The following is a 54,389-nucleotide window of genomic DNA, read 5'->3' as shown; positions in this document are numbered from 1 at the left end:
GAGATCGGTCACGCCCCACTTGGCCGCCCGCGCGCGCTCGTCGTCGTTGCGGAACAGCAGCCGCCCCTTGAACTGCCCGCCGACGCAGCGCAGCGCCGCCGCGGCGAGAACGCCTTCCGGAGCGCCCCCGGCCCCCATGTAGATGTCGATCGTCGTATCGGGGTTGGTCGTGGCGATCACGCCCGCGACGTCGCCGTCGCCGATCAGCATGATCCCGCAACCCAGCGCGCGCAGCTCGGCGATCAGCTTCTGGTGCCGCGGACGATCGAGCACGCAGGCGATGATGTCCTTGGGCTCGACACCCTTTGCTGCCGCCAGCGCGCGGACGTTCTCGGTCGGCGACTTGTCGAGGTCGATGATCCCCTCGGGATAGCCCGGGCCGCACGCGATCTTGTCCATATAGACGTCGGGCGCATTGAGCAGCCCGCCTTCTTCGGCGATCGCGAGCACCGCGAGGCTGTTGGGGCCGGCGGTCGCGCAGATCGTCGTGCCTTCCAATGGATCGAGCGCGATGTCGATCTTCGGACCCTTGCCGATCGCCGAACCGACCTTTTCGCCGATGAACAGCATTGGCGCTTCGTCGCGCTCGCCTTCGCCGATGACGACGGTGCCATCCATGTATAGTTCGTTGAGCGCGGCGCGCATCGCCTCGACCGCGGCGGCATCCGCCGCCTTCTCGTCACCGCGCCCGGTGAGGGTCGAGGCGGCAACCGCCGCCGCCTCGGTCACGCGGACCATTTCGAGCACGAGCACGCGGTCGAGCGTCTTGGAGCGGGTAGCTGCGGTCATCGGGTATCCTCTTTGTCGTTTGTCGAGTGGACTAAGCGGGGAGGCAAAGGATGTCGAGGTTGGGGCATTTCTTAAGCCCCTCCCCTTCAGGGGAGGGGTTGGGGGTGGGGCTGTGTCTCGCAGAGCGCGCGCTCTGCTGGACTGCCCCACCCCAACCCCTCCCCCGAGGGGGAGGGGCTATGAGATTAGTCTCGCAGCAATTCGTTGATGCTGGTCTTCGAACGTGTCTGTGCATCCACGCGTTTCACGATCACCGCGCAATACAGCGAGGGCTTGCCGTCGCCGCCGCCCATGCTGCCGGGAACGACAACTGCATAGGGCGGGACTTCGCCGCGGAACACTTCGCCGGTCGCACGGTCGACGATCTTGGTCGAGGCGCCGAGATAGACGCCCATCGAGAGCACCGCGCCTTCGCCGACGCGAACGCCCTCGGCGACTTCGCTGCGCGCGCCGATGAAGGCGCCGTCACCGATGATGACCGGATCCGCCTGGAGCGGCTCGAGTACGCCGCCGATCCCGGCACCGCCCGAGATATGCACGCCCTTGCCGATCTGCGCGCAGCTGCCGACCGTCGCCCAGGTGTCGATCATCGAATTCTCGCCGACATACGCGCCGAGGTTGACGAAGCTGGGCATCAGGACAGCGCCCTTGCCGATGAATGCGCCACGCCGGACGATCGCGCCGGGCACGCTGCGGAAGCCCGCCTGGCGGAATTCAGCCGAACCCCAGCCGTGGAACTTGGAAGGCACCTTGTCCCACCAGTTGGCACCATCGGGACCGCCGGCGATCTCGGCCATGTCGTTTAGCCGGAACGACAGCAGAACGGCCTTCTTGAGCCACTGATTGACGCGCCAGCCACCGTCGCCATCGGGCTCGGCAACGCGCGCCGCGCCCGAATCGAGCTGGTTGAGCGCGGATTCGACGGCGTCGCGGACCTCACCCTTGGTCTCAAAGCTCACCGTGTCGCGCGCATCCCATGCCGCGTCGATCGTCGTCTGCAAGTCGCTCATGCGTCCTCCATAATTGCGTGAAGCCACGCCGTCAGATCGGGCGTGGTGAAGTCGATAAAGCTGCGGTCCTGCTCGGCGGCGGCCTGTTCGGAGCCATTGTCGATCCACACCGTCGTCATGCCGATCGCCTTGGCGGGCGCAAGGTTGCGCGCCATGTCCTCGACGAACAGCGACTCGGTCGGATCGATGTCGAACGCCGCGCACAGCCCGGCATAGGCCGAGGCGTTGGGCTTGGGTTTGAGGTCCATCGCGTGGATGTCGTGGATCGCCTCGAAGCTCTCGCCGAGCCCGAGACGGTCGAGCACGCGGGCCGCATACGGCGTGTCGCCATTGGTGAAGACGATCTTGCGCCCCGGCAACCGTGCGATCGCGGCGGCGAGCGGGGCGTTATGCTCGAGCACGTCCATCTCGATATCGTGGACATCGTCGAGGAAGTGATGCGGATCGACCCCGTGCTCCGCCATCAGCCCGGCGAGCGTCGTGCCGTGATCGAAGAAATACGCCTTCTGGATCCGGCGCGCCTCGACCAGGTCGACGCCCAGCGCCCGCGCGACATAGGCGGTCATCTTGACGTCCATCTGGTCGAACAGCCGCGCCGACGCCGGATACAGCGTGTTATCCAAATCGAAAACCCAATTGCGGATAAGGGCGAGGCGCGCGAGCATTGCGTGCGGGTCCTACGCGCAGGTCGCGCGGTGGGCAAGGCAGCGATGGCATGACCGGGAGACCGCGCACGACACGATGCGCGGATCGCCGGGCAAGGGCCGGGACCAGGGGCGAATCGGAATGACACTGCAACGACGGTTGAGCATGCGCCTCGCGCGGACCACGGCCTTGGGGATTCTGGGTGCCTTGGGGGCGTGCAGTGGCGGTGGTGGGGGCGGCGTCGGTACCTTGCCTGCCCCGCCGTCTGCCCCTGCGCCGACCCCGACCCCGGCGCCGGCTCCGACACCTACTCCCGCGCCCACGCCCACGCCCACACCCACACCGACGCCTGCGCCGACCAATTACGACACGGCCGAATATCGCGCGACCGTCGGCGCGGTGTCGGCGAACGCGTTGGCATTGTATCAGGCGGGGGCGACGGGGCGGAACATCACCGTCGGGATCGTCGATAGCGGCGTGAACCTTACGAGCGAGGAATTCACCGGTCGCATTTCCGCGGCGTCCGCCAATGTCGCGGGCGGGACGAGCGCGGGAGACGAGGACGGGCATGGCACCGCGGTCGCCTTCACGCTCGCGGGGCGGCGCAACGATTCGGGGACGCACGGGATGGCGTTCGACGCGACGATCCTTGCTGCGCGGGCGGATGCGCCGGGATCGTGCGGCACCGAGGGCGCCGGGACCGATAAATGCACCTTCGCCGACACCGCGATCGCGCGCGGGATCGACCTTGCAGTGAACAACGGTGCGCGCGTCATCAACATCTCGCTTGGCGGGATCGGGGTGGGGAGTTCGGTGGTCAACGCGGTCAACCGTGCGACCGCCGCCGGGATCGTCATCGTGATCGCCGCGGGGAACGATTTCGCGACCGACCCGACCACCGCGGTCAATCCCGACGGGTTCGCGCAGGTCGCCAACACCGCGGCCGCACGCGGGCTCGTCATCATCGCGGGCTCGGTCGGCGCGAACACCACCCGTGCCGCGGGGGCCGACACGATCTCCAGCTTCAGCAACCGCGCCGGCAATTCGTCCGCGCATTATCTCGCGGCGGTCGGGGAGGGAGTCCGCGCGCCCGACCAGACCGGTGCGCCGTTCCTGTGGTCGGGCACGTCCTTCGCCGCGCCGCAGATCGCGGGCGCGGCGGCGTTGCTCGCGCAGGCCTTCCCCAATCTGACCGGGGCGCAGATCGTCCAGATTCTCTACGCCTCCGCGCGCGATGCGGGGGCGGCGGGCGAGGATGCGGTGTACGGCAAAGGCGTGCTCGACCTGACGCGCGCGTTTCAGCCACTTGGCGGAACATCGGTGGCGGGAACGCAGTCGGCGGCGTCGCTTGGGTCGAACGCGGTCTTGTCCGCGCCGATGGGGGATGCGGCGCAAGGCGCGCTGGGTGCGGTCGTCCTCGACGGGTTCAGCCGCGCCTTTGCGGTCGATCTCGCCCGGACGATTCACCGCGATGGCCCCGCGCCGACGCTGCTCGGCCAGTTGCAGGCGACGACGCGCACGATAACGACCGATGTGGGGAACGGAATGAGCGTTGCGTTGACGGTCGCGCCCGTCACGGGCGGCGGCGCGAGCGTGTCGCGCCTGATGCTGTCGCGCGCCAATGCCGATCAGGCCCGCACGATCGCGGGAACGGTGACGAGCCGGCTGGGCACGAAGGCCAGTTTCGCGGTCGGGTTCGCGGAGGGCGGCGCGCTGTTGACCGCCCGCCTCGTCGGGCGCGGCGACCCGGCGTTCCTCGTCGCGCGGGATCCAGTGCAGGGCGCGGGTTTCGACAGCCGTGCCCGCGGGTCGAGCGCGGTCCGCCGCCAGATCGGCGCGTTCGGCCTGACCGCCGCGGTCGAAAGCGGCGATGCGCTGTCACGCGATCCCGATGCGCTCGCCGCGATCCGCAACCGCTATCGCCGCTACGGATATGATCGCAGCGCGATCACGCTGGATCGTACGGTGGGGAATCTCGCACTGGCGCTGACCGGTACGCGGCTGGCCGAGCAGGCGACGGTGCTGGGCGCGCACTTCGGCGACGCGCTGGGCGGGACGCGCGCGACGAGCTGGTTTCTCGATGGTGCGGCGCGGTTCGATGCGGGCGCGGGATGGACGATCGGCGGATCGGTTCGGCAGGGCTGGACGATGGCGGACGTGCGCGGTGGCTTGCAGGGACGGGGAATGCTCCGCACCAATGCGTTCGCCGCCGACGTCGGCAAGGCGCGACTGTTCGGGATGCGCGACAGTTTCGGGTTGCGCATCGCGCAACCGTTGCGCGTGGCGCGGGGCGGGATCGATCTGACGCTGCCGACCGCCTATGATTATGACACGCTCGCGGTCACGACGTGGACCACGCAGCGGATGAACCTCGCCCCAACTGGGCGCGAGATCGACCTGGAGGCGCGCTATGCGCTGCCGTTGTGGACGGGAATGCTCCAGACCAATTTGTTCCTGCGGCGCCAGCCCGGCAATTTCGTCGCGCTGGGAGAAGATGTCGGCGCAGCGGCGCGGTGGTCGGTAGCATTCTGAAACGGGCTTCCCATATCGGGTCCATGACTGCTTATTCCCTGCTCGATCTCGTCCCCGTCGTCGAAGGCGGGAGCGTCGCCCAGGCGCTCCGCAACGCCGGCGACCTTGCCGCACATGCCGAAAGCCTTGGCTTCTCGCGCTACTGGACTGCCGAACATCACGGCATGACCGGGATCGCGAGCGCCGCGACCTCGGTCGTGCTTGCGCATATCGGTCAGGCGACGTCGACGATCCGGATCGGCGCGGGCGGGATCATGCTGCCCAACCATGCGCCGCTGGCGATCGCCGAACAGTTCGGCACGCTCGACGCGCTGTTCCCGGGGCGGATCGATCTCGGACTTGGGCGTGCGCCGGGGTCGGACCAGATCGTCGCGCGCGCGATGCGGCGCAGCCTCAACACCGATCCCAACGCCTTTCCCAACGATGTGGTCGAGTTGCAGAGTTATTTCGCCGGTGACGGTCAGACGGGTGTCCGCGCGACCCCGGGGGCGGGGGCCGACGTGTCGCTGTGGATCCTCGGGTCGAGCACGTACGGCGCGCAACTGGCGGCGATGCTCGGGCTGCCGTACGCATTCGCGTCGCATTTCGCGCCGGATGCGCTGATGTCCGCGATCGACATTTATCGCCGCACGTTCCGCCCCTCGGCGGTGCTGGCGAAGCCGCACGTGATGGCGGGCTTCAACGTGTTTGCGGCGGACACCGACGCGGAAGGCGCGTTGATCGCAAGTTCGCAGGAGCAGGCGTTTGTCGCCTTGCGCACCGGCAATCCGCGCCAGTTGCCGCCGCCGGTCGAGGGGTATCGCGAGAGCCTTGGGCCACAGGGCGGCGCGATCCTCGATCACGTGCTGTCGTGTTCGGCAGTCGGCGGCCCGGCGAAGGTGGCACGCGAAATTGCGGCGTTCGTAGCACGGACGGGCGTGGACGAACTGATGATCGCCAGTTCGATCTACGATCATGCGGCGCGCAAGCGCAGCCTTTCGATCACTGCCGACGTCCTGCGCAACCACGCGATGGCGGCCTGAACCGAACGTTCCGCCTCGGTGGGTAAACGGCCTGCTTTGCGCAGGGTTTAGCGGCGCCGGACGGCGTGGACCGGTAGGGTGTCGCTAGATCTTACACTCGTGATTTTTATGAACCGATGATGAATACTGCCGATCCCGGGGATAATGTGCCAGACGGTCGGTCGCGCCTTAGCCCGGCAGGACGTATGGAGCTCCTGGAGGGGCATGAGGCATCTTTGATAAGATGCTGATTTACCACAACTGTCGCTCAAGCTTACACATCTCCGTCCAATACCCCCGACCGCCCTCCGCAGCGCATTTGGCACGAGAATTGCTACCTCGTGGCGGAATAGTGTTTAGGAGTATGGAATGCGTACCAAGTTTCTCGTTGCAGCAGCTGCAACCGCGATCGCCATAGTTTCGACGAACGCCTATGCGGCCGCCAACCTGACCAGCGTCGCAATCACCGGCGTCGGCTCGCAGGGAAACTGGGCGACTTCGAACGACACGTTCACGTTGTTCATGCAGCACCCCTACCTCACCGGTCTGAACGCCGCGGACGGCAGCATCAATTTCGCGACGCTGAACGGCACCAACGACTTCCTGCTGACGGGTGAAGGCACCACGGTGAACCCCGGGTTCAACGCCTACGCAATCGTCTTCACCTTCGGTGACGGCGCGACGATCTCGGGCGCGTACAACACGCTGTTCGGCTTCTCGGCGGGCTCGAGCGCAACCGTTGGCAACACCACCTACACCGTGACCGATTTCGCCTGGAACCGTGGCGGTGGCGACCTCGTTGGCGCCAACACGATCGGCAAGAGCGGCGTTACCGATTTCGCGGGTCTCGCGCAGTTCGACGTGGTCGAGAGCGCAGTTCCCGAGCCCACCACTTGGCTCATGATGCTGGCCGGCTTCGGCATGGTCGGCGCTGGCCTCCGTTCGCGCGGCAAGGTCCGCACGAGCGTTACTTACGCCTGAACGCATCCGCGTTCACCGTTGACGGGAAAAGCCGTCGGTCCACCCGGGCCGGCGGTTTTTTCTGTTTGAGCGGATCGTGGGGCGGTGGGCGCAGTTTCGTTTGAACGCTGGCCCCTCGCGTACTGCCGCATCCGGTTAGTTGGCGGCGGGTAGTCGCAGCCGGACGAGCAATCCGCCAAGGTCCTCGCTCTCCTCGAGCGAGACGGTTCCCTCGTAGATCTCCGCGACGTCGCGGACGATCGCCATACCGAGTCCGGTCCCGGGCTTGCCAGAATCAAGCCGTACGCCACGATCGAAGATGCGGATCCGCTCCTCCTCGGGAATGCCGACGCCATCGTCCTCGATCAGGAATTCGACGAAGCCCGAGTGCTTGGCGACCGTGACGAACACACTGCCCCCGCCATACTTCGCGGCATTCTCGATCAGATTGCCCAGCATCTCGTCGAGGTCCTGCCGTTCGACATGGACCTGAAGATCGCGTGGGCCCGACGTATCGATGCGGACGTGGCGATACAGCACCCCGACCGCGCGCTCGACCGATTCCAGGCTCGGCCATACGTCGGCGCGACTGTGCGCGGACCCCCGCCGCCCGACCGCGCGCGCGCGGGCAAGATGATGATCGACTTGCCGCCGCATCGTTCGCGCCTCACGCACGACCGTCTCGCCGAGATCGTCCGCCTTGGCGGTGGCGGCGTTCATGATGACGGTCAGCGGGGTCTTGAGCGCATGCGCAAGGTTGCCGGCATGGCGCCGCGCTTCCTCCGCCTGGCGTTCGTTATGCTCGATCAACGCGTTGAGTTCCTCGACCAGCGGCGCGACTTCGTTCGGCATCGGGCGCTCGACCTGCCGCGCCTTACCCGCGCGCATCCGCGCGATTTCGTCGCGGACTCGCCGGAGCGGCCACAGCCCGTAAAAGGTCTGCAGCGCCGCCATCACGATCAGCCCGAACGCGAGCAGCAGGAAGCTGCGCAGCAGCGTCTTGCGCAACACGCGGATCTGCGCGTCGAGCCCATCGCGGACCTGCGCGACCTGAAACCGCCACCGCACCTTCGATCCGGGGAGCGTCACGTCGCGCTCGACGATCCGCAGCTTCTCGGGCGGGTCCGCCTTGGGATCGACGAACTGGTTGCTGTCATAAGCGTGGACGGCAAGATCGGTATGATGTGCGCCGTACGCCAGCTTGCGATCCCACAGCGAGCGCGAGGCATAGCTTTCCTGCCCCGGCGCGCTGACCTGATAATAGAGCCCCGAATTGGGTTCGAGGAACCGCTGGTCGGCGGGTTCGCGCGTGTTCAGCACTTCGCCCTCGGGGCCGATTTCGGCCGAGACGATCAGCGCGGTCAGCACATATTCCAGCTGATCGTCAAAATTGCGCGTGACCGCGGTGACGAGGATGCTGTCGAGCGCATAGCCGCCGCCGGTCAACAACAGCAGGATCCACCCGGCCGCGATCAGGATCATCCGGCGGCTGAGCGATCCCGTCGTCTTGACGCGCGGCAGGCCCCGCGGCTCCGCCTCGATCGGCGGGAGCGATACGGGCGAGTCCGCCTCAGCCATAGATGAATACCCGATCCGGATCAGGCATCGGGATCCTCGAGGCTATAGCCGAGCCCGCGGATCGTGGTGATGACATCCTGCCCGAGCTTCTTGCGGATGCGCGTGACGAACACTTCGATCGTGTTCGAATCGCGATCGAAATCCTGGTCATAGATATGTTCGATCAACTCGGTGCGGCTAACCACCTTGCCCTTGTGATGAAGCAGGTAGCTGAGCAGCTTGTATTCCTGCGCGGTCATCTTGACCGATTCGCCGTTGAGCGTGACCTTGCCGCTGCGCGTATCGAGCCGGACACCGCCCGCGGTCAGTTCGGACGAGGCGTTGCCCGAAGCGCGGCGGATCAGCGCGCGCAGGCGGGCGATCAGCTCTTCGGACTGGAACGGCTTGGCGACATAATCGTCCGCACCCGCATCGAGCCCGGCGACCTTGTCCGACCAGCTGTCGCGCGCGGTCAGCACCAGCACCGGCGCGGTGCGGCCTTCCTTGCGCCAGCGATCGAGCACCGTCAGCCCGTCGATCTCCGGCAGGCCGAGATCGAGAATGATCGCGTCGTAATTCTCGGTCGAGCCGAGGAAGTGGCCTTCCTCGCCATCGGTCGCGAGGTCGATCGCATAGCCGGCCCCTTCCAGCGTGCTCTTGAGCTGCTGGCCGAGATTGGGTTCGTCCTCGACGATCAGAACGCGCATGCAGTATCCCCTTGGACGGCGCCGATGGCGCTCAATTGCCGGTGCGGCCGAGGATCTGGCCAGAGCGACCATCGACCTCGACCCAGATGACCGATCCATTGCGCAGGAATTTCAGTGTGTAAATCCCACCCTCCGGATCGAAGTCGAACCCGAGATACAGCGCGCCGGGCATTGTCGGCACGACCCGCGCCTCGATATCCTTGGACGGAAGCCATCGTCCTTCGCGCCGGCCCCGCAGCGCTTCGCGCTGGTCGCTATGCTGCATCAACGCCGCAACTGGCCGCAGCGCGGGCGCAGGGGTTACGGCAAGTCCCACGAGAATGGCGGCTAGCATCGTCATTGGCTTGGCATAGCTACCGCGCGTTGAACAGCCTGTGAATGGTGCAACTTCCAGGATGAAATGAAGGGCGCTTCCTATGGCGATGCCGGACCCGCTCATGCCGTCGCATCCGCCACACCGCTTGCTTGCAACGCCCCCGCAGCCTAACGCGCCCGTCATGGCTGCACCTATTCTCGCATACGAAAATCTCGGCATCATTCAGGGCTCGGGCTGGCTCTTTCGCGGGCTCGACATTCACGTCGGCCCGCGCGACCGGCTTGCGCTGATCGGGCGCAACGGCGCTGGCAAGACCACGCTGTTGAAATTGCTCGGCGGCAAAATCGATTCGGACGAGGGGCGTCGTACGATCGTCCCCGGCACGCGCGTGATCCAGCTCGAGCAGGAACCCGCGATGACCGGGTGCCATACGCTCGCGGACTATGTCCTTGGCGGCGACGATGCGCCGCAGCAATATGAAGCCGAGGCGATCGCCGACAAGCTCGGGATCGACCTCACCCGCGAAGCCGCCAAGGCCTCGGGCGGTGAACGCCGTCGCGCTGCGATCGTCCGTGCATTCGCGCAGAACCCGGACGTATTGCTGCTCGACGAGCCGACCAACCATCTCGACATCGGCGCGATCGAATGGATCGAGGAGTGGCTTCAGCGGTTCCGTGGCGCGTTTGTCGTCATCAGCCATGACCGCACCTTCCTGACCAAGCTGACCAAGCAGACGCTTTGGATGGATCGCGGAAATTTGCGGCGTGCCGAGATCGGTTTCGGCGGGTTCGATGCGTGGACCGAGCAGGTCTATGCCGACGAGCAGCGCAATGCCGAGAAGCTCGACGCGAAATTGAAGCTGGAGGAGCATTGGCTGCTGCGCGGCGTCACCGGGCGGCGCAAGCGCAACCAGGGCCGCCTGACCAAGCTGGTCGAGATGCGCGCCGAACGCGCGTCGATGGTCGGGCCGCAGGGCTCCGCCAACCTGACGATCGGCACCGACGATGCACGCTCGAAGGTGGTAATCGACGCGAAGCACATTTCCAAGGCGTTCGGCGACCGCACGATCATTGGCGACCTGTCGCTGCGGGTGACGCGCAAGGACCGGATCGGCATCGTCGGCGCGAACGGCGCGGGCAAATCGACGCTGCTCAAGCTGCTGACCGGCGAATTGGAGCCGGACACGGGCACCATCCGCTTCGCCAAGACGATCGAGCGGATCGTGATCGATCAGCAACGCAGCAAGATGGAGCCCGACAAGACGATCCGCGACGTGCTCGCGGACGGCGGCGACTGGATCGAGGTGCAGGGAATCCGCAAGCATGTCGTCGGCTATTTGAAGGAATTCCTCTTCGAGCCCGGCGTGCTCGACGCCAAGATCGGCACGCTGTCGGGTGGCGAACGCTCGCGGCTGTTGCTGGCGCGCGAATTCGCCAAGCCGTCCAACCTGCTGGTGCTGGACGAGCCGACCAACGATCTCGATCTCGAGACGCTCGACCTGCTGCAGGACGTGATCGGCGACTATGACGGGACCGTGCTGATCGTCAGTCACGACCGTGACTTTCTCGACCGCACCGTGACGATCACGCTCGGGCTCGACGGGTCTGGCACGGTCGACGTCGTCGCGGGCGGCTATGAGGATTGGGAGCGCCGCCGCAAGGCTGCTGCGCCGACCAAGCGGGGCGCGATCGCCAAGAATGCGACGTCCGCGCCGGCACCCGTCGCGGGCGGCGCGGCGCCGGGCAAGGTCAAGCTGACCTACAAGGACCAGCGCGATTACGAGTTGCTGCCCAAGCGGATCGAGACGCTCGACGCGGCGATCATGCGCGATCAGGAACTGCTGTCCGACCCGGAACTCTACACGCGCGATCCCGACCTGTTCGAGCGGTTGATGGCGGCGATCGGCCAGGCGCAGGCGGACAAGGACGCGGCGGAATTGCGCTGGCTGGAACTCGCGGAAATGGTCGAGGGGCAGGGGTAAGCGGCAGCGGCCTAGAAGCGGAACCCGCGGGCGACGGCGATTGCGATCGCCGCCGCACCGGCCGCACCGAGAACGGCCTTCCACAACCACGCTTGATGGTCGTCGATGGCGCCCGGTCGAGGGTCTGGTAGCTGGCTGCGGCCAGTGATCATCTGCGCGGTCAGGTTCTTGCCGCGCACCAGATAAAAGACGATCGCCACCACGTGCACCGCAACCAGTGCGAGCAGGGCGTTGAAGACCCAGCCGTGGATCTCCGCGGCGAGCCGTCCCTGGTCGAAGCTGACGTAATCCGCGAGCGGCCCGGATTCGAGCCCGTCGACATCGACCGCGAACAGGCCGGCGCCAACCATTGCGCATAGCGTGACGAGCATCGCGACGACGCTCCATCCGCCAAGCGGGTTATGCCCCGGCGCGCGCGTGGCGTCCTGTCCGCGCACATACGCCAGGACCGCGTGCGGACCGCGCACGAACCGGGCGAAGCGCGCCGTCGGGCTGCCGACCAGACCCCAGTACAGGCGGAACAGCAGCAGGGCGAGGATCGTCAGGCCCGACAGGCGATGCCAGTCCATCAGGTGCTGCTCCCCGCTCCACCATGAAAAGCCGAGCAGGGCGACGAGTAGCCAGTGGAACAGGCGGATCGGCACGTCCCACACGCGCGCACCGCGAGTCGTCCCGGGTGAGGGGCGGGGGGACGCCATGCCGGTCAGGTTTCCTTGCGGAACTTGCGATGGCATCCGCCGCAGACCGCACCGGTCGCCTTCATCTGCGCGCCGATCGCTGCCGCGTTCCCGGTGTTGCTGACGGCGACGAGCTTGTCGGCTTCGGTCACGAGCTTGGCCATCTGCGCATCGAAGGTAGCGCGGTCGGTCCAGATATTGCGCAGGGCTTCGGTCTTGAGGCCGGGTGCGGGACCGCTGCCTGCGGGGAACAGTTTGCCTTGTCCGCGCGCGGTCGTCGCGATCGTTTGCGCCGCCGCGACCATCTTGGCCTTCACGGGCGCGCCGCTTTTGAGTTGCGCGCCGAGCGCCTTCATCGCGCCGCCCATCTTCTTGAAGCCGGCCTGGCGGGTCGCCACGACGGCACTCGCCGACGGTGCCGCACTCGCCGCAAGCGTGCTGGTGAACAGGGTGGCCGAGACGGCGATCGCGACGAGCGATCCCGTTTTGAAGGTAACCAGACGAGACATCTCTCATTCCTCCGATGGCAGCGCTGCGACACTTGTCTCGCATCTGCGTGCAATGCGCCAGTGAGAATTGCCGTCCGGTTCCTGGTGCGCGGTTGGCCGGAAGCCCGGCCTTGATCCGCTAGTGCGCGACGGGCTTCCGACCGAACAGCGCGAGGAGCCGAGGGACGATCAGCGCGAGGATTCCGCCTGCCACCAGCCCGACCAATGCGGAGGCAAACGCAAAGCCGAACCAGTGGCCCACACCTGGCGCAAAGGGGACTAACCGGGCAAACAACGCCGCAAGGGCCTCGGCCGCATGCGGGATCGAGGTGAGATGGAATTCCTCCAGCCCATGTACCAGAATGCCGCCACCGACCCACAGCATCGCCACCGTGCCAATTTTCGCAAGCGCGCCGAGTACCACCGGCATCGCGGCGACCAACCCGCGTCCGACGGCGCGGGGCGTGGCGCCGGGTCGCTGCGCCAGGTGAAGCCCGATGTCGTCCATCTTCACGATCAGCCCGACGATGCCGTAGACACCCGCCGTGATCAGGAGGGAGACCGCCACCAGTGCCGCGGCCTGCGTGAGGATCGGCTGGTCCGACACTTCGGACAAGGCGATCGCCATGATCTCGGCGGACAGGATCAGATCGGTGCGCACCGCGCCCGCGACCTTCGTATTCTCGACCATCTCGGCGGTCTGCCCTTCCACGGCAGCCTCTTCGGCATGCGCGTCATGCCCCAGGAAGGCGCCGAGGATCTTCTCCGCGCCTTCGAAGGCAAGATACAGCCCGCCGAGCATCAGGATCGGCGTGATGATCCACGGCAGGAACGCGCTGAACAACAGCGCAGCGGGCAGCAGGAACAGCAGCTTGTTGCGCAGAGATCCCTTGGCGATCCGCCAGATGATCGGCAATTCGCGCGCCGGGGTGAGGCCGGAAACGTATTTCGGCGTGACCGCCGCGTCGTCGACCACCACGCCCACCGCCTTGGAGGACGCCTTCAACGAGGCGGCCGTGACGTCGTCGACCGAGGCGGCGGCAAGCCGCGCAATCGCGGCAACGTCGTCGAGCAGCGCGACCAGACCTGAGGGCATGTGTAAGCTTTCCGATGGAACCAACGCAGACGGGATGACGCCCGGTTATGGGGGAACCCCGTTCGGTGCTTATCGATCCGTGCGCCCCGCGCAACAGTGTCGCGCGTACGTTGGCCGATGCGGGCGTGGACAAAGTGCGCTATGGGACGCGCGGGCCGCGAGGGTCCTTAGGGGGGAGAAATTGATGCGGACGATGTGGATGAGTCTGGTTGCGACCGCGCTGGTCGCGGGGACGGTGTTGGCAGCGGAAGCCCCAGCGGCACCGCGGGCGGTGGCCTCCGTGCATTCCGCAAAGGAGACACAGCGCGCGATCAGCAAGGCACTGTCCGATCCCGCGCGCGCCGACGCACGGGGCGACGATGCTCGGCGCAGGACCGCCGAAGTATTGGCGTTCGCGGGTGTCGGGCCAGGGGATGAAGTGGTCGATTTCCTGCCGGGCGGCGGATATTGGACGCGGATCCTGTCGGGCGTCGTCGGCAAGGCCGGACACGTCTATGCGATCTGGCCCGCTGAAGGTGCCAAATACGCCGAGAAGACGATCCCTGCGTTGGAGGCGCGGCATCTGTCGAACACGTCGCTGATGGTCATGTCGGGGCCGGAAATGCGCGCTTCGGAGCCGGTCGATCTGGTCTGGACGGTCCAGAATTATCACGACGTCGCGAACACGCCGGCCGGTGAAGCGACACTCGATGCGTTCAACCGGCAGGTGTTCGCCGCGCTCAAGCCCGGCGGGACCTATGTCGTGATCGACCATGCGGACGCGCCTGGTAGCGGTCTTGCGGGAACGTCGACCAAGCACCGGATCGATCCTGCCGCGGTCAAGGCGGAAGTCGTCAAGGCGGGCTTCGTGTTCGACGGCGAGAGCGACGTTCTGCGCAATCCCGCCGACGATCATAGCGCCGGGGTGTTCGACCCAACGATCAAAGGGAAGACCGACCAGTTCGTCTTTCGGTTCCGCAAGCCGCGCTGACCCGGACCGCCTGCCCGCAATCCGGGATTGCGGTCAGGCGGCGGCCGCGTGGTCGTCCTGCAGGAATGAAACGAAACGATCGGTCGAGCGGAGCAGATCGCGCGCACTGACCGCGAGTTCGCCCGCGCTCCGGCTGACGTCGGCGGACAGGGATGAGGCGCTGCCCCCGGCCCGCGCGACATCGGTAATCCGCCGTTCCACTTCGTCCGCGGTCGCTGCGGCACGGTCGGCTCCGGCATCGACGTCCTCTGCGGTCGTGCGCTGCTCGGCAGCCGCGGTCGCGATACCGGACGCCGCAAGCGACACCTGCTGGATGGCATCGCTGACGCTGTTCAGCTTCGTGCCCGTAGCGGCCACGCCAGCACGGATCCCTGAGATGAGATTTCCGATGCGGTCGCTGGCGCGAGTCGTCTCGGCCGACAATCCCTTCACTTCTCCTGCGACAACGGCAAAGCCACGTCCCGCGTCGCCCGCCCGTGCCGCCTCGATCGTGGCGTTGAGCGCGAGCAGGTTGGTCTTCGCCGCGATCTTGCGGATGTCGTCGAGAAACCCTTCGATCTGGACGGCGTGTTCCTCCAGCATCCCGACCGTCTCGACGCTCCGTTTCGCTTCGGAACGCGCCGTATCGGTCAAAACCGACTGACGATCCGCGGCGATGGCGATCGTCTGTACCGATTGCGACAGTGTCCGGATCGTCGCGGCAACCTGCGCGATGTCCGAAGCCGCGTGCCCGGCGCCGGCTGCAGCTTCATCCGCGTCGTGCTTCGTGCTGTCGGTAATGCTTTCCAACTGGACCGCGGCTTGTTCGAGCCGCTGTGTCGAATCTCCGATCATCTTGATCACCGACGTGACCGATCGTTCGAACTCGTTCGCGATGGTGACGAGCTCGGCGCGGCGTTCGTTGGCCGTACGGCGGGCCTGCTCCTCGCGCTGCTGACGCTCACGCCCGGCATCAGCGGCGGCGAATCGCGCCTGCTGCATCGCATGTTCGGTCTGGCGCCGCCCGTCATCGGCGGTTCTCGCCAGCTCCTCCGCGCGCTGGAGCGCCGCTTGCTGCCCCAGGATCAACCGCTCGAGCTGGATCGTCAGCACCGTCAACACGCCGAATTGCAGTCCGACCGCAACGACGTGGAACAGAATTCGCCCGATATTCCCTGTTCCGGAAAACACATATTGCGGCGCAAGCCATTCGAGCGAGACATGGTGCAGCGCCGTCAGCACCGTGGCGACCATGATCGGACGCCAGTCCGCCAGAATGACGAGCCCGGCCATTCCGACGAAGAAATACATGTGCGCGTCCATCTGCCACGCATGGCCCTTCAGCAGGAAGACCAGCATCGCGGGCAGGATCGCCGCAGTCGAGCCCATCAGCGTGCGTGCCGGCGCATCGTACCGCCCGCGCAGCGCAACCAACGTCGGCGCGATGTTGACGGCGACGCCGATCACGAGCAGCGGCATGCCGACGCCAGCGTCCAGTACGGCATTCCCGACGAGCAGCAGCGCAAGCGCCGCCCAACCGATCACGCCCCAGATCCGGACTCCGCGAAGCCGCATCCGATCCAGCGCGTTGCTCGGCATCGAGTCCGGCGCGAAGATCCGGAGCGAGGAGAATGATCCCAAACGCGCCGTCACGTCAGCGACCCCAAGGCTTTGATAGTACCGCACCCCGTTGCTGGCGCGGCCAGGATCAGCACGTCGCCCGCCGGTATCCGCCGCGCGATCCGGGTGCGATCGCCAACCACCACGAGCGAGTTGGGCACCGGGCCATTGCCGAGCAGCATCGCCCCGCCAGCCCGTGCGAGAACCGCAACCGAGCTACCGTCCTGATGCAGCAATGGTACGAGCAGCAAAGCGCCGGACTGCGGCGGCCAAAGCGCCATTCCGATCAGCGATGCGACGATCGCTGCAAGCTGACAGGGGAGGGCCATTCCGATCGGGGGGTATCGCATCCTCCCGACGTACGGGACCGTCGGTTAACGCCGGGTAAGTCTACAGCCGATTTTGCTGAAACATCATACGCATAGGCTGCCGTCGTTCGGTCGTTAGTCGCGGGTCGCGCGCAGCGTCGCGCGGACGCCGTTACCGATGCCAATGCTGTCATATTCGACGATCGTCTGGAGGCTCTGTGCCATGGCCCGGATCAACTTGGTCCCGACGCCTGTCCCTTGCGGCGTGGCGTCCGGGCCCATTCCGACCCCGTCGTCCTCCACCGCAAGCCAGAAATGTGTCTCGCCATCGCCGCGGAGCGAGACACGGACTTCGCCGCCGCCGATCGGGTAGGCATATTTGCAGGCATTGCTGACGAGTTCGGTGACGATCACGCCAAGCGAGACCGCGCGATCGGTCGCGAGCCGGATCGGTTCCGCGAAAAGCGACAGCACGCGCGGTGCGGTCGGCGTCGACCAGGTCTCGCCAAGTTCGTCGACCAGCGCCTTGAGATATTCGCGCATGTCGACCTGCTCTACGTCGTTGCTGGTGTAGAGGCGGCGGTGGACCTGCGCGATCGCGGCGATCCTGCGCTGCGTATCCTCGAGCGCAAGGCGTGCGCCATCGTCCTGCAACGCGGCGGACTGCATCCGAACCATCGCGGACACGATCTGCAGGCTGTTGGCGACGCGGTGATTGACCTCACGCAGCAAGGCCTCGAGCCGGGCGTTGCTGGCGCGCAACTGATCCTCGGCCACCGCCTTGCCGCGTTCGAGCGCGGCGCGCTCCAGCACCTGTTCGAACGCGCTCGTTAACAAGTCGAAGAAGTCGCTGCCGACCGTTTTGACGACATAATCGGATGCACCCGCCTTGAGCGCTGCGACCGCGATGCGGCCTTCCTCGGACCCAGTGACGTAAACGACCGGGGGCGGGGCTGGGAGCCGGCGGATTGCTTCCAGCGTCTCGATGCCGTTCATGCCGGGCATGTAATGATCGACCGCGATGAGATCGAACACATGCCGCTGCGCCAGCGCGAGCCCTTCCGCGCCCCCCTCGGCAACCGTCACGACGAATCCATGCCGCGACAAAGCGCGCGCCGCGAGCCTGCGGAGGCCCGCGTCGTCATCGATATAGAGGACCGCCGGCCCGGTGCCAGGATCGGCCGCTGTGATCACCCGTGACCTTCGGAATCGGGAACCTGGATCACCGATAGGAACAATCCGAGCTGGCGGATCGCCTGCGCGAAGCTCTCGTAATTGACTGGCTTGGTGATGTAGACGTTGCAGCCGAGGTCATAGCAGCGCTGGATCTCGACCTTGTCGTCGGTGGTGGTCAGGACGACGACCGGCGTCCGCTTGAGGGGACCGTCCGACCCCTTGATCTTCGCGAGAATGTCGGTGCCGCCCATGTCGGGGAGGTTGAGATCGAGCAGGACGAGTGCGGGGCCGCCTTGCGCGGGGCCCTTGTCGGCGTTGAAGAGATATTCGAGTGCGCTCGTCCCGTCGGTGAAATGCTGGATTTCATTGAGAATTCCGGCGCGACGAATATTCTTTTCGATCAGGCGGGCATGGCCCTCGTCATCCTCGATCATGATGATGCTGACGGTCTGGTGGTCGGTCATCTCAGCGTCCTCGGGTGTCGGTCTTGGCTTCCGTGTAGGTCGCCGGAAGGGTCAGGCGGAACGTCGCGCCGCGCCCAAGTTCGGACGAGACATCGATCACGCCACCCAGCCGATACGCCAAGGCGCGGACATGTGCGAGTCCGATCCCTTCGCCCGGCTGGTCCTGCGTACCCGAGCGGCGGAACAGGTCGAACACGCGCGCATGGTCGGATGGGGCGATGCCGCGGCCATTGTCCTCGATCTCGTAATGGATCCGCTTGCCCTCGCGCTTGCCGCGGACGACGATCCGTCCGGGGCGTGCCGGGTCGAGATATTTGACGGCGTTTTCGATCAGGTTGGAGAAGATCTGCTCGACGGCGACACGATCGCTGAAGAGGTTCGGCAAGGGCTGCTCCACGGTCAGCGTGGCGCCACGATGCTCGATCTGCTGGGTCAGGCTGGCACCGATCCCGTCGATCAGGACCGCGATGTCGAGCGGCTCGGCCGAGATCACCCGGCGACCCTGGCGCGACAGCTTGAGGATCGCGTTGATCAGCCGATCCATCTTCTGCGTCGAAGTGCGGATGAAGCGGATTGCCTCGGGCAAGTCCTCGCGCGCCGCAAGCCGCGCATCCTCGCTGACGATCTCGGGCGCTTTTTCCTCGGCTCGATCGATCAATTCGGTGATCGCGCCGGTCGCTGCCTCGAGTTCGGCGGTGAACCCCATGACGTTGACCAGCGGGCTGCGCAGGTCGTGGCTGACGATGTAGGCGAAGCGCTGGATTTCCTCGTTCGCGCGGCTCAGGTCGGCAGTGCGCTCGTCGACCAGATCCTCGAGCGTGTCCGCGAAATCGCGGAGCGCATCGCGCGAGGTCGCCAGTTCGCGGGTGTAGCGCAGCACTGTAACCAGCGTGATGAACGCGACGAGGACCAGCAGAAGCCCCGCCACCGCCAGTGTGACGTAGAAGACCTGCACGCTTGCCTGTTGCGCGGCGTCGCGGACGGCGAGCAGACGCCGCTCTTCGCGGACCATCGTGTCGGCCAGCGAACGCACCGCACGCATGCGGCGGATGCTCGTCTCCTGCTCAAACTGGGTCAGTGCGCCGGCCCGATCCCCCGCCTCTGCCGCCGCAATGGTGCGTTCGCGTTGCGCGGAGAGGTCGCCGACCAGACGCCGCATCGTAATGACATTCCCCTGTTGGCGCGGATTGTCCTCTGTCAGCGTCGCAACCGTCCCGACGGCCTTAGGGACCGCCGCCATGGCGGTACGATAGGTTCCGAGATAGACCGGTTCGCTCGTCAGCAGATACCCACGCCGCGCGGTTTCACTTTGCTCGATCGCGATCCGGGCGCGATCGATCGCCAATTCCACTTCGTAGGTGTGGTTGACTTCGCGGGTGTGATGCTCGTTCTGTGCGGTCGACCAGGCTGCGGCGACGCCAGCGGCAATCAGGGCGAAGAAGCCGATGGCCATGCACGTCACGAGAAAGCGGCCCATGCGCCCCTCGCTCACGCCAAAACTCGGAACCAGACGCGTATACATGAGCGCGTCCTTACGCAGCAGCAACGACAAAGACCAGTGACACTTGATAGATGCCTATCAATCTGTCGTTACTTTACAGCAACTTTCCCTGAGGCGACGGTCGGCCCACGGCGCCCCCGCCGCGTCGGCGGGCAAGTTCGGTCTCGGCGGTGAAGCGAACGTCCATGTCGCGGTCGCCAAGCATGATCGCGAGGGAATCGTCGCTGATCTCCTGCCAGCTCTTGCCGCGATCCGGTCCGGGGCGGATCACGCGCGGCAACAGGCCGGGGACCGCCGACCAGGCGAGCAGTTGCTCGGGGCCGACTTCGTTCAACATGTCGCGCAAGTGGAAGGCGGTAACATAGGCGTCGGGGAAGGCGCGATGTGCGGGAAGCCCGCGTTCGTGGATCATCCCCTCGGGTTTGCGCCAGTAGCGCAGCATCTGGTTGGAAAAGCTCGGCGTGTCCGGCCACAGCCGCAGCGCACACTTCCATGTGCAGATCCACGGCGCGCCGCGGGTCAGCGGTGCAGTGCAGAATTTCTGTTCGTAATCCGCGCGATGCGCAGCGAGCGCGATCCGGCGCGGATAGGGATCGAGCACCCCGCGCGCCACGTCGTGCCAGAACGGCGCGTCGGCGACCTGTTCGTCGAGGATGTGGTGGATCGCCTGAGTCAGCGGCGGGATCGGACGACCAGGATTCACGAGGCGTGCACCGCCTTCGCCCTCGATTTCCCAGCGGCCGTCCTTCTGGAGCGCCACGTCCTGCCAGCCGATTTCGCACACGCCGTGGATCGGCGGGCCTTCACCGGTGGTCTCAAGGTCGATGACGCGGATGATCTGGGGGGCGGGGGGAGGCATTGCGCCTAAGTGGCGTGTTTGGCCGCGGATTGCGAGAGGCGTATCCGTCACCCCGGGACGAGCCCGGGGTGACGGTCCAACGCTTAGTGCGCGGCCTGCGGGCCACGCTCCAGCCCGCTCTTGGCGAGCTGATCGTCGATCATTCCGAGCAGGCGGTCGAGTGCGGCCTGGTCCTTCGCCTCGGCGCGCGCGACGAGCACGTCCTGGGTGTTCGAAGCGCGAAGCAGCCACCAGCCGTCGGGCGTGTTGACGCGCGCGCCGTCGGTGCGATCGACCTGCGCGCCATCGGCCTCGAGCCGGGCGAGCACTTCCTCGACGACCGCGAACTTGCGGCTCTCGTCGACCTGGAAACGCATCTCGGGGGTGTTGACCAAAGCGGGCATGTTGCCGCGCAGTTCCGTCACCGACTTGCCGATCATGTGCGCCGCCCGGATGAAGCGAACCGCGGCGTAATGCGCGTCGTCGAACCCGTAATATTCATGCGCGAAGAAGATGTGACCGCTCATCTCGCCGGCGAGCGGGCTGTCGGTTTCCTTCATCTTCATCTTGATCAGGCTGTGCCCAGTCTTCCACATCAGCGGCTTGCCGCCCAGTTCCTCGACGCGGTCGTAGAGCATCTGCGACGCCTTGACGTCGGCGATGATCGTAGCGCCCGGGAGTTCCTTGAGAACAGGTTCGGCCAGAATGGAGAGAATCTGGTCGCCCCAGATCACGCGGCCTTCGCCGTCGATCGCGCCGATCCGGTCGCCGTCACCATCGAAGGCCAGTCCGAAGTCGAGGTTCTTCTCGGCGACGAGGCGCTTGAGATCGACCAGATTGGCCTCATCGGTAGGATCGGGATGATGGTTGGGAAAATTGCCGTCGACATCGGTGAACAGCAGATGATGCTCACCCGGGAGGAACTTGACGAGCTTCTCGATGATCGGGCCCGACACGCCGTTGCCCGCGTCCCAACCGATCTTGTAAGTGCCACCCGCGAAGCCCGCGACCAGGCGACCGACATAATCGTCCTCGATGTCCGCGGTCGACACGGTGCCTTCGCCAGTTTCCCAATCGCCTTCCGCCGCCATGCGGCCAAGATCCTGGATGTCCGCGCCAAAGAACGGCTTGTGCTGCAGCACCATCTTGAAGCCATTATAGTCGGAGGGATTATGGCTGCCGGTTATCTCAATGCCGCCATCCACTTCTAGCGTGGCTTCGGCATAATACAGCATCGGCGTCGGACCCATGCCGATCCGCACGACGTCCACGCCGACCGCGGTGAGGCCCCCGATGAGCGCCGCTTCGAGCTCGGGCGAGGACAGGCGACCGTCATAGCCGACCGCGACACGGGTGCCGCCCGCGCGACGCACGCGCGTGCCGAAACCGCGGCCGATTGCGTCCGCATCGGCGGTGCCGAGGGTTTTGCCGACGATCCCGCGGATGTCGTATTCGCGAAGCGAAGTCGGGTCGAAACGATGAGTCATGTTGGTCCTCCTGGGGAATCTTGCTCTGGCCCAATCGACCAGACGTGTGAAAGTTCAAAGACTATGGTTTGAGCAGTACGTCGCGTGCCGCATTGATACGGCGGGTGAGTTCGGCGGATCCCCCCTTATCGGGGTGCAGCGCGGAGACGAGCCGGCGATGCGCGGCGCGAATATCGTCTGCATTTGCCCGCGGGCCAACACCCAGCACCGCGCGCGCTTCGCTCTCCTCGGGGCGCTGGATGCGTTGCGGCTTGGGCTTTGGCCGCAGCAGCAGCCAGGCACCCACCAACAGCGCGACCAGGAGCAGGACCTTGGTCATCAGGCGACTTGCGGCAGAACCGCCTCGGGCAGGGCGAGCGCGCCCATCATTTCGCGCAGTTCCTGGCGTGCGGCGACATGCGCCAGCCCCATCGCACCGAATTCGCCCGCGTCGAGCATCGTCAGTCCGGCGGGGAACAGTTCGCGATAGATCACGCGCTCGCCCAACCCGGGGACGATGCGGAACCCGACGCGTTTGGCAAGCTGATCGAGCGCTTCGGACACGCGGCGCATGTTGCGGGCTTCGATGTGCTGGACACGGTTGCGCAGCACGACCCAGTCGATCGTCGACCCGTCCGCCTTTGCGCGCGCCTTGCGCGCGTCCCAGATCATTTCGGCGTAGAAGCTTGGGCGCGTGACCTTGTACGTCTCGGGGTGGACCTGACCGATCAGGTCGAAATCGACGAAACTGTCGTTCATCGGCGTGACCAGCGTATCCGCGCGGGCCGCCGACAGTCGCCCGAAGCGATCGTCGCGACCCGGCGTATCGATCACGAGGAAATCGGTATCGTGCGCAAGATCCTCGAAAAGCTCCTCGAACCGTGCGTCCGTCTCGCCGTCATGCGTGGCATGGCGCGGGATCGGGAGCGGACGCCCGGTGCGTTGGACGGTTGCTGCGCGATTGTCGAAATACCGCCCCATCGTGCGCTGGCGATGATCGAGATCGAACGCCGCGACCTTGGCCCCGCGCGCCGCCAGCGCGATCGCGACGTGCACGGCCGTCGTCGATTTCCCGGTGCCGCCCTTCTCGTTGGCGAAAACGATTATGTGTGGTTTTCGCGCAGCACTTGCCAACGGGATGGTATCCTACGTCTTGTTCGGTCGGGCCCGCCCCCATAGAAGGCCGTTCCGTCCTTACCGAAGGCCCAACCCGCGTGCAAACCATCCGTACACTGAGCGCGCTTCGCGCCGCGATCGCCGATTTCCGCAGTGGCGGGTCGGATATCGCGCTGGTCCCGACGATGGGCGCGCTGCATCGCGGTCATATCGCGTTGATCGAGACTGCGCGGCGGCAGGGGCGCAAGGTCGTCGCGTCGATCTTCGTCAATCCCAAGCAATTCGGCCCCAACGAGGACCTCGCGCGCTATCCGCGCCGCGAGGCGGCGGACGCGCGGATGCTGACCGAGGCGGGATGCGACATCCTGTGGCTCCCCCCGGTGGAAGACATGTATCCGACCGGCTTCGCGACGAACATCTCGGTCTCGGGCGTCAGCGAGGGGCTCGACGGCGCAGCGCGGCCTGGCCATTTCGATGGAGTCGCAACGGTGGTCGCGAAGCTGTTCAATCAGGTTCGCCCGGATATCGCGTTGTTCGGCGAAAAGGATTTCCAGCAACTTGCGGTGATTCGCCGGATGGTGTCCGACCTCGATTTCGGCATCGAAATCGAAGGCGTGCCGACCCAGCGCGATGATGACGGCCTCGCGCTATCGTCGCGCAACGTCTATCTCGATGACGGACAACGTGCGGCGGCGGTGGCCCTGCCACGCGCGCTGGGCGATGCGGCGCGCGCGATCCTGCGGGGTGACTCCCCCGCCGATGTCTTGGCGGCAGCACGAGATTCGCTGACTGGCGCGGGATTTGCGGTCGACTATATCGAACTGGTCGATGCCGAAACGCTGGCGAGCGATGCGCCCGGCTCCCGCCCGCGGCGACTGCTGGCGGCAGCGCGGCTCGGGGGAACGCGTCTGATCGACAATCTGGATGTTCCGGCGATAGCGTAAGCCATTGGTCGTACGACCAAAGTTCCATGTAGCCGTTAACCTTTATTTGACTGCACCCGACGCACTGTCGGCAACAGAAATTGGTTAATCGGGACGGATCGACATGGGCACCAGCCTGAAGAACGCGAACTACCTCATCGCAAGCCGCATGGCAGAAGCTGCCGGGGGGGATGCGGATGCTTGTTACGAACTGGGTATGGTCTTTTCGAGCGGGGGGGCGGGCATCGCGGTCGACCTGATCGAGGCGCACAAATGGTTCAACCTCGCGGCGGTTGCCGGGAGCGAAGCCGGCATGGCAAGCCGTAGCGAAATCGCCGAGGACATGACCGCGCGCGAAATCGCCGCCGCGCAGGCCTCGGCGCGCGCCTGGCTGCACGCGACGCAACGCCGCGCGGCCTGACGGTTTCGCCGGACGGGCGGTGGCATATCCCCCTCTTTGCGTAGCGACTGTCCTACAGCGGGGATCGACCCGCCGTGGCGGGAGTTGGGCCTTACGATAGCAGCAACGGATCCAGCTGCGCCCTTATGGGTGCAGGCACTCCGAAGATGCCGTAACGCCCCATGGCGGGTTCGCAGAGAAAGTCAGGCCGTTGAGCGTCCGAAGTATCGCGACATTGGTCGGCAAGGTGCTGCTCTGGGCGACGATCGTCCTTTGTCTGGTGATCACGCTCGTCCCGCGCTTTCTCGATGCGCGTTACTACAACGGCGCGGTGAGCGGACATTTCGACGGGCAACGCTTCTTCAATCCCGATGGCGAGCAGGATGACATGGCGCCGCCCGGCGCCACTAAGGGCAACTTCCTGGTGCGATACCTCCTGCGCAGCGAGGGACGCCCGCGCTGGCCCGAACACGTCGCGATTCGCCCGATTGCCCCGCCAGATCGCGTCGCCGGACAGCACATGGTGGCGACCTGGGTCGGGCATGCGACCGTGCTGGTACAGACGCAGGGTCTCAATATCCTGACCGACCCAGTGTGGAGCAAGACCGCCGGGCCGCTGGGGATCGGTCCCGCCCGCGTCGCCGAACTGGGGATCGCGTTCGACCGGCTGCCCAAGATCGACGTCGTTCTCATCAGCCACGATCATTATGATCATCTCGATCTGGCGACGCTGCGACGCCTGTGGAAACGCGACCACCCGCTGGTGGTGACAAGTCTCGGCAATGACAGCGTGATTGGACAAGCCGGGGTCCCCGCCCACGCGCTCGATTGGGGCGGGCGGATTGCTGTAAAGCCGAATGTCGAGGTGATCGTCACGCGCAACCATCATTGGGGTAGCCGCTGGATGACCGACCGTAACCGCGCGTTATGGTCGAGCTTCGTCGTTCGGCTGCCGGGCGGCAACGTCTTCTTTGCGGGGGATACGGGGCCGGGGGACCTGACCTGGGCCGATGCTGCGGCGAGCTATGGTCCGGTCCGGTTGGCGCTGATTCCGATCGGCGCGTTCCGCTTCGCGCCCGGGCAAATGGTGTCGGGAAGCCATATCGGCCCGATCGATGCCGCCGAAGTCTACCGCCGGTTGGGCGCTTCGACCGGGATCGGTGTCCATTGGGGGACCTTCCATCTGTCGGCGGAAGCGTATGACACGCCGCCGCGCTTGCTGGCCGCGGTCACGCGGGCCGCAGGGGTGCAGGGCTTCGGCACGGTTGCGCTCGGTCAGCCGAGCGTCATTCCACGCTATGTGGCGCGGGACCGTCCGGCGCCGATCGACCGGATCGAGATCGTCGGGCGCCTGCCCGCGGCGGCACGGGCGTTGCCGTAACGCTTTGTTTTGCGGGCTAGACGGATCTCACCGTGTCGAGGGTGCGTCCTTGGCTCAGCTCTTCGTTGCAGGCGTCGGTGGCGGGGTTACGTCCCCGGGCTTGCACGGGCCGCTCCGGGTCGAATGGACGCGCATTTCCATGACGCCTTCGGCCGCGCCCTTTGCGTCGAAGCCTTCCGACTTCATCGTCAGGTCGCGATCGCCGGTCGCGTTGGTGCCGGTGACAGTCAGCTTGACCGTGCCCCCGCCGTCCTGCGGGCAGACCGCGCTGAGACCGATCGACGCGCCGGTCTCGTCATTCTTGCCGATTTTACAGTTCTTTCCGCGCGTGCCGACTTGCTCCATCGTCTGCGCCAGATTCTCCCTCGCGGCGGCCTCGGGGGTCAGGCACATCGCGATCCCCGCCATCGAATCGAACATCGCCTGCATCTGCGCCTTGACCTGCGGAGTCGCGCCCTTGCCTTCGAGCCGCAGGATCTGGACCTTCTGCGTCCAGCTGCCGGGCTCGCGCTTGATCACCGGTTCAGGAGAACAGGCCGCGACCGCGAGGATCGGCAACGCGCAAGCTGCTGTAGCGATACGATAAAGGCGCATGATCTTTCCCCCGGGCGACGCACGCCGGGCGAATGACGCGCGCGATTGTCTGTGACCGCATCCCTTCCCATATTGCTGCGTGATGGCAATCCAGATTCGCACCACGCTCGATGAACCCGAAACCGGGGTCAGCTTCGTCCCCCACCGTCCGGCGCGTCCGCCGAAGGCGGAAGGGGGCAAAAGGTTCAAGCTCGTCTCAGATTATACCGCGGCGGGCGACCAACCGACTGCAATCGCTGAACTTGTCGCCCAGACCGAGGCGGGCGAGCGGGACCAGGTGCTGCTCGGCGTGACCGGCTCGGGCAAGACCTTCACCATGGCCAAAGTGATCGAAGCCGTGCAGCGTCCTGCCCTCATTTTAGCGCCGAATAAGATCCTCGCAGCGCAGCTTTACGGCGAAATGAAGTCGTTTTTCCCCGAAAATGCGGTGGAATACTTCGTTAGTTACTACGATTATTACCAGCCCGAGGCCTATGTCGCGCGGTCGGACACGTATATCGAAAAGGAAAGCTCGACCAACGAGGCGATCGATCGGATGCGTCATGCCGCGACCCGATCGCTGCTCGAACGCGACGACGTGATCATCGTAGCTTCGGTGTCGTGCCTGTACGGCATCGGTTCGGTCGAGACCTATTCGGCGATGATCTTCGACCTCAAGAAGGGCCAGACCGTCGACCAGCGCGAGATCGTCCGCAAGCTGGTGGCGCTCCAGTACAAGCGCAACGACGCGGCGTTCCAGCGCGGCAATTTCCGCGTGCGCGGCGATGCGCTCGAGATCTTCCCGTCGCATTATGACGACACCGCGTGGCGCGTGTCGTTCTTCGGCGACGAGATCGAGGATATCGTCGAGTTCGATCCGCTGACCGGAAAGAAGATCGCGAGCCTTGGCACCATCCGGATCTACGCCAATTCGCACTATGTGACGCCGGGGCCTACGCTCAAGCAGGCGATGGAGGCGATCAAGTTCGAGCTGCAGGAGCGGCTCAAGGAGCTGGTGCCCGAGGGCAAGTTGCTCGAGGCGCAGCGGCTGGAGCAGCGCACCAATTTCGATCTTGAGATGATTGCAGCGACCGGGTCTTGCGCGGGGATCGAGAATTACTCGCGCTTCCTCACGGGCCGCATGCCGGGCGAGCCGCCCCCCACGCTGTTCGAATATCTGCCTGAAAATTCGCTGCTTTTCGTCGACGAGAGCCACCAGACGATCGGCCAGATCAACGGCATGTCGCGCGGCGATCACCGTCGCAAGCTGACGCTCGCCGAATATGGCTTCCGCCTGCCGTCGGCGATCGACAACCGGCCTTTGCGCTTCAACGAATGGGAGGCGATGCGCCCGCAGACGACCTATGTCTCGGCGACGCCGGGTGCATGGGAAATGGAGCAGACCGGCGGCGTGTTCGCCGAGCAGGTCATTCGCCCGACCGGGCTGATCGATCCGCCGATCGAGATCAAGCCGGTCGAGGAGCAGGTGCAGGACCTGATCGTCGAAGCGCGCAAGACCGCCGAGCTCGGCTATCGCACGCTGGTGACGACGCTGACCAAGCGGATGGCGGAGGATCTGACCGAGTTCATGCACGAGGCGGGCCTGCGCGTCCGTTACATGCACAGCGACGTCGAGACGCTGGAGCGTATCGAGCTGATCCGCGACCTGCGGCTCGGGGTGTATGACGTGCTGATCGGGATCAACCTGTTGCGCGAGGGGCTCGATATTCCCGAGTGCGGGCTGGTCGCGATCCTCGACGCGGACAAGGAAGGGTTCCTCCGCTCCGAAACGTCGCTGATCCAGACGATCGGTCGCGCGGCGCGCAACGTCGACGGACGCGTGATCCTCTATGCCGATCGCATCACGGGCTCGATGGAGCGCGCGATGAACGAGACCGAGCGCCGTCGTGAAAAGCAGCGCGCGTATAACGAAGAACACGGCATCACGCCGACGACGATCAAGCGCAACATCGGCGACATCATCCAGGACGTGTCGAGCCGCGATCAGGTCACCGTCGAGATCGACGAGGACCGGCCGCACATGGTCGGCCACAATCTGCGCGCGTATATCGAGGATCTCGAGAAGAAGATGCGCGCGGCGGCGGCGGACCTCGAGTTCGAAACCGCAGGGCGACTGCGCGACGAGATCCGGCAGTTGGAGCAGGAAGAGCTGGGGCTGCCGGTCGAGCAGCAGAAGCTGCCGATCATGGGACGCTCGAACGAGGGCAAGCCGGGCACGCGCAAGACACGGCATGGGAAGAGCCAGAAGATGCGGGCTGGGATGGCGGGGAGTTCTCGGCGGGCGCGGTAGTGCTAGCCAATGCAAAATTGAGCGGTGGTGAGGTGCCATGGTATGTTTCGCGCTATGCACGAAACCTCGGGCAAGCTGCGATGATCCGTACTTTTGCAGACCGGGAAACCGAACGAGTGTGGAATGGGGCGCAAAGCAGGCGTTTTCCCCATGACATCCAAAATGTAGCCAGACGAAAGTTACGTCAGGTGGATAGCGCGGATCGCCTTGACGACCTTCGCAGCCCTAGCGGAAATCGCCTGGAGCAGTTGAAAGGCTGTACGCCGTTGCGGTATAGCATCCGGATCAACGACCAGTGGCGTATCACCTTTGGCTGGTCGGACGGAGGCGCGGACGATGTCCGGATCGAAGATTATCACCGAGGGTGAGGACCGGTTGGACAACGTCCACCCAGGGGACATTTTGCGCGAAGACTTTCTTATCGGTTCTGAAATTTCGTTACAAGAAGTTGCGACCGGGACGGGAATCGATCCGGATCGGCTCAAGCAACTGGTTGCTTCAAAGCTGAATATAGACGCTGCAATCGATGCCCGCCTGACGCGGTATTTCAAGATGAGCGAAGGCTTTTTCTTACGGTTGCAAAACAGTTACGACATTGAGGAGGTCCGCCGCCATCAGGCAGCAGACCTAGCTCGCATCGTTCCCCGCGCGGCTTAATCGACCGACAGGTCTTCGCTCGCCACATCGTAATATTTCGACACGCGATCGGCGTACGCCTGGTCGAACGTCGGTGCGTTGCTCGCCCAGCTTGGGCCACCTTCCAGCACGCGGCGGTCGATTGTGACGATGTAGGTGTCGTTGACCGGATCGAACTGGAGCAGCGAGAAGGGGAGCGGGTAATAGGCCTTGCCCATGCCGAGGAACCCGCCGATCGTCAGCACCGCATAGATCGTCTGGCCAGTGCGCTTGTTGACCATCAGCGTAAGCACCGAGCCGATCTTGTCGCCGTCGCGGCTTCGGACCTGCATCGCGTCGCTCTTGTTGGACTGGAGCAGCAGCTGGGTGGGTTCGGTTTGTGACATGGATCCATTCCTTCAGTTCGCGAGCGTAACGGCGACAGGGGGCTCCGGGTTCCGCGCGGTTTAGGGCTGGATCGGTGGAAAAACGCGCGGCGGCGTGGGCGCTGCGGTTGAGCAGGCGGACGGCTTCGCCCATAGACCTCGGATGCGTACCACTATCCCCTTGTTTGCGATGACCGTTCTGATGGGGACCGTGCTTGCGGCGTGCGTGGAAAAGCCCATTGCACCGGCGCCCGCGCCCGCACCGCCGGTTGCTCGCCCGGCCGTGGTGCCGCGGCCCGTTCCGCCGCGCGGCAACGACTGGCGGGACTGGCCCGTTACCGTCGGGGATTGGACATATCGGCAGGATCAGGGCGGCTCGACCGCTTTGTTCGGCGCGCGGGGCAGCAACGCGCTGCTGACGCTGCGCTGCGACAACGCCAGCGCGATGCTGTACCTGTCGCGCCAAGGGATCGCGCGGACCCCGCTGACGGTCCGGACCTCGACGGTGGTGCGGAGCCTTCCGGTCCAGCCGACCAGCCCCGGTCCCGCAGGGGCCCCCGCCTATGTCGCGACGCGGCTCGCCGCGCGCGACCCGTTGCTCGACGCAATGGTGTTCAGCCGCGGTCGGTTCATCGTGGAGCAGGGGGGCGCGGCAACTTTGGTCATCCCGGCCTGGGCCGAAATCGCGCGCGTGACCGAGGATTGCCGGCGCTGATAGCGGCGTTGGTTGGCGCTGCGCAGGCCGATGAGAATCGGACAATCCGGCGAACATTACAAGACTTGTTTCGCAAGAATATCTGATTCAAACAGGGCTCGTGACCAGCGCAGGTCACGCCGTTTCAACTGGCGAAAGGAGGTGATCCGATGTCTCATGGTTCAGCAATGGGGTCGGTTCAGTTCGTTAGGGAGACGCACCGCTAGGCCTTCGGGGAAACCCGTTCGATCGGCTGGCGGAGGGTATACTCCCTCATTCAACGCCGGACCCGTATCGAGGCACTCGCGGTTCGCATGGTCTCCCAAGCTGGAGCTTCCGGCCGCTGACCATGTCAGGAGGTTGCCGGGGTGTCGTGAAGACCCCCGGCAGCCTCTTTTCATTTGTACGGCAAGGCTTTGGGAACGCTTGTCCTCCCCATGCGATCATCGCATGATCGGCGGTAAGGGACCGACCGGGGGGAGACTGAGCGATGATGATCCGTGCTGCCTGTGCGGCCTTGTTGATGCTGCCTGCAGCTGCGGTTGCACAGGATATGCCACGGGTCGAGGAGCAGTCGATCGACGCGCTGCGTGCGCAGATGGCGCAGGGCACGAGCAGCGTCGCGATCACCCAGGCCTATCTTGCCCGGATCGCCGCGATGGATCGCACCGGGCCGACGCTGCGCGCGGTCATCGCGACCAACCCCGATGCGCTGGCGCAGGCTAAGGCAAGCGACGCGCGACGCAAGTCGGGCAGGCCGCTTGGCGCGCTCGACGGGATCCCCGTGCTGATCAAGGACAATATCGAGACCAGCGACCCGCTCGCGACGACTGCGGGGAGTCTCGCGCTCAGGGACAACGTCACTCGGCGCGATGCCCCGGTGGTCGCGCTGTTGCGCAAGCAGGGCGCAGTGATCCTCGGCAAGACCAACCTCAGCGAATGGGCCAATATTCGCTCGACGCATTCGATCAGCGGGTGGAGCGCGGTCGGCGGGCTGGTGCGCAACCCCTATGCGCTCGACCGGACGTCGTGCGGGTCGTCGAGCGGATCGGGCGCGGCGGTGGCGGCAAGCTTCGCGGCGGTCGCGATCGGGACCGAAACCGACGGATCGGTCGTCTGCCCGTCATCGATGAACGGGCTCGTCGGTCTGAAGCCGACGCTCGGCATGGTCAGCCGGACGCACGTCGTGCCGATCAGCCACAGCCAGGACACGCCGGGGCCGATGGCGCGGAGCGTCCGCGATGCCGCCTTGCTGTTCAACGCGATGGTCGGGGTCGATCCGGCCGACCCCGCGACACGGGACGCGCGGCCGCACATGCACGACTTCGCGGCACCGCTTGCCACTGCGTCGCTGTCCGGCGTGCGCATCGCGGTGCTCCATCCGGAGATGCTTGACAGCCTGAAGGCGCGGTATGACGCATCGCTTGCCGTGTTGAAGGCGCAGGGCGCGGTACTGGTCGATGTCGAGGCGCCCAAGCTCGAGGGCATTGGCGAGGCCGAACTGCTCGTCCTGCAGACCGAGCTGAAAGCGGATCTCGACGCGTATCTTTCCACCACGCCCAAGGCGGTGAAGACGCGGTCGCTCGATCAGGTGATCGCGTTCAACCAAGCAAACGCCGCCAGCGAAATGCCGTTCTTCGCGCAGGAGACCTTCGTTGCCGCTGCGCAGACGCGGGGGCTCAGTGATCCGGAATATCTCGGGGCGCGCGCGAAGTCGCTTCGCTTGGCAGGGGCCGAGGGGATCGACGCGCTGCTGGGGAAGGCGCAGGCGACGTTGATCGTCGCGCCGACCTATGGGATGCCGTGGCTGTCCGACACGGTGTATGGCGACACGTTCAACGGGCCGAGCGCGAGCGAATTGCCAGCGATCTCGGGGTATCCGCATCTGACCGTGCCGATGGGGGTGGTGCGCGGCGTTCCGGTTGGTTTGTCGTTCATCACGACGCGGTGGGGTGACCAGACCGTGCTCAACGCCGGCTATGTGTTCGAACAGGCGGCGAAGGCGCGGGTCGTGCCGACCTATGCCGCGACCAACGACGCCGGTCCGGGGTTGGCCGGCGCGCGCTGAGGGGCGGGCGTCAATCCTGCAGCAATTCCGGGCGAATGTGAATCGCGGTCAACGACATGCGCACCTCGATCAGGAAGGAGGCGAGCGATGCGATCAGCAGGCCCATCGCGAGGATGAACGACAGCGCGACGACCGTGCCGATATGGAGCTTGACCAGTTCCGCGACGAACAACAGCGCGACGACCAGGCAGGTCATCACCGCGCTCGACACCGCGAGCACCAGCGAGGCGTTGATGACGATCATGCGCCGGTCGAGCAGCCGCAATTCCCAGACGTGGCGGTCATGCTCCGGCCCCTGCGACGCCGGATGCAACGCCTCGAGCGCGCGCGCGCGATCCACCACGCGCGACAGCCGCCCCGCCAGCACGTTGAGCAACGCGCCAATTCCCGCCAGCATGAACACGGGCGACAGCGACAGCTGGATCGTCTGGGCGATCGTCGTAACGGCGGGGTAAGGGTTCATTGCTCCTGTTGTGCGCAATGCGGCGCGCGGACGCAACCCGTTCTCCTGCCGCCGTTTCGTTCCGCCGGCCCAGCGCAGGGAGCGGACGCGCCGGTGCCGCGTTGATACGCGATGACCGAACTCGAGACTCTGCAAGCCGAGATGGAAGCCGCTGCGGCGGCGCTCGATTTTGAGGAAGCCCGGCGGCTGCGCGACCGGATCAGCTTGCTCCGCGGGGGTGCCGATACGCAGGATGCCGCCGCGGCCGACACCGCGGGCCTGGTGCGGCAACGCCCCGGCGCAATGGGGCTCGGGTCGAGCCAGCAGCGGATGACGCCGCCCGCGGGCTGGACGCCGCCGGTGAAACCCGATCCGATGACGCGCGGCCGATCGCGCAAGCGGTAGTTGTGCGGGTCAGACGCGCAGGTAGCGGAAGTACCAGACTTCACGGCCCTGGCGGCGGGCCTTGCGTTCGTAGCGCGTCTCGGGCCAGTCGTCCGGGCGGGTGAGGAAGTCGGCCGGGCCAGCGGCGGTCCACACGAAATCGCGGCGTTGCCCCAGCACCATCATCGCCCAGCGACAATAGGTCGGGTCGTCGGTGCCGAGCCGGAATTCGCAGCCGGGCTTCAGCTTCGCCGCGATCAGGTCGAGCGGGCCATGGTTGACCATCCGCCGCTTGGCGTGGCGCGCCTTGCGCCACGGATCGGGGTGCAGGAGGTACACGCGCGACAACGATGCGTCCGGCAGCCGCTCCACCACGTCGAGCGCGTCGCCCATGTGCACGCGCACATTGTCGAGGCCGTCCTCGCGGATGTGCGTCAGCGCGCCGACCACGCCGTTGAGGAACGGCTCGCAGCCAATGAAACCGGTATCCGGTCGCATACCCGCCTGGCCTGCGAGATGCTCGCCCGCGCCGAACCCGATCTCGACTTCGATCGGGCGATCGTCGCCGAACAGCCGAAGCGCGTCGAGCGGCCCGTCTTCGGGCACGCTGACTTGCGGGAGCAGGGTTTCCACGAGATCGGCCTGGCCCAGCCGCAATTTGTGGCCCTGCCGCCGGCCGTACAGGCGGCGTGTCGTCATCGGATCGGTCATAGGGGCGCGCGTGTAGCGCGGCTTGCCGCCGGAGCAAAGGGCCGCCGCGGTCGTTGCACCCTGATAACGAAGGGATGACGGCGATGGCGGAGCACCGCGCGAACGAATACTCGAGCGAACGTCCGGCCGATGCGGAGAGCGGCGGGGACGTCGACTCGATCAAGGCCGCCAACGCGCAGGAGCTCCACCGCGCCGTCCGCGAGTCGGGCGCGGAGGAACTGGAGCGACCGGTTTCGGCGCTGTTCTGGTCGGGGCTCGCGGGGGGACTGGCGGTGACCGCGTCGCTCGTCGCGGAGGGCGCGATCGCCGCGCATGTTCCGACTGGCGAGTCGCGCGCGCTGATCATCGCGCTCGGCTATCCGATCGGGTTCGTGATGGTGATCCTGGGCCGGATGCAGTTGTTCACCGAAAGCACGGTGACCGCGATGCTCCCGCTGGTGACATCGCCGTCGTGGGACGCGCTCCGGCGGACGTTGCGGTTGTGGGCGGTGGTGCTCGGCGCGAATTGCGTCGGAACGGCAATCGCGACGGCGGCGTTCGCGGGGATGGCGCTGGGGGATTCGTCGCTCGATGCCGGGATGGTCGAAGTGTCGATGGCGATCACCGAACATGGCCCGATGGAGACCTTCTTCAACGCGGTGCCCGCCGGGTTCCTGATCGCGATCGTCGCCTGGGCGCTCCCCAATGCGCGCGAACACGCGTTGCTGGTCATTTTCGGGATCGTCTATGTCGTCGCGATCGGCGGGTTCAGCCATTCGGTCGTCGGGTCGAGCGAAGCGTTCCTGCTGCTATGGACCGGCAAGATCGGGATCGGCGGCGTGGTGAGTTTCCTGGTGCCCGCGGTAATGGGGAATCTGCTCGGCGGGGCGGGCTTGTTCGCTGTGCTGGCGCATGCGCAGGTGACGGACGATTGATCGCGGCGGAGAGGGACCGATTCGCGCAGTTCGGCGGTTCGGCGATTAAGTTTCGGAGATGTGGACGATGGGTAAAGTGACCAAGGCAGCCAAGGCGTTGACCCGCATCGACCGCAAGGTCACGCACGACGCCGCGAAACATCGCGATAAACCCGGCGTGAAGCTGCTCGGCGCGCTCAGCGAAGGCGCGGACCAGCCGCCGTTGCTACTGCTGGGCGCGGGGACGCTCGTCGTCGGCGCGCTGTTGCGCCAGCCGGTCATGCTGCGCACCGGAGCGCGGATGCTCGCGAGCGAGATCATCGCGACCGGGATCAAGTCGGCAATCAAGCGATCGGTGGATCGCACGCGACCCAAGAAGGCGATCGAGAGCGGTGAGCACAAGTTCGAGCCGGGCGACAGCAAGGACCACGACCAGAGTTCGTTCCCGTCGGGTCATACTGCCGGCGCTGTCGCGGTTGCCGGTGCGCTTGCGAAGGACGCGCCCGTGGTCGGCGCGACCGCTTACGCGCTGGCGGGTGGGGTTGCCGCGATGCAGCTCCCGCGCGGCAAGCATTACCTGCTCGACACGATCGCGGGTGCGGCCGTCGGCTTCGTGGCGCAGCGGGCCGCTAGCGCGGCGGTGCGGGTGGCGGAACGCACGATCGTCCGCGCGGTCCAGCGGCGGAAGTAATCGGCCTTCCGTCCGGCGCTGATCCCGCTGGCCGATCCGCCGTTCACCATAAACGCTAAGTCTCGGTCAAGATTGCAGATTTACACGGTTCGATGTCGAACAGGGGAAGTCTGCATGAAACTGGCGTTGTCCGCGTGCCTTGCGCTCGCCTTGCTGACCCCGACGGTGGCCATCGCGCAGGACCTTATCCACTGGGACGCCCCGGCGATCCCGAGCGACCGCACCGCCTCCTTCCCGATGGGAACACCGGTACGGCTGGCAACGCGCGCAGAACTCAACACCAAGGACGTTCGTGCGGGCGACCGCTTCTATCTCGAGGTCGCGGAGCCGATCGCCTATCGCGGAAAAGTGGTGGTTCCCGCAGGCGCGATCGCCGTCGGTGAAGTCATGCGCGCCGAGCGCAACGGTCTTTTCGGCAAGAAGGGGGAACTCGACGTCCGGCTGCTGTCGATCCAGACGCCGAGCGGGCCGGTGCGCCTGTCCGGGCGGACTGGACGCAAGGGGTTGGATCAGGGGGTGCTTGCGATCGGCGGTGCGCTGGTGATCGCATGGCCGATGATGTTCATCCACGGCACGAGCGGGCGGTTGCCCGCCGACACGCTGCTGACCGGGTATCTTGCCGAGGATTTGCGCTTTTCGGTCGCGGCGGACGCGCAGACCGCATCGGCGCTTTCGGACGGTAGCGGTTCGGCGGACCGAGTCCTGCCCGCGCGCTTCGATCCGGCCGCTTTCTCCGCCGCGCAACGGTAGCGCTCAGCGGGTTGGCGCGAATGGAGGGTCCGGGCGCGGCACCACCGCGCCCGGTGCATCATCAGGCGACGGCAGCCTTGAGCGCGTCGACCAGATCGGTCTTTTCCCAGGTGAAGCCATCCGCATCGGGCTCGCGCCCGAAGTGGCCGTACGCAGCGGTGCGCTTGTAGATCGGCGCATTGAGCTTGAGGTGCTCGCGGATGCCCTTCGGCGTCAGGCGAACGAGCTGCGGGAGCACTTCCTCGATCTTCGCTTCCGGCACCGTACCCGTGCCGTGCAGGTCGACGTAGAGCGACAGCGGCTCGGCGATGCCGATCGCATAGCTGAGCTGGATCGTGCAGCGGCGCGCGAGGCCGGCAGCAACGACGTTCTTCGCGAGATAGCGCGAGACATAGGCGGCCGAGCGATCGACCTTCGTCGGATCCTTGCCCGAGAACGCGCCGCCGCCATGCGGAGCCGCGCCGCCGTAGGTGTCGACGATGATCTTGCGACCCGTCACGCCAGCGTCGCCATCCGGACCGCCGATTTCGAATGCGCCGGTCGGGTTGATGTAGATCTTGGTCGCGTCGGTCACGAAGCCCTCGGGCAACGTGTCCTTCATCACGCCAGCGACGTAGCTGCGGAGTTCTTCGTACAGCGCGGGGTTGGCGTTGTCGCCCTGCAGGCAATAGCCTGCCTTGTGCTGGGTCGAGACGACCAGCGCGGTCGCGCGGACCGGCTTCTCGTCACGATATTCCAGCGTGACCTGGCTCTTGGCGTCAGGCTCCAGGAACGGGGCTGCGCCCGAATGACGGTCTGCAGCCATCCGCTCGAGGATCTTGTGGCTGTAATAGAGCGTCGCGGGCATCAGGCCCGGGGTCTCGTCGGTCGCGTAGCCGAACATGATGCCCTGGTCGCCGGCGCCCTCGTCCTTGTTCGCGCCCTCGTCGACGCCCATCGCGATTTCGGCGGACTGGCCGTGGAGGTTGTTCTCGAAGCGGAAGTTTTCCCAGTGGAAGCCCGACTGCTCATAGCCGATTTCCTTGACGGTGTTGCGCACCGCAGCCTCGATCTCGGCGAGCGCGCCATCGGCCCAGGCGCCGTTCTCGTACACGCCTTTGCAGCGGATTTCGCCCGCGAGGACGACGAGGTTGGTCGTGGTCAGCGTCTCGCACGCGATGCGTGCCTGGGGGTCCTTGCTCAGGAACAGGTCGACCACGGTGTCCGAAATCTGGTCGGCGACCTTGTCGGGATGACCTTCCGAGACCGACTCGGAGGTGAAGAGAAACGATGCGCGCATTCGGTGAAACCCTCGTCTTGGCACGACCCGGCGTGACCGGGACAGGCATATAAAGCTTTCCTTATATGTGCTCCTATCGTGCCCATCGCCGGATGGCAATTGCCGTTAGCGCCAGCACGAGTGCGGTGAGCAGCGCCATCAGGTTGCCGACTTGCGCGAACAGGGTGGGGGGGGCGGCGGGCGGGATCGGCAGTTCGATCGCGCCCTGCGTCTCCCACGGGATCGACGCGAGCACGTGGCCGCGCGCGTCGATGATCGCGGAGATGCCGGTCGGCGTCGCGCGGATGATCGGCAGGCCTTCCTCGATCGCGCGGAGCCGTGCCTGCGCCAGATGCTGCGCGGGGCCCCAGCTGCCGTACCAGCTGTCGTTGGACGGGTTGAAGATCAAGGCGGGGCGATGCTTGCGGTCGACGATCGAGCCTGAGAAGATCATCTCGTAGCACAGCGCGAAACCGACCCGCCCGATACCGGGGAGGTCGACTCCATCGGGGCCCTTGCCGGGGGCGAAGTCGAGATCGCCGGGGACGAGCCGCGACAGGCCGATCGCGGACATCAACGGGCGCAGCGGGAGATATTCGCCGAACGGCACCAGATGCGCCTTGTCGTAGCGGGCGACGATCCGCTTCTCCGCGTCGATCGCGAAGATCGCGTTGGTCGCCGACCGGATTTGCCCGGCGGAATCGAACAGCAGCGCGTTTCCGCCGGTGAGGACGACGTCGCGTGGGCCGAGCAGTGCCGCAATCCGTGCGCGGGTCAGGAACGGTGCGGACTCGCCGTAATATTGCGGCGGATAGCCGTCCTCGGGGAGATAGCGCAGCGCGCCCTCTGGCCAGACGATCAGCCGCGGCGCGGCGCGCGGGCTTCCGCTGAGGCCAGCGAGCGCGCGCAGGTTGGTCTCGGCATAATCGTCGCGCGGGCGTTGCTCCTGGTCGAGATCGGGCTGGACGACGCGGACCCGTGGCGCGTTGGTGGGCGTGGGGGCGGCGGGAGTCGTGTCGATCGCCGACAGCGCGAGCAGCCCCGTGACGCCGGCGACCGCGAGCGGAAAGCGCCGGTGCCGCTGTGTCGCGAGCAGCAACGCGCCCGCGACCAGTACGGCGACTCCTGACAGCGCGTACGTGCCGAGATACCGCCCGCTCGCCGCGACCGGCGTCGGGAGCCAGATTTCGGAGAGCGGGTTCCACGGATAGCCGGTCAGCAACGTCCCGCGCAGATATTCGGTCGCGATCCAGGCGGTGGCGAAGATCAGGACATAGCTTGCGTCCAGTGTCTGGCGCCTGAGCTTCCACGCGACCCCCGCCGCGGCCATCGGGAAGATCGCGAGATACAGCGACAGCAGCGCGGGCGCGAACCAGCCGAGCGCATGCGGCATCGCATCCTGGAAACTGAAGGCCTTGGCGATCCAGTTGTTGCCGATGGTGAAATGCGCGAAGCCGAACAGCCACCCGCGCCACAACGCCGCGCGTCGCGTCGGCGCTTGGTGCACCAGCCACATCCACGCGGCGAAACACCCGAGCGTGACGGGCCACAGCGCAAGCGGGGCGAAGCCGACCGCGGCGATCCCGCCGAGCAGGAAGGAGAAAAGGGCGGGGCGCTGAGTCATCGGGTGGCTATCGCGTGATCAGGGAGGGGACGCAACGTCGTGCTTCGATCCTCCCCGGAACGGGGAGGGGGTGTGCGAGCATTGGCCTGCCCCAGGCAGGCCAAGAATGTGTCCGGGGGACACATTCTCGCTCGCACACCAGCCGCCTTCCGGCTGGTGGTGGAGGAGTGCGGCACAAGCGATGCGAGAGTGGCACGCCCCCTCCACCCTTTGCTGAATGCTCAGGGTCCCCCTCCCCCTGCGGGGGAGGATTTGGTAGGGCGGTTGCATGACACGCCCCTTCCATCTCGCCTTCCCGGTCCACGATCTCGCCGCCGCGCGCGCCTTTTACGGTGGGACGCTCGGGTGCACCGAGGGGCGCAGCTCGGACGCGTGGATCGACTTCGACCTCTACGGCCACCAGATCGTCGCGCATCTCGACCCCGCCGCCAAGCCGGTCGCGGTGTCGAACGCGGTCGACGGGCACGCGGTGCCGGTGCCGCATTTCGGCGTCGTGCTGACGATGCCTGACTGGCACGCGCTCGCGAAGCGGCTGACCGCGGCGGGGACTCGCTTCGGGATCGAGCCGCACACCCGCTTCGTCGGACAGCCGGGTGAGCAGGCGACCATGTTCTTTTATGACCCGAGCGGCAACGCGCTCGAGTTCAAGGCGTTTGCCGACGACGCGATGCTGTTCGCGCAATGATACGCCAAGGCGTGAAGGACCTGCCATGAGTGAACCGATCGTCGTCGAAATCCCCCATAAGCTTGGTCTGGCGGCGGCGCGGGCGCGCGTCGATGGCGGGATCGGCAAGCTGGCGGGGATGTTCCCGGGCGGCGCCGCGGTCGATCATCGCTGGGAGGGGGACACGATGTTTTTCACCGTCGCCGCGATGGGGCAGCGCGTCGCGAGCAAGCTGACCGTTGCGGAAAGCTCGGTCCGCGCCGAGGTCGACTTGCCGCCGTTCCTCGCGCTGTTCGCGGACAAGATCCGCGCCAAGCTGGCGAAGGAAGCGCCGAAGATGCTGGAATAACGCCGGTGATGCACGGCTCCCCTCCCTTCGAGGGAGGGGAGTGAGGACGGTTACTTCGCGCTGACCCGCCACACCGTGTTGCCCACGTCATCCGCGACCAGCAGTGCGCCGCCACGATCGAACGTCACGCCGACCGGGCGTCCCCGCGCCTCGCCCTTGGCGTTGAGGAAGCCCGTCAGCACGTCGACCGGCTTTGCGCCTTTCTTGGGAAAGCCGAGCTCGCCGAACGGTACGAATGCGACCTTATAGCCCGACACCGGCACACGGTTCCACGAGCCATGCTCACCAACGAACGCGCCGTTGCTGTACGCCGCCCCCAGCTTCGCGTCGGTCGCGAAGGTCAGCCCGAGCGCCGCGACATGCGGCCCCATCGCGAAATCGGGACGCTTGGAATATTCCTGCAGCGCCGGGTTCCCGGGCTTCACGCGGGTATCGGGATAGCCGCCCCAATAATACCACGGCCACCCGAAGTTATCCCCGAGCCCGACGCGCGTGATGTAATCGGGGACGATGTCCGACCCCAGCATGTCGCGTTCGTTAACCGCGACCCACAGTGCGCCCGATTTGGGTTCGAACGCCATCCCCTGCGGATTGCGCAAGCCCGCGCCGAACACGCGGAAGGTCTTCGCCTGCGGATCGACTTGCAGGATGTTGGCGCGATATTTCTCGGCCTCCATCCCGTTTTCGCCGATGTTCGACGACGAGCCGACGCCGACGTAGAGATATTTCCCGTTCGGATCCGCGAGCAGCGTGCGCGCCCAATGGTTGCCGCCACCGTTGAGCGCGATGATCGTCTCCGGCGTCGCGGTGATCCTGGTCTCGCCGGGCTTGAACGGCACGCGGACCAGCGCATCGGTGTTGGCGATGTAGAGATAGCCGCCGAGCAGCGCCATGCCGGTGGGCGAGTTGAGCCCGCCGATCAGCACGGTCTTCTGTTCCGCAACCCCATCGCCATTGCCGTCGCGCAGCAGGGTGATGCGGTTGGCGGAGGGAACGCCCGCGCCTGCGCGGCCGAGCAGGTAGCGCATCACGGTATCGGTGATGCTGCGGCCCTTGCGCGGCGGCGAGTTGGTCTCGGCGACGAGCACGTCGCCATTGGGGAGGCGGTAGAGCCAGCGCGGATGCTCGAGCCCTTGCGCGAACGCGGCGACCTTGAGCCCGACGGCGGGGACCGGAGTCGTGCCTGCTGGCCAGCCGACTGCCTTGGCGACCTTGGTGGTCGGGATCGTCTGTTCGCGCGGTGCGGAGATTACCGGGCGTTCGCCTTCGACCTGGGTGATCGGGAGCTGAGCGGGCTCGGGCTGGAACATCCACCAGAGGACCGCGACCCCGACGACGACCAGAATGCCGAGGATGATGAGAATGTGTTTGCGCATAGCCGCTTGATAGGGCGCGGCGACGCCCGGTGGAAGGGCTAGAGTTGGGGGGTGTCATCCCGGCAGCCGGGGCAGGGGGAATCCTCCGATGTACAAAAATGGCGGTGGCGCTAGCGCCACCGCCACGATGTACTCATCAAGTTCTCCCGCGGAAGCGGGAGCCCAGGGTTACAGCCGTTGCGCCCGCAACCCTGGGCTCCTGCCTGCGCAGGAGCACGGTCGACGTTACGCGACCGCGGGCTTGCCTTCGACATGGCCCGACGCGACGTCGAACCGGTCGGCATTCATCACCTTGACCCACGCATCGACGAAGTCCTTGATGAACTTGTCGCCCGCGTCGGACGAGGCGTAGACCTCCGCCACCGTGCGGAGCTGCGAGTTGGCGCCGAACACCAGGTCGGTGCGCGAAGCGGTCCACTTCTTCTCGCCGGTCTCGCGCAGCGTGCCGAGATATTCCTCGTCGCTGTCGTCGCTGAGCTGCTTCCACGCGGTTTGCATGTCGAGCAGGTTGACGAAGAAATCGTTGGTCAGCTGACCCTTGCGGTCGGTGAACACGCCGTGGTCCCCGGCCTTGGGATGGTTCACGCCGATCACGCGCAACCCGCCCACCAGCACTGCCATCTGCGGACCGCTCAGCCCAAGTAACTGCGCGCGGTCGACCAGCAGTTCCTCGGTCGGAACGCTGAACTTGACCGACAGATAGTTGCGGAAGCCGTCCGCCTTGGGTTCGAGCACGTCGAAGCTCGCGGCATCGGTCTGCTCGGCCGACGCATCGGTCCGGCCTGGCAGGAACGGCACTTCGATCGTCTTGCCGGCAGCCTTCGCCGCCGCCTCGATCCCGACCGACCCGCCGAGCACGATCAGATCCGCGATCGAAACCTTCTTGCTACCCTGACCGTCGAAGTCCGACTTGATGCCCTCATAGACGCCAAGCACCTTGGCGAGCTGCTCAGGCTGGTTGACCTCCCAGTCCTTTTGCGGCGCGAGCCGGATACGACCGCCGTTCGCCCCACCGCGGTGGTCCGACTGGCGATAGGTCGAGGCCGACGCCCAGGCGGTCGTTACCAGCTCGGCTACCGAAAGCCCCGAATTGGCGATCGCCTGCTTGAGGCCGGGCACGTCGCCCGCGTCGATCTGCGCATAATCCGCCTTGGGGATCGGATCCTGCCAGATCAGGTCCTCGGCCGGAACGTCGGGGCCGAGATAGCGGACCTTCGGCCCCATGTCGCGGTGAGTCAGCTTGAACCAGGCGCGCGCAAAGGCATCGGCGAACGCCGCCGGGTCCTTCTGGAAACGCTTGCTGATCTCGAGGTAAGCCGGGTCCTTCTTGAGCGCCATGTCGGCGGTCGTCATCATCGTCGGGACCTTGACGCTCGGGGTGTGCGCCTTGGGAGCGAGCGTTTCCTCGGGGTTGCCGACCGGCTGCCACTGGTGCGCGCCTGCCGGGCTCTTCACCAGCTCATATTCGTGGTCGAGCAGCATGTCCCAATAGGTCTGGTCCCAGGTGATCGGCGTCGGGGTCCAGGCGCCTTCGATCCCCGAGGTGATCGTGTCGTCGCCGAGTCCGGTGCCGTGCTTCGACACCCAGCCGAGGCCCTGCGTCGCGATGTCGGCGCCTTCCGGCTCTACGCCGACGAGCGATGCGTCACCTGCGCCATGCGCCTTGCCGAAGGTGTGGCCACCCGCGGTCAGTGCGACGGTCTCTTCGTCGTTCATGCCCATGCGCGCGAAGGTCTCGCGCATGTCGCGCGCCGAGCCCATCGGGTTGGGGCAACCGCCGGGGCCTTCCGGGTTGACGTAGATCAGGCCCATCTGGATCGCGGCGAGCGGGCTCTCGAGCGCACGGCCCTCTTCTTCGTCGATTCGCGTATCGCCGAGCCATTCTTCTTCCGTACCGAAGTAGATGTCCTTCATCGGCTCGAACACGTCCTCGCGTCCGCCACCGAAGCCGAACACGGGTCCGCCCATCGATTCGATCGCGACGTTGCCCGCCATGATGAACAGATCGGCCCAGCTGAGCTGCTTGCCGTACTTCGACTTTATCGGCCACAACAGGCGACGTGCCTTGTCGAGGTTGCCGTTGTCCGGCCAGCTGTTGAGCGGCGCGAACCGCTGCGAACCCGACGAAGACCCGCCACGCCCGTCACCGGTGCGATAGGTGCCCGCCGAATGCCATGCCATGCGGATGAAGAACGGGCCGTAATGCCCGTAGTCGGCCGGCCACCACGGCTGGCTGTCGGTCATCAGCGCGGTCAGGTCGCGCTTTACGGCTGCGTAATCGAGTGTGTTGAAGGCTTCTGCATAATCGAAATCGTCGCCCATCGGGTTGGCCGACAGACCGTTCTGCTGGAGGATTTCGAGGCTGAGCTGGTTGGGCCACCAATCGCGGTTGGTGCGGCCGAGCAGCGACCGCAGCGCAGCGGGCTCCTTGTTCGGATCGCTCAGCGGGCTGCCGGAGGTAATTGCGTCCATGGGTCTCTCCAATCGACTCTTCGTAATTTCGGAGGAGAGTTTGCCATGAACCAAGCGATCGATGAAATGCATTAATCCGAAGAGAGTGATCGGCTGGGTGATTATTGCGGCGGGGCGGTCCACCAGTCTCGCATCGTATTGGTCCCGTGCCGCCCCCAGGGGTAAAGGTGGATCGTCCTAGTCGTCGCGGCCTTCGGGCTCCGGCCTTGGCGGATGAAGCCGCAGACTCAGCACGCGGCGCGTGTCCGCCGCAATGACCTCGAGCGTCCAGCCGCTGTCGTGGACGATACAGTCGCCGACCTTGGGCACATGCCCCGCGAGCACTGCGGCCAAGCCGCCGATCGTGTCGATGTCGCCATCGACCTCGGCGAGTCGCTCGTCGATCGTCTCGCCGACATCCTCGAGTTCGGCACGCGCATCCACGTCCCACGCGCCGCCGTCGAGCGGGACGAGCAGCGCGGTCGGGGCGTCGTCATGCTCGTCCTCGATGTCACCGACGATTTCTTCGATCAAATCCTCGATCGTAACGAGCCCCTCGGTACCGAAATACTCGTCGAGCACGATCGCGAGATGGACGCGCTTCTGCCGCATGTCCGCGAGCAGATCGAGCGCGCCGCGCGACATCGGGACGTAGAGCGGCTCGCGGATCAGCGGCGCGATGCTGTCGGGATGCTCCGCGCCGGTCGCGAGGATCTGGAACACGTCCTTGATGTGGACCATCCCGATGATCGTATCGAGCTTCTCGCGGTAGACCGGCAGGCGGCTGTGCCCGGCCTCGGCGAACAAGGCGACGAGGTTCGCAAAACTCGTCGTTTCCTCGACCGCGACGATGTCCGCGCGCGGCACGCCGACGTCACCCGCGTCGCGCTCGCCGAAGTGGAGCAGGTTGCGCACCATTGTCCGCTCGAGCAGGGAAAGATCCCCCTTGGCGTCGGGCGCTGGGTCGTCCTCATGCGCGTCGATCGCTTCCTCAAGCGTCGCGCGGAGCGATTCGTCGCCCGAATGACCCGAGATCCAGCTGCGGAACGACCGCCAGATGCTCGTCTCATGCCCCGGGGAGGCATGGGTGACACCGCCGTATTGCGTGGCGGTGCCGGTGGTACTTTGGCCGTCGGGCATGGGGTTACGTCAGTCCTCAGCGATTAGATACGGATCGGCGATGCCCAGCGCGGAGAGGGCCGCGATCTCGATCGCTTCCATCGCCCCCGCCTCGTTATCGTCCATGTGATCATACCCTAGCAAATGCAGCGTGCCATGCACGATCAAATGCGTCGCGTGGCTTTCGACCGTCACGTCTTTTTCCGCCGCCTCGCGCGCGCACGTCTCATAGGCGAGCACGATATCGCCGAGCAGCACCTCGCCATCGTCCGAATTCTGCGCGATCGTGTCGAGCAGGTCGGACTGGACCATCGGGAAGGACAGGACGTTGGTCGGCTTGTCCTTGTGGCGGTATTGCGCGTTGAGCGTCTGGACTTCGGCATCGTCGGTCAGCCGCACCGAAATCTCGACGCTTGCCGCGCCGGTCGCGAGCTCGGCATGCGGCGTCCGTCCGATCGCGGCCAGCGCGGCGCGGGTGGCAAGCGCCTCCCAGTCGTGTTCGGGCCAGACGTCTTCGTGGGAGAGGGCTATTTCAAGCATCAGGCAAGATCCGTATGGAGGAAGTCGTCGCCCTTGTAGAGCAGGGTGGCGGCGTTGGTCTTGGCGCAAGCGTACGCAAAACAGTCGCCCATATTGAGCCTGGCGGGATGACCGGCGCCCTTGCCGTAGCGATGATACGCCTCGACCGCGGCGCTACCTTCGGTGGCGCCGATCGGAACCAGACGGATCGCGAAGTCGGCAACGAAGGCCTCGACTTCGGAAGACGCGAGCGGGATCGGAACGGTCCTTTTCCTAGCGACGGCACGCGCCGCTTCCCACAGCGAGATCGCCGAACACAATATCTGGTCGGCCGCGCCGAACCGTTCCTCGATCGCGGGTGACCCCGGCTCCCCGGTCATCATCGCGACCATCGCGGATGCATCGAGAAAAAGGATCAATCCCCGTCCTCGTCATTCAGCGAATCGTAAAACGCCTTGTCGGCGTCGAGACCGGTCGGTTCCCCTAGCGGATGGGCCGCGCGCCACGCTTCGAGTCGATCGTGGATGCTGCCGCTCCGTTCGGCCTGCAGGGCGCGTTTGCGATGTTCGAGCGCATCGTGGACGGCCGCGGTCTTGCTGGTCCCCAGCAATGCGGCGACCTCGCGCGCCAGGTCTGCGGTGTCATGGTTCTTGATGTAGAGCGACGCCATCGCAGCCTCCGGGATATCCCAAATATATCTTCGGGATATCCCCACCGTCAATCCGACTTGCCCTCATACGCCTCGACGATTCGCCCGACGATCGGATGGCGAACGACGTCGCCCGAACCGAAGCGGCAGATCGACAACCCTTCGACTCCCTCGAGCCGCCCGACCGCATCGTTCAGGCCCGAAGCGTTCATGCCACCGGGAAGATCGGTCTGTTTGGGATCGCCGCAGATCACCATCCGGCTGTTCTCGCCAAAGCGGGTGAGGAACATCTTCATCTGCGCGGGCGTGGTGTTCTGCGCTTCGTCGAGGATGATGAACGCGTCTGCGAGCGTCCGTCCGCGCATGAACGCGATCGGCGCAATCTCGATTTCGCCGCTGGCGATGCGGCGCTCGACCTGCTCGGCGGGGAGGCAGTCGTTGAGCGCATCGTACAACGGACGGAGATAGGGATCGACCTTCTCCTTCATGTCCCCCGGCAGAAACCCGAGCTTCTCGCCCGCTTCAACCGCCGGGCGCGACAGGATCAGCCGCTGGACACTGCCGGTGATGAGCTGTGCGACCGCTTGTGCGACCGCGATATAGGTCTTGCCGGTGCCTGCCGGCCCGAGCGCGAAGATGATGTCGTTGCCCAGCAATTGCCGCATGTAATGCGCCTGGGCGATCGTGCGCGGGACGATCGTCTTCTTGCGCGTGCGGATCATGATCTGCGGCACGGCGCCGCCGCCTGCATCTGCCTGCAGGATCCCCGCGAGTGTCGGTTCGCTCGACATCGCGATCACCGCGTCGATCAACCCAGTGTCGACCACTTCACCGCGCGCGATCCGGTTGTACAGACCGTGGAGCACGTCGCGCGCCTGGGCTACCGCCTCGGCCGTGCCTTCGAGCCCGACCTTGTTGCCCCGCGCGGTGATGTACACGCCCAACTTGTTCTCGAGCGCCAGCAGGTTCTGGTCGAACTCGCCAAACAGTTGCGCCATCAGTTGCGGACGATCGAACAGGACTTCGGTGCGGCTGCGATCGCCGGACTGCGCGGGGACTGGCTTACGGCTCATGCAATTCCTTTGCTGGGAAACGGCAGACGAGGGACGCCACGGACAATGGCGTCGAACGGAACGCGAACATGGGGAGTGATCCTACCTCCGGCAAGTCCATGACGAGCAAGGATAAGATCGGCGAGCACAGGGGCGGGGGAACCTGAAACGATCGTCGCGGCGACAGATCGTGGAGCAAATGCCCCGGTGGGTGATTGCGGCCGCAGGCTCAGCGCCGCACGCCGATGCGCGTCAACACGAGATCCGCCCCGGACAGGAGGATTCGCCCGACTCCCAGCATGATGTAGACCCACAAGGCGGGTGGGTTCGGCTTCCACTGGCCTGGCGCGAGATCGGAGGGGGCGGGGTCCGGGAACATCGCGATGATGCTGCTCGAAACCGGCGGGTTTGTCGAGGGGATGTGTGGTGATCCAGCCCAGGTAGCCGTCCGATCGTCGCCATCGGATACCGCGACCCGTTGGATCGCGACTTGCCATCGACTGTCGGCGGCCAAGAACAGCGTTACCAAATGTTAGGACTCTCCTGCGAAAGATTGCCGCACTCGGAGAACGGCACATGGTTTTAACTGCACAGCTCTTTCTACAGGAAGACGATGCCGCGCTCGAGCAGGGGGTTAGCGGCCGTCAGGCGCCGCGTCGGCCGGTCGACGCCGGTGCTACGATTCGCGACAAGGACGCCCGACCGATCGACGCCAAGGTCGTGGACATATCCACCACGGGCTGCCTGATCGTCGTGGACGGCACGATCGCGGTTCCATCGAGCATCAGCATCGGGATCGCCGGGATCGGTCGCGTCTCCGCGCAGATCGTCCGGCGCAACGGATCGCGCTACGGATGTGCGTTCGACCAGCCGCTGAGCGATTCCGCGATTCAGGCGGCACGCGCGGTCGAGACCGTCGTGCCTTTCGCCGTCGCCGGCGACCCGCTCCCAACGGGCGATGCCACGTCCGAAGCACTCCCCGAATTCCGTCGCCTGCCGATGCGCACGCGCGCGCTGGTCATCGTCGGCGCGTCGCTGGCGTTGTGGGGCGTGGTCGTGACCGGAGCCGTCGCTGTGGTCGCCGCGCTCGGCTGACGGCAGCGCTTGCCGATAGTGGGCACGGGCCGGAGCCTGCGCGCGACCAGGACTGTTAGGCGACGACTTCCGTTGGTGCCGCGCCTGCCACCGAGTTCGGCCCCGCCTGGACGATATCGACCGTCACCAGATCCCCGATCGCCGCGTCCGTAACCAAGTGCACCGATTGCAGCCATGGCGACTTGCCCAGCATCTGACCGGGCAGCTTGCCTGCGCGCTCGATCAGCACCTGACAGCGTCGACCGACGCTGTCGGCGTTGAACGCCGCCTGATCGCGATTGAGCGCCGCTTGGAGGCGCTGCAGCCGGTCGTCCATCACGTCCGCCGGGACTTGATCCGCCATCGTCGCGGCAGGCGTGCCGGGGCGGGGCGAATATTTGAAACTGAACGCCTGCGCATAGCCGACCGCATCGACCAGGCTCAGCGTCTCCGCGAAATCGGCGTCGGTCTCTCCGGGGAACCCGACGATGAAATCCCCCGACAGCGCGATATCAGGGCGCGCCACGCGGACTCGATCGAGAATGCGCAGATAGGAATCGCGGCTGTGGCTGCGGTTCATCGCCTTGAGCAGCCGGTCGCTCCCCGCCTGCACGGGCAGGTGGAGGAACGGCATCAGCTTCTCGATGTCGCGGTGCGCATCGATCAACCCTTGCGTCATGTCGTTGGGGTGGCTGGTCGTGTACCGGATCCGCGCGAGGTCGGGGATTTCGGCGAGCGTCGCGACCAGATGTTCCAGCCCGCGCGTCTCATCGGTCCAGGCATTGACGTTCTGCCCGAGCAACGTGATCTCGCGCGCACCGGCATCGACCAGTGACTTCGCTTCGTCCACGATCTGCGCGAACCCGCGGCTGACTTCGGCACCGCGCGTATAGGGTACCACGCAATAGGTGCAGAACTTGTCGCACCCTTCCTGCACCGTCAGGAACGCGCTCGGCGGAACGCGGCGGCGGGCCGGGAGATGTCCGAACTTCATGTCGACCGGCATGTCGGTGTCGAGCGCGGATTCCCCGCGCGCGGCGCGCGCGACGAGCGCGGGCAGGTTGTGATACGCTTGCGGCCCGACGACGACGTCGACCTTCGCGCGACGGACGATCTCCGCCCCCTCGGCCTGCGCGACACAACCTGCGACCGCGATCATCGGATCGTTGCCATGCTTGCGCAGGCGGCCGATGTCCGAATAGACCTTCTCGGTCGCGCGTTCGCGGATGTGGCAGGTATTGAGCACGACCAGATCCGCGTCGGCGGGATCGGCCTGCGTCAGGCCTTGGGCGGCCATCAGTTCGGCCATGCGGTCGCCGTCATAGACGTTCATCTGGCAGCCGAAGGATTTGACCGCGAAGGTCTGGGGCGCTTTGTGCGGGAGTTTGGGGGCCGGTGTCATGATCGGCGCGGCTATAGGCGCAATCGCGGCGCGACTGAACCCCTAGCCGGTTGGCGCGCGCGCATGATCCTTGATGTCGAGCGCGGCGGGGAGGGTCGGGCCCTTGCCGGCCCATACGTCATGCCCGATGAACGGCGGCACCGGGCCGCACATCACGACCGACAGCGCAACTTCGATACGACGCTTGCTCTCCGCCGCGATCGCCTTTCGTCCCGGGAAATCGCGGGGGTAGAAGGGTTCGAGGAAATGCACCGCGACGCGGAATCCGCCCTTGCGTGCGAGCAGCCGCATCGCGTTCGCCTTGCCGCTTTCCTCACCGATCCACGCGATGTCCGCGCCGACCGGGCCGTAATCGAGCAATACCGGCTGGACCATCACCCCCGGCGGCGGGGGCTCGAGGACCTTGAGCATCGACGTCTTGAACGGCAGCAGCGATCGCCCGTCGGTGGTGGTGCCCTCCGGGAAGACCGTGACCGACCAATTCTCCGCCAGCGTTTCGCGCAGCGCGTTGATCTGTTCGGCGACCCCGAGCCGATCCTCGCGCGCAACGAACACCGTACGGTTGAGCGTCGCCAGCCAGCCGACCACCGGGGCCTCGCGGATTTCCGCCTTGGCGACGAACGCCGTGCCGCTCGCGCCGGCAATCGCGCAGATGTCGACCCAGCTGACATGGTTGGAGATATAGAAGACGTCGCGTTTGAGCGGCACGCCGACCACGCGGACGCGTGCGCCGCAGATCCGCGCCGCGGTTCCCAGGAACAGCCGCGGCCAGGGCGACGAAAGCCGAACGAAGCGCCACAAATAATGCAGCGGGATCGCAAACAGCAGCGAGACCGCGAGCAACGCCACGCGCGTCCATAGCCTGATCCAGCCGAGCCGATTGATCGGGGGTGGCCGCCCGGCCGCCGCATCGGCGCGCGCAGCCACGCGCGCGGCAGCGGCTTCAGCCCTTGCGGTCAAGCGCGACGCCGTACAATTCCATGCGGTGGTCGACCAGCCGGAACCCCAGCCGCTCGGCAATCGCCTTCTGCAACTGTTCCAATTCGGGATCGACGAATTCGATCACCTTGCCGCTCTCGACGTCGATCAGATGATCGTGATGGGCCTCGGGCGCGGGCTCGTAGCGCGCGCGGCCATCGCCGAAATCGTGACGGTCGAGGATACCGGCTTCCTCGAACAGGCGAACGGTGCGGTAGACGGTCGCGATCGAAATACCGGGGTCGATCGCCGAGGCGCGTTCATACACCTTCTCGACGTCCGGATGGTCCTCGGCATCGGACAGGACGCGCGCGATGACGCGACGCTGGTCGGTGATACGCAGTCCCTTTTCGGCACACAGCGCTTCGAGATCAATATGACGGGGCATGCCGCCGATGTAGGCGTCTTCGAATTATTGCGAAAGAGGATAGTGACTCGCAACAGGCCCTTCTCGGCGCGGGGAAGGGCCTGTCGCGTAAGGTCAGCGCGTGACCGGCTTGCGGCGCTTAGTGCCGAGACCAATCTTCTTGGCGAGAGTCCGGCGCTGTTCCGCATAGTTGGGGGCAACCATCGGATAGTCCGCGGGAAGGTTCCACTTGGCGCGATACTGTTCGGGAGTCATCTGGTAATGCGTCATCAAGTGGCGCTTGAGCATCTTCAGCTTCTTGCCGTCTTCAAGGCACACGATGAAGTCAGGCTTGATCGACGAACGGACAGAAACGGCTGGTTCCTGACGAACTTCAGCGACCGGTGCAGGGCCACCAAGGGACGTCAAGGCACCGTGTACATTGGCGATGAGCACAGGGAGGTCCGAAACCGCGACGCTATTGTTGCTGACGTGGGCCGCGACGATGTCTGCGGTAAGCGTGATCAGGGTGTCCTGAAGCTCGCTGTTGATGTCCATGGGAATCCTTTCACACTCTATTGCACACGATTACAGTCCGTGGCAGTGGCGGGCTATCGTCCTGCACTCAATAGAATGCAAGGATCAATTACGAAGATGACCTTAGCGCCATTATAGATTGCGTCGATATGTCAGGGCGTCGAATGCCTGACCGGCCGGCCCTCGATAGTATTGATGACGCTCGCCGACTTTTTCGAACCCCGCGGAGCGGTACAATTTGATCGCTTCGTTGCCACTTCGTACTTCGAGGTGCAGCGTTAGTGCACCCTGACTTGCCGAGTCCGTAATGACCGCGCGCAGCAACGCTCCCGCTACGCCGCGACGACGCACCGTTGGCACGGTTGCCAGCAACAACAGTTCCGCTTCGTCGATCACGCGTCGCGACAGCGCGAACCCCGCAGGGACGTCATCGATCGTCGCGATCGTCAGCCACACGCCAGGCATCGCCAGCAGGCCGAGTACCTGATTGCGCGTCCATGCCTCGCCGAACCTAGGGTCGAACGCGGCCTGCATCATCTGATCGACGATCGGCAGGTCGGCCACCACGCCGTGGCGCAGGTCGACCCGCACCATCGTGCTCATGCGGGAGCGCCCGTCATCGGTAATCGCGGCGCTGCGGGCTTGGCATCGGGTGCGCGGCCATAGATCGGCACCGGCGGCAAGCCTGCGTCCTGCGGTGGAAGCAACACTGCATCCGCGGCGTCGGGCAACACGTCGTGGACACGGCGCTGCGGATCGATCGCGGTAATGAAGCGGACGCCGCTACCGAACAGTGCAAGATCCGGCGACAGGATCTCGAGGGCCGCTTCAGGGCGAAGCGAAGTAAAGGGAGCGATCGCGCGGAGGGGGGCGGCGAACTGTTGCATGAAGACTTCGCCATGCCCGCCTTCCAGCACGACCGCAAGTTCGGAACAGGCCGGATCCCTGCCGAATGCAGCGGCCGCGAGGAGCGTGAGCGACGTGTATCCGGACAGCGCCGCGCCCCAACCGAGCGCCAGCCCGCGCGCGGCGGCGATCCCGACGCGGATGCCGGTGAAGCTGCCAGGGCCGCAATCGACGAGGATGCGGGACGCGCGGCCACCGTCGGGCAGTTCGGCGACCATTGCGATCAGGCGCTCGGCATGACCGCGCCCGACGACTTCATGCCGATGCGCGACCACGCCGTCCGCGTCGATCAGCGCGACCGAACACGCCGCGGTCGCGGTTTCGATGACGAGCGTCCGCATCGATCAGGCGATCGTGTTGAACATCTCGAACGCGGGCCGGGGCGAACGGTCGTAAACCGTCGCGGGATCGCCGTGGCCGAGGGTGGAAATGAAGTTGACGCTTACCGATGGCGTATCCGCGAAGAACGCCTTGTCGATCTTGCCGCCGTCGAAGCCCGACATCGGCCCGGTATCGAGACCGAGCGCGCGCGCCGCGATGATGAAATATGCGCCTTGCAGCGAAGAGTTGCGAAAAGCCGATGCCGCGCGCAGCTCGGCATTGCCGTCAAACCACGCCTTCGCGTCGACATGCGGGAACAGCATGGGGAGATGTTCGTGAAATTCGCGGTCCATCCCGACGATGACGCTGACCGGCGCCTTGAGGATCTTCGGCGCATTCTGCGCCGAGACGCAGTCTGCCAGCTTCGCCTTGGCCGCATCGGACGTGCACCACACCAGGCGCGCCGGAAGCTGGTTGGCGGAGGTCGGGCCCCATTTCATCAGGTCCCAGATTGCGCGCAACGCATCTTCCCCGACCGGGGTGTCGGTATAACCGTTGTAGGTGCGGGCGGTGCGAAAGATCCGGTCGAGCGCGGCGTCGTCGAGCGCCTGCATCAGATCGCGCGCACTTCGGTGACTTCAGGAACGTAATAGCGCAGCAATTGCTCGATCCCGTTCTTGAGCGTCGCGCTCGACGAGGGACAGCCCGCGCAGGCCCCCTGCATCGCCAGATAGACCTTGCCCTTCTCGAACCCGCGATAGACGATGTCGCCACCGTCGTTCGCGACCGCCGGGCGGATCCGCGTCTCGATCAGGTCCTTGATTTGCGCCACGATGTCGGCGTCCGCGGGATCATCGGCAAAGCCCGTGTCGCTCGCAACGGTGATCTCGCCGGCGCTGCCGGGGCGGAACAGCGGCATGTCCGCGCTGAAGTGATCGAGCAGGATGCCGAGCACGTCGGGCTTGAGCGCGCTCCAGTCGGTCCCCGCCGCCGCGGTCACCGAAACGAAGTCGCTGCCGAAGAACACCCCGGTCACGTCCCCCAGCCCGAACAGCGCGTCGGCCAGCGGCGATGCTTCCGCATCCTCGGGCGTCGCGAAGTCGCGCGTCCCTGCGGCCATCACCGTGCGGTTGGGCAGGAATTTGAGCGTCGCCGGGTTCGGCGTCAGTTCTGTTTCGATAAGCATGAGTTCCATGTGGCGCGCAGGGGCGGGGATCGCAAGGGATGATCGCCGCCGATCCAATTCCCAAGCGCGCGCCTGTAGCGGCAGCCCCAATGCTGGCGGTGACCGAATTTCCCCGCTATCGTCAGGGCATGACATCGCTTCAGCGCAAGATGCGCCTCG

General features: G+C 65.8%; 60 protein-coding genes (1 of these 60 running past the window's edge). 20 read left to right on the top strand and 40 right to left on the bottom strand.

Translation table 11 applies throughout. The features are described from left to right. The 3 genes from glpX to QBJ92_RS16035 form a co-directional block, all read right to left on the bottom strand. Positions 1-789: the 5' portion of a class II fructose-bisphosphatase gene (gene glpX, locus QBJ92_RS16045; RefSeq protein WP_277970707.1), read on the bottom strand. 183 nt of this gene lie to the left of the window's left edge; only the first 789 of its 972 coding nucleotides appear in the window; its start codon is at positions 787-789; the stop codon falls past the left edge of the window. 185 nt (positions 790-974) lie between these two features. Continuing rightward, on the bottom strand, positions 975-1,799 hold the full coding sequence (dapD, locus tag QBJ92_RS16040) for a 2,3,4,5-tetrahydropyridine-2,6-dicarboxylate N-succinyltransferase (protein ID WP_277970706.1): 825 nt from the start codon (positions 1,797-1,799) through the stop codon (positions 975-977). After that, a complete protein-coding gene (locus QBJ92_RS16035) occupies positions 1,796-2,464 on the bottom strand; it encodes a pyrimidine 5'-nucleotidase (RefSeq protein ID WP_277970705.1) in 669 nt (222 codons plus the stop codon). Before QBJ92_RS16035 ends, dapD begins: the two co-directional genes overlap by 4 nt. 76 nt (positions 2,465-2,540) lie before the next feature. On the opposite strand from QBJ92_RS16035, the gene QBJ92_RS16030 reads away from it, so the two are divergent. From QBJ92_RS16030 to QBJ92_RS16020, 3 genes are all read left to right on the top strand, one after another. Continuing rightward, the gene (locus tag QBJ92_RS16030; RefSeq protein ID WP_277970704.1) at positions 2,541-4,976 is read left to right on the top strand and encodes a S8 family peptidase; all 2,436 of its coding nucleotides are present in this window, start codon (positions 2,541-2,543) and stop codon (positions 4,974-4,976) included. Between the two features lie 23 nt (positions 4,977-4,999). After that, positions 5,000-5,998: an LLM class flavin-dependent oxidoreductase gene (locus QBJ92_RS16025; protein WP_277970703.1), complete on the top strand. Its 999-nt coding sequence runs from the start codon at positions 5,000-5,002 to the stop codon at positions 5,996-5,998. 348 nt (positions 5,999-6,346) lie between these two features. After that, positions 6,347-6,958 (top strand): PEPxxWA-CTERM sorting domain-containing protein, encoded by a 612-nt coding sequence (locus tag QBJ92_RS16020; protein WP_277970702.1) that lies wholly within the window; start codon positions 6,347-6,349, stop codon positions 6,956-6,958. Between the two features lie 135 nt (positions 6,959-7,093). Here QBJ92_RS16020 and QBJ92_RS16015 read toward each other — a convergent pair whose 3' ends face one another. Genes QBJ92_RS16015 through QBJ92_RS16005 form a run of 3 tightly spaced genes read right to left on the bottom strand, consistent with a single transcriptional unit; the run spans position 7,094 to position 9,541 of the window. Beyond that, positions 7,094-8,515, bottom strand: a complete 1,422-nt coding sequence (locus tag QBJ92_RS16015) for a sensor histidine kinase (RefSeq protein ID WP_277970701.1) — start codon at positions 8,513-8,515, stop codon at positions 7,094-7,096. 20 nt (positions 8,516-8,535) lie between these two features. Next, entirely contained in the window at positions 8,536-9,201 is a 666-nt protein-coding gene (locus QBJ92_RS16010; protein ID WP_010162021.1) for a response regulator transcription factor, read from the bottom strand. Between the two features lie 31 nt (positions 9,202-9,232). Next, entirely contained in the window at positions 9,233-9,541 is a 309-nt protein-coding gene (locus tag QBJ92_RS16005; protein ID WP_277970700.1) for a hypothetical protein, read from the bottom strand. 157 nt (positions 9,542-9,698) lie between these two features. Here QBJ92_RS16005 and QBJ92_RS16000 point away from each other — a divergent pair, with 157 nt between their 5' ends. Beyond that, entirely contained in the window at positions 9,699-11,498 is a 1,800-nt protein-coding gene (locus QBJ92_RS16000) for an ABC-F family ATP-binding cassette domain-containing protein (RefSeq protein ID WP_277970699.1), read from the top strand. An 11-nt stretch (positions 11,499-11,509) separates the two neighbouring features. Here QBJ92_RS16000 and QBJ92_RS15995 read toward each other — a convergent pair whose 3' ends face one another. The 3 genes from QBJ92_RS15995 to QBJ92_RS15985 all read right to left on the bottom strand — a co-directional run bounded on the left by QBJ92_RS15995 (position 11,510) and on the right by QBJ92_RS15985 (position 13,759). After that, positions 11,510-12,196, bottom strand: a complete 687-nt coding sequence (locus QBJ92_RS15995) for a cytochrome b/b6 domain-containing protein (protein ID WP_277970698.1) — start codon at positions 12,194-12,196, stop codon at positions 11,510-11,512. Positions 12,197-12,201: 5 nt separating this feature from the next. Further along, positions 12,202-12,684 (bottom strand): c-type cytochrome, encoded by a 483-nt coding sequence (locus QBJ92_RS15990; protein WP_277970697.1) that lies wholly within the window; start codon positions 12,682-12,684, stop codon positions 12,202-12,204. Positions 12,685-12,802: 118 nt separating this feature from the next. Next, positions 12,803-13,759, bottom strand: a complete 957-nt coding sequence (locus QBJ92_RS15985) for a DUF808 domain-containing protein (RefSeq protein ID WP_277970696.1) — start codon at positions 13,757-13,759, stop codon at positions 12,803-12,805. Between the two features lie 184 nt (positions 13,760-13,943). Between QBJ92_RS15985 and QBJ92_RS15980 the strand changes: the two genes are divergently transcribed. Then, a complete protein-coding gene (locus QBJ92_RS15980) occupies positions 13,944-14,729 on the top strand; it encodes a class I SAM-dependent methyltransferase (RefSeq protein WP_277970695.1) in 786 nt (261 codons plus the stop codon). Positions 14,730-14,762: 33 nt separating this feature from the next. Here the strand turns inward: QBJ92_RS15980 and QBJ92_RS15975 are convergent, their stop codons facing one another. The 9 genes from QBJ92_RS15975 to QBJ92_RS15935 form a co-directional block, all read right to left on the bottom strand. Then, entirely contained in the window at positions 14,763-16,361 is a 1,599-nt protein-coding gene (locus tag QBJ92_RS15975; protein ID WP_277970694.1) for a methyl-accepting chemotaxis protein, read from the bottom strand. Beyond that, positions 16,358-16,657, bottom strand: a complete 300-nt coding sequence (locus tag QBJ92_RS15970) for a hypothetical protein (RefSeq protein WP_277970693.1) — start codon at positions 16,655-16,657, stop codon at positions 16,358-16,360. The genes QBJ92_RS15975 and QBJ92_RS15970 overlap by 4 nt, the downstream gene beginning before the upstream one ends. 114 nt (positions 16,658-16,771) lie before the next feature. Further along, positions 16,772-17,830 carry a sensor histidine kinase gene (locus tag QBJ92_RS15965; RefSeq protein ID WP_277970692.1) on the bottom strand — a complete coding sequence of 353 codons (1,059 nt, stop codon included), beginning with the start codon at positions 17,828-17,830 and terminating at the stop codon, positions 16,772-16,774. Continuing rightward, positions 17,827-18,276 carry a response regulator gene (locus QBJ92_RS15960; protein WP_277970691.1) on the bottom strand — a complete coding sequence of 150 codons (450 nt, stop codon included), beginning with the start codon at positions 18,274-18,276 and terminating at the stop codon, positions 17,827-17,829. The genes QBJ92_RS15965 and QBJ92_RS15960 overlap by 4 nt, the downstream gene beginning before the upstream one ends. A 1-nt stretch (position 18,277) precedes the next feature. Continuing rightward, on the bottom strand, positions 18,278-19,753 hold the full coding sequence (locus tag QBJ92_RS15955; RefSeq protein ID WP_277970690.1) for a sensor histidine kinase: 1,476 nt from the start codon (positions 19,751-19,753) through the stop codon (positions 18,278-18,280). Positions 19,754-19,871: 118 nt separating this feature from the next. Next, the gene (locus tag QBJ92_RS15950) at positions 19,872-20,636 is read right to left on the bottom strand and encodes a 3'-5' exonuclease (RefSeq protein WP_277970689.1); all 765 of its coding nucleotides are present in this window, start codon (positions 20,634-20,636) and stop codon (positions 19,872-19,874) included. Positions 20,637-20,719: 83 nt separating this feature from the next. Continuing rightward, the gene (gene pgmG, locus QBJ92_RS15945; protein WP_277970688.1) at positions 20,720-22,102 is read right to left on the bottom strand and encodes a phosphoglucomutase/phosphomannomutase PgmG; all 1,383 of its coding nucleotides are present in this window, start codon (positions 22,100-22,102) and stop codon (positions 20,720-20,722) included. A 61-nt stretch (positions 22,103-22,163) separates the two neighbouring features. After that, entirely contained in the window at positions 22,164-22,421 is a 258-nt protein-coding gene (locus tag QBJ92_RS15940) for a J domain-containing protein (protein ID WP_277970687.1), read from the bottom strand. Continuing rightward, complete coding sequence (locus tag QBJ92_RS15935) at positions 22,421-23,215, bottom strand: division plane positioning ATPase MipZ (protein ID WP_277970686.1); 795 nt, start codon at positions 23,213-23,215, stop codon at positions 22,421-22,423. Before QBJ92_RS15935 ends, QBJ92_RS15940 begins: the two co-directional genes overlap by 1 nt. Positions 23,216-23,295: 80 nt before the next feature. Here QBJ92_RS15935 and panC point away from each other — a divergent pair, with 80 nt between their 5' ends. The 3 genes from panC (at position 23,296) to QBJ92_RS15920 (ending at position 25,901) form a co-directional block, all read left to right on the top strand. Further along, positions 23,296-24,141 carry a pantoate--beta-alanine ligase gene (gene panC, locus QBJ92_RS15930; protein WP_277970685.1) on the top strand — a complete coding sequence of 282 codons (846 nt, stop codon included), beginning with the start codon at positions 23,296-23,298 and terminating at the stop codon, positions 24,139-24,141. Between the two features lie 103 nt (positions 24,142-24,244). Continuing rightward, entirely contained in the window at positions 24,245-24,541 is a 297-nt protein-coding gene (locus QBJ92_RS15925; protein ID WP_277970684.1) for a hypothetical protein, read from the top strand. A gap of 190 nt (positions 24,542-24,731) precedes the next feature. After that, a complete protein-coding gene (locus QBJ92_RS15920) occupies positions 24,732-25,901 on the top strand; it encodes an MBL fold metallo-hydrolase (protein ID WP_431358423.1) in 1,170 nt (389 codons plus the stop codon). A gap of 54 nt (positions 25,902-25,955) precedes the next feature. On the opposite strand, the gene QBJ92_RS15915 is transcribed toward QBJ92_RS15920, so the two are convergent. Then, positions 25,956-26,495, bottom strand: coding sequence for a DUF3617 domain-containing protein (locus QBJ92_RS15915; RefSeq protein ID WP_277970683.1), 540 nt, complete (start codon positions 26,493-26,495; stop codon positions 25,956-25,958). Positions 26,496-26,577: 82 nt separating this feature from the next. Here QBJ92_RS15915 and uvrB point away from each other — a divergent pair, with 82 nt between their 5' ends. The 3 genes from uvrB (at position 26,578) to QBJ92_RS15900 (ending at position 29,442) form a co-directional block, all read left to right on the top strand. Beyond that, positions 26,578-28,785, top strand: a complete 2,208-nt coding sequence (uvrB, locus tag QBJ92_RS15910) for an excinuclease ABC subunit UvrB (RefSeq protein WP_277970682.1) — start codon at positions 26,578-26,580, stop codon at positions 28,783-28,785. Positions 28,786-28,865: 80 nt separating this feature from the next. Next, positions 28,866-29,153: a type II toxin-antitoxin system RelE/ParE family toxin gene (locus QBJ92_RS15905; protein WP_277970681.1), complete on the top strand. Its 288-nt coding sequence runs from the start codon at positions 28,866-28,868 to the stop codon at positions 29,151-29,153. Further along, on the top strand, positions 29,122-29,442 hold the full coding sequence (locus QBJ92_RS15900; protein WP_277970680.1) for a HigA family addiction module antitoxin: 321 nt from the start codon (positions 29,122-29,124) through the stop codon (positions 29,440-29,442). The genes QBJ92_RS15905 and QBJ92_RS15900 overlap by 32 nt, the downstream gene beginning before the upstream one ends. On the opposite strand, the gene QBJ92_RS15895 is transcribed toward QBJ92_RS15900, so the two are convergent. After that, positions 29,439-29,807, bottom strand: coding sequence for a PRC-barrel domain-containing protein (locus tag QBJ92_RS15895; RefSeq protein WP_277970679.1), 369 nt, complete (start codon positions 29,805-29,807; stop codon positions 29,439-29,441). The genes QBJ92_RS15900 and QBJ92_RS15895 overlap by 4 nt on opposite strands. 142 nt (positions 29,808-29,949) lie before the next feature. Here QBJ92_RS15895 and QBJ92_RS15890 point away from each other — a divergent pair, with 142 nt between their 5' ends. Then, a complete protein-coding gene (locus QBJ92_RS15890; RefSeq protein ID WP_277970678.1) occupies positions 29,950-30,501 on the top strand; it encodes a hypothetical protein in 552 nt (183 codons plus the stop codon). Between the two features lie 469 nt (positions 30,502-30,970). Next, complete coding sequence (locus tag QBJ92_RS15885; protein WP_277970677.1) at positions 30,971-32,548, top strand: amidase; 1,578 nt, start codon at positions 30,971-30,973, stop codon at positions 32,546-32,548. Between the two features lie 10 nt (positions 32,549-32,558). Here the strand turns inward: QBJ92_RS15885 and QBJ92_RS15880 are convergent, their stop codons facing one another. Beyond that, entirely contained in the window at positions 32,559-33,011 is a 453-nt protein-coding gene (locus QBJ92_RS15880; protein ID WP_277970676.1) for a DUF2721 domain-containing protein, read from the bottom strand. A 111-nt stretch (positions 33,012-33,122) separates the two neighbouring features. On the opposite strand from QBJ92_RS15880, the gene QBJ92_RS15875 reads away from it, so the two are divergent. Further along, on the top strand, positions 33,123-33,395 hold the full coding sequence (locus QBJ92_RS15875) for a UvrB/UvrC motif-containing protein (protein WP_277970675.1): 273 nt from the start codon (positions 33,123-33,125) through the stop codon (positions 33,393-33,395). A 9-nt stretch (positions 33,396-33,404) separates the two neighbouring features. Here the strand turns inward: QBJ92_RS15875 and trmB are convergent, their stop codons facing one another. Beyond that, a complete protein-coding gene (gene trmB, locus QBJ92_RS15870) occupies positions 33,405-34,085 on the bottom strand; it encodes a tRNA (guanine(46)-N(7))-methyltransferase TrmB (RefSeq protein WP_277970674.1) in 681 nt (226 codons plus the stop codon). Between the two features lie 83 nt (positions 34,086-34,168). Between trmB and QBJ92_RS15865 the strand changes: the two genes are divergently transcribed. The 3 genes from QBJ92_RS15865 (at position 34,169) to QBJ92_RS15855 (ending at position 36,419) form a co-directional block, all read left to right on the top strand. Continuing rightward, a complete protein-coding gene (locus QBJ92_RS15865; protein ID WP_277970673.1) occupies positions 34,169-34,999 on the top strand; it encodes a formate/nitrite transporter family protein in 831 nt (276 codons plus the stop codon). Between the two features lie 67 nt (positions 35,000-35,066). Continuing rightward, positions 35,067-35,669, top strand: coding sequence for a phosphatase PAP2 family protein (locus QBJ92_RS15860; RefSeq protein ID WP_277970672.1), 603 nt, complete (start codon positions 35,067-35,069; stop codon positions 35,667-35,669). Between the two features lie 114 nt (positions 35,670-35,783). Next, complete coding sequence (locus QBJ92_RS15855; protein ID WP_277970671.1) at positions 35,784-36,419, top strand: hypothetical protein; 636 nt, start codon at positions 35,784-35,786, stop codon at positions 36,417-36,419. Between the two features lie 61 nt (positions 36,420-36,480). Here QBJ92_RS15855 and metK read toward each other — a convergent pair whose 3' ends face one another. Together metK and lnt are read right to left on the bottom strand one after the other, a co-directional pair. Then, on the bottom strand, positions 36,481-37,698 hold the full coding sequence (gene metK / locus QBJ92_RS15850; protein ID WP_277970670.1) for a methionine adenosyltransferase: 1,218 nt from the start codon (positions 37,696-37,698) through the stop codon (positions 36,481-36,483). Between the two features lie 73 nt (positions 37,699-37,771). Further along, entirely contained in the window at positions 37,772-39,301 is a 1,530-nt protein-coding gene (lnt, locus tag QBJ92_RS15845; protein ID WP_277970669.1) for an apolipoprotein N-acyltransferase, read from the bottom strand. A 268-nt stretch (positions 39,302-39,569) separates the two neighbouring features. Between lnt and QBJ92_RS15840 the strand changes: the two genes are divergently transcribed. Further along, positions 39,570-39,986: a VOC family protein gene (locus QBJ92_RS15840; protein ID WP_277970668.1), complete on the top strand. Its 417-nt coding sequence runs from the start codon at positions 39,570-39,572 to the stop codon at positions 39,984-39,986. 25 nt (positions 39,987-40,011) lie between these two features. Further along, entirely contained in the window at positions 40,012-40,314 is a 303-nt protein-coding gene (locus QBJ92_RS15835; protein WP_277970667.1) for a polyhydroxyalkanoic acid system family protein, read from the top strand. A 50-nt stretch (positions 40,315-40,364) separates the two neighbouring features. Here QBJ92_RS15835 and QBJ92_RS15830 read toward each other — a convergent pair whose 3' ends face one another. From QBJ92_RS15830 to QBJ92_RS15795, 8 genes are all read right to left on the bottom strand, one after another. Beyond that, positions 40,365-41,690, bottom strand: coding sequence for a PQQ-dependent sugar dehydrogenase (locus tag QBJ92_RS15830; RefSeq protein WP_277970666.1), 1,326 nt, complete (start codon positions 41,688-41,690; stop codon positions 40,365-40,367). A 225-nt stretch (positions 41,691-41,915) separates the two neighbouring features. After that, positions 41,916-44,162: a catalase/peroxidase HPI gene (gene katG / locus QBJ92_RS15825; protein ID WP_277970665.1), complete on the bottom strand. Its 2,247-nt coding sequence runs from the start codon at positions 44,160-44,162 to the stop codon at positions 41,916-41,918. A 177-nt stretch (positions 44,163-44,339) separates the two neighbouring features. Next, entirely contained in the window at positions 44,340-45,281 is a 942-nt protein-coding gene (locus QBJ92_RS15820; protein ID WP_277970664.1) for a hemolysin family protein, read from the bottom strand. A 9-nt stretch (positions 45,282-45,290) separates the two neighbouring features. Then, positions 45,291-45,800: an rRNA maturation RNase YbeY gene (gene ybeY / locus QBJ92_RS15815; RefSeq protein WP_277970663.1), complete on the bottom strand. Its 510-nt coding sequence runs from the start codon at positions 45,798-45,800 to the stop codon at positions 45,291-45,293. Continuing rightward, entirely contained in the window at positions 45,800-46,198 is a 399-nt protein-coding gene (locus tag QBJ92_RS15810) for a type II toxin-antitoxin system VapC family toxin (protein WP_277970662.1), read from the bottom strand. The genes ybeY and QBJ92_RS15810 overlap by 1 nt, the downstream gene beginning before the upstream one ends. Next, positions 46,195-46,449 (bottom strand): type II toxin-antitoxin system VapB family antitoxin, encoded by a 255-nt coding sequence (locus tag QBJ92_RS15805; RefSeq protein ID WP_277970661.1) that lies wholly within the window; start codon positions 46,447-46,449, stop codon positions 46,195-46,197. Before QBJ92_RS15805 ends, QBJ92_RS15810 begins: the two co-directional genes overlap by 4 nt. Before the next feature lie 47 nt (positions 46,450-46,496). After that, positions 46,497-47,501, bottom strand: a complete 1,005-nt coding sequence (locus tag QBJ92_RS15800; RefSeq protein WP_277970660.1) for a PhoH family protein — start codon at positions 47,499-47,501, stop codon at positions 46,497-46,499. Positions 47,502-47,709: 208 nt separating this feature from the next. Continuing rightward, positions 47,710-48,009 carry a hypothetical protein gene (locus QBJ92_RS15795; protein ID WP_277970659.1) on the bottom strand — a complete coding sequence of 100 codons (300 nt, stop codon included), beginning with the start codon at positions 48,007-48,009 and terminating at the stop codon, positions 47,710-47,712. A gap of 47 nt (positions 48,010-48,056) precedes the next feature. Between QBJ92_RS15795 and QBJ92_RS15790 the strand changes: the two genes are divergently transcribed. Beyond that, positions 48,057-48,575 carry a PilZ domain-containing protein gene (locus QBJ92_RS15790; protein WP_277970658.1) on the top strand — a complete coding sequence of 173 codons (519 nt, stop codon included), beginning with the start codon at positions 48,057-48,059 and terminating at the stop codon, positions 48,573-48,575. 55 nt (positions 48,576-48,630) lie between these two features. Here QBJ92_RS15790 and miaB read toward each other — a convergent pair whose 3' ends face one another. The 8 genes from miaB to QBJ92_RS15750 all read right to left on the bottom strand — a co-directional run bounded on the left by miaB (position 48,631) and on the right by QBJ92_RS15750 (position 54,230). Then, positions 48,631-49,956, bottom strand: coding sequence for a tRNA (N6-isopentenyl adenosine(37)-C2)-methylthiotransferase MiaB (gene miaB, locus QBJ92_RS15785; RefSeq protein WP_277970657.1), 1,326 nt, complete (start codon positions 49,954-49,956; stop codon positions 48,631-48,633). 42 nt (positions 49,957-49,998) lie between these two features. Then, the gene (locus tag QBJ92_RS15780) at positions 49,999-50,916 is read right to left on the bottom strand and encodes a lysophospholipid acyltransferase family protein (protein WP_277970656.1); all 918 of its coding nucleotides are present in this window, start codon (positions 50,914-50,916) and stop codon (positions 49,999-50,001) included. Continuing rightward, positions 50,900-51,322 carry a Fur family transcriptional regulator gene (locus QBJ92_RS15775; RefSeq protein ID WP_010162106.1) on the bottom strand — a complete coding sequence of 141 codons (423 nt, stop codon included), beginning with the start codon at positions 51,320-51,322 and terminating at the stop codon, positions 50,900-50,902. The genes QBJ92_RS15780 and QBJ92_RS15775 overlap by 17 nt, the downstream gene beginning before the upstream one ends. Before the next feature lie 93 nt (positions 51,323-51,415). Continuing rightward, positions 51,416-51,838, bottom strand: a complete 423-nt coding sequence (locus tag QBJ92_RS15770; protein ID WP_277970655.1) for a MucR family transcriptional regulator — start codon at positions 51,836-51,838, stop codon at positions 51,416-51,418. A gap of 111 nt (positions 51,839-51,949) precedes the next feature. Further along, positions 51,950-52,420: a GNAT family N-acetyltransferase gene (locus QBJ92_RS15765; RefSeq protein ID WP_277970654.1), complete on the bottom strand. Its 471-nt coding sequence runs from the start codon at positions 52,418-52,420 to the stop codon at positions 51,950-51,952. Beyond that, positions 52,417-53,064, bottom strand: a complete 648-nt coding sequence (tsaB, locus tag QBJ92_RS15760; RefSeq protein WP_277970653.1) for a tRNA (adenosine(37)-N6)-threonylcarbamoyltransferase complex dimerization subunit type 1 TsaB — start codon at positions 53,062-53,064, stop codon at positions 52,417-52,419. Before tsaB ends, QBJ92_RS15765 begins: the two co-directional genes overlap by 4 nt. A gap of 3 nt (positions 53,065-53,067) precedes the next feature. Further along, entirely contained in the window at positions 53,068-53,658 is a 591-nt protein-coding gene (locus QBJ92_RS15755; protein ID WP_277970652.1) for a malonic semialdehyde reductase, read from the bottom strand. Then, entirely contained in the window at positions 53,658-54,230 is a 573-nt protein-coding gene (locus tag QBJ92_RS15750) for a NifU family protein (RefSeq protein WP_277970708.1), read from the bottom strand. The genes QBJ92_RS15755 and QBJ92_RS15750 overlap by 1 nt, the downstream gene beginning before the upstream one ends. Between the last annotated feature and the right edge of the window lie 159 nt (positions 54,231-54,389).

This window comes from Sphingomonas echinoides, from assembly GCF_029623395.1.
GTDB classification, from domain to species: Bacteria; Pseudomonadota; Alphaproteobacteria; order Sphingomonadales; family Sphingomonadaceae; genus Sphingomonas; species Sphingomonas echinoides_A.
This window is presented reverse-complemented; position numbering and strand designations above follow the sequence as displayed.

Excerpts from the sequence above, each read along its gene's own strand:
- QBJ92_RS15800 (WP_277970660.1), bottom strand. The coding sequence starts at position 47,501 with ATGAGCCGTAAGCCAGTCCCCGCGCAGTCCGGCGATCGCAGCCGCACC.
- QBJ92_RS15765 (WP_277970654.1), bottom strand. The coding sequence starts at position 52,420 with ATGAGCACGATGGTGCGGGTCGACCTGCGCCACGGCGTGGTGGCCGAC.
- QBJ92_RS15855 (WP_277970671.1), top strand. The coding sequence starts at position 35,784 with ATGAAACTGGCGTTGTCCGCGTGCCTTGCGCTCGCCTTGCTGACCCCG.
- QBJ92_RS15835 (WP_277970667.1), top strand. The coding sequence starts at position 40,012 with ATGAGTGAACCGATCGTCGTCGAAATCCCCCATAAGCTTGGTCTGGCG.
- QBJ92_RS16005 (WP_277970700.1), bottom strand. The coding sequence starts at position 9,541 with ATGACGATGCTAGCCGCCATTCTCGTGGGACTTGCCGTAACCCCTGCG.
- QBJ92_RS15860 (WP_277970672.1), top strand. The coding sequence starts at position 35,067 with ATGGGTAAAGTGACCAAGGCAGCCAAGGCGTTGACCCGCATCGACCGC.
- katG (WP_277970665.1), bottom strand. The coding sequence starts at position 44,162 with ATGGACGCAATTACCTCCGGCAGCCCGCTGAGCGATCCGAACAAGGAG.
- QBJ92_RS15995 (WP_277970698.1), bottom strand. The coding sequence starts at position 12,196 with ATGGCGTCCCCCCGCCCCTCACCCGGGACGACTCGCGGTGCGCGCGTG.
- QBJ92_RS16035 (WP_277970705.1), bottom strand. The coding sequence starts at position 2,464 with ATGCTCGCGCGCCTCGCCCTTATCCGCAATTGGGTTTTCGATTTGGAT.
- QBJ92_RS15925 (WP_277970684.1), top strand. The coding sequence starts at position 24,245 with ATGGGCACCAGCCTGAAGAACGCGAACTACCTCATCGCAAGCCGCATG.
- QBJ92_RS16020 (WP_277970702.1), top strand. The coding sequence starts at position 6,347 with ATGCGTACCAAGTTTCTCGTTGCAGCAGCTGCAACCGCGATCGCCATA.
- QBJ92_RS15880 (WP_277970676.1), bottom strand. The coding sequence starts at position 33,011 with ATGAACCCTTACCCCGCCGTTACGACGATCGCCCAGACGATCCAGCTG.
- ybeY (WP_277970663.1), bottom strand. The coding sequence starts at position 45,800 with ATGCTTGAAATAGCCCTCTCCCACGAAGACGTCTGGCCCGAACACGAC.
- QBJ92_RS16015 (WP_277970701.1), bottom strand. The coding sequence starts at position 8,515 with ATGGCTGAGGCGGACTCGCCCGTATCGCTCCCGCCGATCGAGGCGGAG.
- dapD (WP_277970706.1), bottom strand. The coding sequence starts at position 1,799 with ATGAGCGACTTGCAGACGACGATCGACGCGGCATGGGATGCGCGCGAC.
- QBJ92_RS15840 (WP_277970668.1), top strand. The coding sequence starts at position 39,570 with ATGACACGCCCCTTCCATCTCGCCTTCCCGGTCCACGATCTCGCCGCC.
- QBJ92_RS15955 (WP_277970690.1), bottom strand. The coding sequence starts at position 19,753 with ATGGGCCGCTTTCTCGTGACGTGCATGGCCATCGGCTTCTTCGCCCTG.
- QBJ92_RS16010 (WP_010162021.1), bottom strand. The coding sequence starts at position 9,201 with ATGCGCGTTCTGATCGTCGAGGACGAACCCAATCTCGGCCAGCAGCTC.
- QBJ92_RS15900 (WP_277970680.1), top strand. The coding sequence starts at position 29,122 with ATGTCCGGATCGAAGATTATCACCGAGGGTGAGGACCGGTTGGACAAC.
- QBJ92_RS16000 (WP_277970699.1), top strand. The coding sequence starts at position 9,699 with ATGGCTGCACCTATTCTCGCATACGAAAATCTCGGCATCATTCAGGGC.
- metK (WP_277970670.1), bottom strand. The coding sequence starts at position 37,698 with ATGCGCGCATCGTTTCTCTTCACCTCCGAGTCGGTCTCGGAAGGTCAT.
- QBJ92_RS15970 (WP_277970693.1), bottom strand. The coding sequence starts at position 16,657 with ATGGCCCTCCCCTGTCAGCTTGCAGCGATCGTCGCATCGCTGATCGGA.
- QBJ92_RS15980 (WP_277970695.1), top strand. The coding sequence starts at position 13,944 with ATGCGGACGATGTGGATGAGTCTGGTTGCGACCGCGCTGGTCGCGGGG.
- QBJ92_RS15775 (WP_010162106.1), bottom strand. The coding sequence starts at position 51,322 with ATGCCCCGTCATATTGATCTCGAAGCGCTGTGTGCCGAAAAGGGACTG.
- tsaB (WP_277970653.1), bottom strand. The coding sequence starts at position 53,064 with ATGCGGACGCTCGTCATCGAAACCGCGACCGCGGCGTGTTCGGTCGCG.
- QBJ92_RS15890 (WP_277970678.1), top strand. The coding sequence starts at position 29,950 with ATGCGTACCACTATCCCCTTGTTTGCGATGACCGTTCTGATGGGGACC.
- QBJ92_RS15985 (WP_277970696.1), bottom strand. The coding sequence starts at position 13,759 with ATGCCCTCAGGTCTGGTCGCGCTGCTCGACGACGTTGCCGCGATTGCG.
- QBJ92_RS15820 (WP_277970664.1), bottom strand. The coding sequence starts at position 45,281 with ATGCCCGACGGCCAAAGTACCACCGGCACCGCCACGCAATACGGCGGT.
- QBJ92_RS15830 (WP_277970666.1), bottom strand. The coding sequence starts at position 41,690 with ATGCGCAAACACATTCTCATCATCCTCGGCATTCTGGTCGTCGTCGGG.
- QBJ92_RS15895 (WP_277970679.1), bottom strand. The coding sequence starts at position 29,807 with ATGTCACAAACCGAACCCACCCAGCTGCTGCTCCAGTCCAACAAGAGC.
- QBJ92_RS15865 (WP_277970673.1), top strand. The coding sequence starts at position 34,169 with ATGGCGGAGCACCGCGCGAACGAATACTCGAGCGAACGTCCGGCCGAT.
- QBJ92_RS15990 (WP_277970697.1), bottom strand. The coding sequence starts at position 12,684 with ATGTCTCGTCTGGTTACCTTCAAAACGGGATCGCTCGTCGCGATCGCC.
- uvrB (WP_277970682.1), top strand. The coding sequence starts at position 26,578 with ATGGCAATCCAGATTCGCACCACGCTCGATGAACCCGAAACCGGGGTC.
- QBJ92_RS16030 (WP_277970704.1), top strand. The coding sequence starts at position 2,541 with ATGCGCGGATCGCCGGGCAAGGGCCGGGACCAGGGGCGAATCGGAATG.
- QBJ92_RS15905 (WP_277970681.1), top strand. The coding sequence starts at position 28,866 with ATGATCCGTACTTTTGCAGACCGGGAAACCGAACGAGTGTGGAATGGG.
- QBJ92_RS15790 (WP_277970658.1), top strand. The coding sequence starts at position 48,057 with ATGGTTTTAACTGCACAGCTCTTTCTACAGGAAGACGATGCCGCGCTC.
- lnt (WP_277970669.1), bottom strand. The coding sequence starts at position 39,301 with ATGACTCAGCGCCCCGCCCTTTTCTCCTTCCTGCTCGGCGGGATCGCC.
- QBJ92_RS15875 (WP_277970675.1), top strand. The coding sequence starts at position 33,123 with ATGACCGAACTCGAGACTCTGCAAGCCGAGATGGAAGCCGCTGCGGCG.
- QBJ92_RS15950 (WP_277970689.1), bottom strand. The coding sequence starts at position 20,636 with ATGCCTCCCCCCGCCCCCCAGATCATCCGCGTCATCGACCTTGAGACC.
- QBJ92_RS15750 (WP_277970708.1), bottom strand. The coding sequence starts at position 54,230 with ATGCTTATCGAAACAGAACTGACGCCGAACCCGGCGACGCTCAAATTC.
- QBJ92_RS16025 (WP_277970703.1), top strand. The coding sequence starts at position 5,000 with ATGACTGCTTATTCCCTGCTCGATCTCGTCCCCGTCGTCGAAGGCGGG.
- QBJ92_RS15755 (WP_277970652.1), bottom strand. The coding sequence starts at position 53,658 with ATGCAGGCGCTCGACGACGCCGCGCTCGACCGGATCTTTCGCACCGCC.
- trmB (WP_277970674.1), bottom strand. The coding sequence starts at position 34,085 with ATGACCGATCCGATGACGACACGCCGCCTGTACGGCCGGCGGCAGGGC.
- pgmG (WP_277970688.1), bottom strand. The coding sequence starts at position 22,102 with ATGACTCATCGTTTCGACCCGACTTCGCTTCGCGAATACGACATCCGC.
- QBJ92_RS15915 (WP_277970683.1), bottom strand. The coding sequence starts at position 26,495 with ATGCGCCTTTATCGTATCGCTACAGCAGCTTGCGCGTTGCCGATCCTC.
- QBJ92_RS15805 (WP_277970661.1), bottom strand. The coding sequence starts at position 46,449 with ATGGCGTCGCTCTACATCAAGAACCATGACACCGCAGACCTGGCGCGC.
- QBJ92_RS15960 (WP_277970691.1), bottom strand. The coding sequence starts at position 18,276 with ATGACCGACCACCAGACCGTCAGCATCATCATGATCGAGGATGACGAG.
- QBJ92_RS15885 (WP_277970677.1), top strand. The coding sequence starts at position 30,971 with ATGATGATCCGTGCTGCCTGTGCGGCCTTGTTGATGCTGCCTGCAGCT.
- QBJ92_RS15940 (WP_277970687.1), bottom strand. The coding sequence starts at position 22,421 with ATGACCAAGGTCCTGCTCCTGGTCGCGCTGTTGGTGGGTGCCTGGCTG.
- QBJ92_RS15770 (WP_277970655.1), bottom strand. The coding sequence starts at position 51,838 with ATGGACATCAACAGCGAGCTTCAGGACACCCTGATCACGCTTACCGCA.
- miaB (WP_277970657.1), bottom strand. The coding sequence starts at position 49,956 with ATGACACCGGCCCCCAAACTCCCGCACAAAGCGCCCCAGACCTTCGCG.